The organism is Bradyrhizobium sp. USDA 4501 (genome assembly GCF_054062115.1).
In genome coordinates, this window is record NZ_JBSSEX010000001.1 from 6,552,348 (window position 1) to 6,606,678 (window position 54,331).

Below are 54,331 nucleotides of genomic sequence, written 5' to 3' on the forward strand. Positions count from 1 at the left end.
GAACTCGCTGCCCTCGAACAGCGGCTGCACGCCGCGATAGGCGAGCTTCTTCGGCGGCTTGCCGCCGCGCAGCTTGGCGGCGAACTCGACGATGAAGGAAGCCTGCAGCGGGCCGTGGAAGATCAGGCCAGGATAGCCCTCGACCTTGGTGACGTAGTCGCGGTCGTAATGAATGCGATGGCCGTTGAAAGTCAGCGCCGAATAGCGGAACAAGAGCACCGGGTCGGAGACGTGGCTCTCGCGATGCTGCGCGACCGGTGGAGGCGGCGGCTCCTTGGCGGGCGCAGCGCCCTGCGTGCTCGTCATCTCGCGATAGACGATGTCTTGCCGCTCGCGCACCGCAAGCCCGCGCGAGGTCGTTACCTCGTGATTGACCGAGACGAAGCACAGCGTGCCGGTCGAGCCCGATTTGACCGTGACGTCGACGATCTTCGAGGTGCGTTTGGCCTCATCGCCGATGCGCAAGCTGTCGAAGAATTCGAGCTCGCCGCCGGCCCACATCCGGCGCGGCAGCGGCACCGGCGGCAGGAAGCCGCCGCGGGTCGGGTGGCCGTCGGGGCCGAGCTGCGACATCGGAAACACCGGCTGCGCCAGGCACCAATGCGTGGTCCACGGCGCGGCGTCACCGGCCTTCGGCTCGCCGATCTCCTGGAACAGCGTCGCGCGCAGCCCCATCACGAGATATTTGGTGACGACGTCGGAGGCCTCCGTGGTCTTGCCGATCCATTGGCGGAGATGATCGAGGTCGAGTTTGTCGCTCATGATTGTGTTGCCCGGGCAGGAGGGATTTCAGGAACGTCTGGTGCGCTCGCCGATCGCGGGCACCTTGCCGTAGTGCCTGTCCTCGCCGACCACGATCGCGGCCGGCGCCGGATAGCTGACCTTGCCGTTCGGCGTGTCGACCTCGACGCGGCGCAGATGCGGATGTTTCGCGAGGTCGTCCATGCTGTTGACCTCGGCAAAGGCGATGTCGGCCTCGGCAAGCTTCGCCAGCAACTCCTCGCGCGTCAGCTTGCCGAAGCTGTCGCTGACGATCTGGTCGGTAACGGCGCGGTTGCGCACGCGCTCGACCATATTGGCAAAGCGCGGATCGTCGGGCAGGCCGGGCTGGCCCAGCACCTTGGCGCACAGCGTCTTCCACTCGCGCTCGCTCTGGATCGAGATCAGGATCTCCTTGCCGTCCTTCGAGCGGAACACGCCGTAGGGCGCGATCGAGGGATGGGCGAGGCCGATCCGCTTTGGCGACTTGCCGTCCTCGGCATTGAGCAGCGGCACGGTGAGCCAGTCGGCCATCACGTCGAACATCGAGATCCGGATGTCGGCACCGTCTCCGGTGCGACCGCGGCCGATCAGCGCCTCGAGGATCGCGGCATGCGCGGTGGCGCCGGTTGCGACATCGACGATCGACATGCCGACGCGCGAGGCGCCTTCCGGGCCGCCGGTGATCGAGGCAAGGCCGCTCTCGGCCTGGATCAACAGGTCATAGGCCTTGCGGTCGGCATAGGGGCCAGTGTCGCCATAGCCCGTGATCGTGCACATGATCAGCTTCGGATAATCCTTGCGCAGCCGCTCGCGCGAGAAGCCGAGCTTGTCCATCGAGCCCGGTTTGAGGTTCTGCAGCAGCACGTCGGCACCGGCGATCAGCTCTTCCAGCTGCGCGCGGCCTTCCTTGGTGGCGAGGTCGACCACGGCGGAATCCTTGCCGCGGTTGAGCCAGACGAAATAGCTGCTCTGGCCCTTCGCCGCGGCGTCGTAGCCGCGGGCGAAATCGCCCTCGGGCCGCTCGATCTTGATGACATGGGCGCCGGCGTCGGCGAGGCGTGACGAGCAGAACGGCGCGGCAACCGCCTGTTCGACGGCGATGACGGTCAATCCCTCAAGCGGCAGCATGATCAAGCAACTCAGTAGGAGCGGGGCATGCCGAGCACGTGCTCGGCGACGTAGGACAGGATCAGATTGGTCGAGATCGGCGCCACCTGATAGAGCCGGGTCTCGCGGAACTTGCGCTCGACGTCGTATTCCTCGGCAAAGCCGAAGCCGCCATGGGTCTGCACGCAGGCGTTGGCCGCTTCCCAGGACGCGTCGGCCGCCAGCATCTTGGCCATGTTGGCCTCGGCGCCGCAGTCGAGACCGGCTTCATATTTGCGGGTGGCTTCCTTCACCATCAATTCGGCCGCGCGCATCGAGGCATAGGCCTTGGCGACCGGGAACTGGATGCCTTGATTCTGCCCGATCGGCCGCCCGAACACGCTGCGCTCCTTGGCGTAGTTGGTCGCCTTGGCGATGAACCACTTCGCGTCGCCGACGCACTCGGCGGCGATCAGGATGCGCTCGGCATTCATGCCGGAGAGGATGTAGCGAAAACCCTTGCCTTCCTCGCCGATCAGATTCTCCGCCGGCACCTTCATGTCGGTGAAGAACACTTCGGTCGTGGCGTGGTTCATCATGGTGCGGATCGGGCGGATCTCCAGCCCCTTGCCCTTCACCTCGCGCATATCGACGATAAACACCGAGAGACCGTCGGTGCGCTTCTTCGACTGCTCCTTCGGCGTGGTGCGCGCCAGCAGGACCATCAGGTCGGAATATTCGGCGCGGCTGGTCCAGATCTTCTGGCCGTTGACGACGTAATGGTCGCCCTCGCGGCGCGCGAAGGTTTTCAGCGACGAGGTATCGGTGCCGCTGGTCGGCTCGGTGACGCCGAACGCCTGCAGCCGCAACTCGCCGGTCGCGACCTTCGGCAGATACTTGGCCTTTTGCGCGTCATTGCCGTGCCGCAGCACGGTGCCCATCGTGTACATCTGAGCGTGGCAGCCGCCACCATTGCAGCCGGCGCGCTGGATCTCTTCCAGGATCGCCGCCGCCGCCGACAGCTTCAGGCCGGCGCCGCCATATTCCTCGGGGATCAGCACCGAGAGATAGCCGGCCTCCGTCAGCGCATCGACGAACTCTTTCGGATAGGCCATCTGGCGATCGAGCTTGCGCCAGTATTCGCCTGGAAACTGCGCGCAGAGTTTTGCCACCGCATCGCGGATGTCGGAATGGTCGTCGATGTGTTGTTCGTGTGCGGTCATTGTTTCGTCTTGCCGAGAGGTTGCGCCAGAGCGTGTTCGAGCGAGGTGGAAATCGGTTCGCGTGAAGAAAACGCCCGCAGTTGTGGGGCCCCGGTAAACTCCCTATGCTGTTTTGTTATAGCGTATGAACCTGCCTTCCAGGATTGGCAAGTATGGATTTCCGCCAGCTTAGGACCTTTGCGTGTGTCGCGGAACTCGGGAGCCTGAGCAAGGCATCCGATACCTTGCGGGTCGCGCAGCCGGCGCTGAGCCGGCAGATCAAGCTGCTGGAACACGAACTGCGCACCGAATTGTTCACGCGCAACGGTCGCGGCATGGTGCTGACCGATGCCGGCCGGCTGCTGCTGGCGCGCACCAGCGGTATCGTGCGGCAGATCGACCAGATCCGCGACGACATCCAGTCCGCCGGCGGTGCACCGTCCGGGCGCGTCGTGCTCGGGCTGGTGCCGACGGTGAGTTGCGTGCTGTCGGCGCGGCTGGCGCGGCGCACGGTGGAGCGCTATCCCGGCATCTCGCTCTGCATCGTCGAGAGCTACAGCGGCCATCTGATCGAGTGGCTGCATCGCGGCGAGATGGACCTTGCCGTGATCTATGGCCCGTCGGTCGATCTGCATCTGGCGGTGCAGAGCCTCGGCCGCGACAGCATCGTCGCGGTCGGCCCGCGCGGCAGCGGGCTGAAGCCGAAGAAGCAAGTCGACTTCGGCTGGCTGATGCGCCAGCGCCTGGTGCTGCCAAGTCATTCGCACGGCCTCCGTGCGCTGCTCGAACATGCCGCGGCCAAGAAGAAGATCGATCTCGACGTCAAGCTCGAGGCGGATTCGTTTCGCGTGCTGACCAGCCTGGTCGAGGAGGGGCTCGGATATACCTTGCTGCCGCCGTCCTCGGTGCGCGCCGAGGTGGCGGAGGGTCGGCTCGAGACCGCCGCCATCGCGCGGCCGGCGCCGCGGCGCGAGCTGACCCTGGCCTCGCCGGTCGAGCATCCCGGCTCAAACGCGATGACGCTGATCGCGAAGCTGTTGCGCGATGAGGTCGCTGCGCTGCGCGCCGAGGGGCTCTGGGATATCCAGCTCGCCTGAGTTCCGTCATTGCGAGGAGCGATAGCGACGAAGCAATCCATCCGTCCGCGAATGCTGCGCGATGGATTGCTTCGCTTCGCTCGCAATGACGGGGTCGCACGCATTCTGCTCTCAGCTCACCTTGAAGCCGAGATGGCCGCGGAAGCGGTTCTTCAGGTAGGTGCCGTCGCGCGGCGGCAGCGCGCGCTCGACCTCGCCGGCGGCGATGCGGATGCGCGCCAGCCGCGGGCCGCCGCCGAGATCGCGCAGGCTGGTGCGGAATTTCTCAATACCGGCCATGTCGGCGATCTCACAGACATTGCCGATGCCCGCGCCATCAGCGATCACCTCGAGCCTGGCGCCGAGGCCGGAGTGACTCGGCTGCATGCCCGTCTCGCCGAAATGGCCGTTGTCGAGCACCGCGATCGAGAGATTGCCGGGCTGCTTGGTCGCGATCGTCAGCAGGCTGCCGATCCCCATCAGCTGCTCGCCGTCGCCGGTGATCACGAGCACCGGGCGCTTCGGCTGCGCCAGCGCGAGGCCGAGCCCGACCATCGCCGCGCCGCCCATCGCGCCCCACAGATAGAAATTGCCGGGATGCTCGCCGGCGTCGAACACGTCGTAGGAGGAGGAGCCGAGCCCGGAGATCACGAGCAGCTCGCCGCGGTCGGCAAGCAGCGCCTTCACGGCGGCGCGGCGATCGAGAGTGCCTGTTGATGCCGACATCAGTGCGTCTCCCTGGTCCACTTCTTGCGGCCGATCATCCGCTGCGAGATCAGCACCGCGACCTGCTGGTCGCCGTCATAGGCGAGCGAGGCGGCGGCCGAGATCACCTCCTCGGCATCATCGGGGTTCTCCAGCCGCAGCACGGTGGTGCCCATGATCTCGAACGCCTGCGGCGTCGCCCGGCCCATCGGGATCTGCCAGGGATTGAATTCGGCCCATTCGCCGCGCATCGTCACCAAGGTGAGCAGCGGGAAACGGCAGCTCGCCATCAGTGACAGCATGTTGACGCAATTGCCGACGCCGCTCGATTGCATCAACAGCACCGCGCGATCGCCGCCGAGCCAGGCGCCGGCCGAAAGGGCCACGCCCTCTTCCTCTGTCGTCAGCACCGTGGTCTTGATGTCGGTATCGGCGTGCGACAGCTTGATCAGCTTGGAATGTCCCGCATCGGGAACGTAGGACACCTGTGCCACGCCAAAGCTCTTCAGCGTGCGGTAGATCGCAACCGGCCAGTCCCGGCTGGTCGCGCTGTCCTGGTGAACGGCAATCTGGTCCATCATGGCCTCGGCGGTGGCGTTTTCGAACGAACCGGGTACCGGTTCGCGAAGAAAAACGCGTCAATACAAGGGACGCGCATGGGCGCGTCCTCACACCGCTGGCTTTAAGCCAGGTCAGGGGTTTATTCTCTTCGCATCTGGCTCGCCCAGCTATGCCGGAATTTTATAGGGCCCAAGGTTTTGCAGGGCCGACGCAAGCGAAATGGCGGCCGGAGCCGGCTGCGTCCTTTGGTCGGGTCGAACGACAGCCCCATTACGGCCTAAAACGACGCTCTATGCTAGAAGACGCCGGTTGGCGGCAGCGCCAGGCTTCATTTTCAAGGCTTCATTTCGACATATCGATATATCCGTCGCATTTTCAGGGATCAGGGCATGATTGTCCGAGATCGGTTTCGCGGCCTCTTCCCAAAGTATTTTCTCGCACTGTTTCTGGCCGTCGCGCTTCCGCTCGTGATCAACGGGTCGATCGAAGCCTGGTTCGGTTACCGCGATCAGCGCGCAAGGCTGGACCAGTTGCTCGGTGTTCAGGCGGCTTCCGCGGCCGCTGAAATTCATAACTTCATCTCCGACATTGCAAGCCAGCTCGGCTGGCTGGTCCAGCTTCCCTGGACCGACGAGGTCGATGAGGGACGCCGAACCGATGCGTTGCGTCTGTTTCGTCAAGCGCCGGCCGTCGTCAGCCTGACACTCATCGACAACAATGGGTTGGAGCGTCTCTACGTCTCACGGGTCGGCCTCAATCGAATTGAAAGTCGTATCGACCGATCGGCTGAACCTGCGCTGGTCGGCGCCCACGCACGCCAGGTTTGGTTCAGCGATGTCAGCTACAACAGAGGCTCAGAGCCGTATTTGACTATTGCGCTCGTGGGTAACCGATCCGCGGTCGGCGCAGTCATCGCCGAAGTCAATCTCAAGCTGATCTGGGATGTCGTATCGGCGATCAAGGTGGGAGAGACGGGCCTCGCCTTCGTGCTGGACCGGCCGGGCCGCCTCATTGCCCATCCCGACATCAGCCTCGTCCTCCGGGGGCTGGAAGAAACAACCTCCCAGCCGTTTCGCACCATACGCGACGCGATCGGCCCGGGAGCGGGCTTTGCAACGGGCCGCGACGGACAGGGACGTCCGGTTGCTGCCCGCGCGGCTCCGGTGGCGGGTCCCGATTGGACCGTCGTCGTGGCGCAGCCGCTCTCCGAGGCTTACGCCCCGATCTATGCCGCGTTGCGACGGACCACAGTGCTTCTCGCAGGCAGCACCGTATTTGCAGGGCTGCTCGCCTATGCATTCGCGCACCGGATGACCGAGCCGATCAGGCTGCTCGAGGAGGGGACGGAGCGGATCGGCGCCGGATCGTTCGAGCACCGCATTTCGATCCAGACCGGGGACGAATTTCAGCGCCTGGCAAGCAGCTTCAACAGGATGGCCGGCGAGCTCGCGCTGGCGCAGCAGCACCAGGAGCGGATCGCGAAGCTCAAGCGGTTTCTCGCGCCTCAAGTCGCCGATCTCGTCGATCGTGCCGGCGATGACAGCGTGCTGGATGGCCGCCGCACCGACGTCGTCGTTGTGTTCTGTGACTTGCGCGGGTTCACCGCGTTTTCCGCGGGCGTCGCTCCCGAGGAAGTCATGAGCGTGCTGTCCGAATATTATGAGGTTCTGGGCAGGGTCATTGCGCGGTTCGAAGCAACCCTCATCAGCTTCTCGGGAGACGGGTTGATGGTGCTGGTGAACGCACCCGTGCCGGTCGAGGAGCCGGCGCTGAGAGCCGTCGACCTTGCGACCGAAATGCAGAAGCACGTGCAAGGCTTGATCGGCGGCTGGCGGTCGCGGGGCTACCAGGTTGGCTTTGGAATAGGGCTTGCCAGTGGATCGGCGACGGTTGGGCGGATCGGCTACGAAGACCGGCTCGATTACACGGCCATCGGCAGTGTCGTGAATCTCGCCGCCCGCCTGTGCGCATCTGCCGCAGATCGGGAAATCCTGATGGACGCAGGGACCGCCGCAAGCGTCAGAGGCAAGCGCTCCCTGGAGGATATCGGGAGTCGCCAAATCAAGGGCTTCGATGACGCCATTCCGGTGTTCGGAATATCTTCTTGATGTGTGTTGGCCGATGCCGGCCGGAGCGGTTCGGTGCAGTCCATTGGCGACTGGTTTCGGATCGTGGGATATACTTCCGCCGACGGCGAACGCCAGCGGGTCGATAGAGCATGAGTTGCGCTCATTCTCGTGCAGCAGCATCCCACGGACGCGGCAGCCGGCGCGAGGTCCTGTTGTTGATGGCTGCCGCCGCGGCCTGGACCACATCCTCGCGGGCGCAGAAGCCGTCGATGCCTGTGATCGGCTATCTTTGTCCGGAATCGCCGGAGTTGTTTGGCAGCCGGCTGAAGGCTTTCCACCAGGGACTTCGTGAAGCCGGCTTTGTCGAGGGCCGCGACGTTGCGATCGAATATCGATGGGCCAATGGGCAATATGCCCGGTTACCTGCACTGGCCGGCGAATTGATCGCGCGCGACGTCGATGTGGTGGTTGCGCCTGGCGGCGCCCCCGTCGCGCTTGCCGCCAAAGCTGCCGGCGTCACCAAGACGATCGTTTTCGAGATGGGCGGCGACCCCGTTCAGCTGGGTGTGGTGGACAGCCTGTCGCGGCCGGGAGGCAACATCACGGGAATCTCGAGCCTGAGCGTCGACGTGTCGCCGAAGCGGCTCGAGTTGATGCACGAACTTCTGCCGGCGGCGAAAACGTTGGGGGTCGTGACCAACCCGACAAGTCCAACCGCCAGCTCGCAACTGCAGAAGCTTCAGGCCGCTGCCGAAACTTTAGGGGTCCATCTGCAGATATCGAGGGCAAGCAAGGAAGAGGAGTTCGAAGCCGTATTTGCTTCCGTAGAGAGAGATTCGACAAACGCGCTTGTTTTCACCTCCGATCCCTATTTTGCATTTCGCAGCCGGCGATTGGCCGATCTCGCACTGAAGTATCGTGTTCCCGCAATTACGCAGACCCGGGATTTCCCGACAGCCGGAGGCTTGATGAGCTATGGCGGAGATTTCGTGCAGTCGCATCGACGCGCGGGCGTCTATGCCGGCCGGGTTCTGAAGGGTGAGAAGCCTGCCGATCTTCCGGTCCAGCTGGTCACCAAGGTCGAGTTCGTCATCAACCTGAAGACCGCCAAGCTGCTCGGCCACGAGTTCTCTGCTTCAGTCGTCAGCGGCGCAGACGAAGTGATCGAGTGACTAATTCGTTCAAGAACCCGGTAGTCCGGCCGGCACGGACTGAACGGTCCGGCCGGACCGTGACATCGCGTGCGCTCACGTGCTCAACTGCCGGGCTGTAGAAACGCGCCGTATTGCTTGCTCGTGGCGACCGCGGCGGCCGCCTGTCCGATGACACGCATTGCCGCCATCATCGGCCACGGCCCAAGGCTCATCCTGCGAACACCGGCGCGGGCGAGCTCCCCGATTTCGGGCACGCCCTGCGTCACCATGATGTTGACGGGCAGGGGCGTCAGCTGAACCAACCTCTCGATCAGCATGAGGTCGGTGAGCCCCGGTACAAAAATTCCATCAGCGCCGGCATCGGCATAGACCTTCGCACGTCGCGCCGCCTCATCCAGACATTGCTCGGGCGAGCCGAACTTCAGCAGAAACGGATCGGTTCGCGCATTGATGAAGAGGTGAACGCCGAGTCTCTGCGCGGCGTCCCGCACCGCCCTGATCTTCGCGGCATGCTGCTCCGGAGTGGCGAGCTGCCGCTTTCCGCCAACAAGCCCGTCCTCGATATTGATGCCGATCGCGCCGGCCTTCAGGATCCTTGCCGCCGAATGCGCGGCGGCATCCGGCGTGTCGCCATAACCCGCCTCCAGATCGATCGACACCGGAACCGTCACCGACGCGGTCATCCGCGAGACCAGGCCTTCCACGATGTCGAGCGGGGCATTTTCGCCGTCGGCGTAGCCGAGCGCGGATGCGACCGCGCCGCTGCTGGTCGCCACCGCCGGCGAGGCCTTCGCGATCGCCTTGGCGGTGGCGACGTCCCAGGCGTTGAACAGGACGAGCGGATCGCCCTGCTTGTGAAGTCGGTGAAACGCTTCGGCGTAGTGCTGCTGTGTCGTGGCGTCCATTGCGCGCACTCCTGGTCAGAGAATTCGAAGGATGGTGTGGCTGACGCGGCCGCAGGTGGTGGCGTCCGTTCAGTCGGCGGCGTGCGTTGTGAACCAGTCCATGATCAGACCTGTGACCTCGGCCTCACGCTCGAGGTGCGGGAAGTGGCCGACATCGGGCAGGACGATGCGCCGATGTGGTCCCTTGAAGAGCGGCTCTTCCTTGATCGAATACCGCGCCGTCGGATCGTTGCCGCCATAGATTGTCAGCGTCGGTGTATGCATGTCGTTGATCGGTAGCCGGCCCGCAACTCCCGCATCGACCAGGCCATTGTAGTATTTCAGCGCCGCCTTCATGGTGCCGGGAGAGCTGAGCGTCTCCTTGACCGAACGGAGATGCTCGTCGTTCTGCAGGGTCGGCGACCACAGCTTCCAAAGGTAGTCGACGAAGGGAAGTCCCTCGATGTTGACCGCCGAGTGAGCGCCAGGCACCGTGAAGAAATAGACATGGAAAACCGATCGAACGGCATCGGGATCGCTCCGGAGGCTTGTGATTGTGATCGGGTGCGCGGTGTTCATGACCACCGCGGCCTTGATCGCCGACGGCGCCGTAGCTAGCGCCTGGAAGGTTGACGTACCGCCCCAATCCATGCCGACGACGTAGGCCCGTCCGTCTTCGCTCAGCGCCGCGATCAACGCTTCGAGATCCTGGCCCAGCGCGATCGGATCGAAAATGCCGTCGGCCGGAATCTCCGTCGGCGCATAGCCGCGCAGGAACGGCGCGACCGCGCGATAGCCGGAATCCGCGAACACCTGCAGCTGCTTTCGGTACGACCAGGCATTGTCGGGAAAGCCGTGCATGAACATGACGAGCGGTCCGCTGCCTTGTTCGAGATAGGCAAATCGCACGCCGTTGGCCTGCACGTATTTCAGGGCGGGTTCGCTGCCGGCGGCGTCACGCGTTGCCAGTGCGGTGCTTCGGGTCGTCATCGCTGCTCTCCATTTGTGTCGTCGTTGCGCTCCCGGGCAAATGTGTGCGCAGCGCACATATATGGTCAAGTTGTTTTTTGTGCGCAGCGCACATATTATTCCCGGCATGGAACACGGAATCGCTAATCTGCTGGGCGCGCTGTCGCTCGCTGTCATGGATCGTATCGAGCAAGGCGCGCGCGAGGTCGTCGGTCGCGGCGGCGAAACGCCCGCGGCGCTGATCGTCATCGGCTATGGCCAGGGCATGACCAACGACAAGCTGAGGCGGATCCTTGGCCTGTCGCACTCCGGAACGGTCCGCCTGGTCGATCGGCTGGTTTCGGATCGGCTTGTCGAACGCCGGGCGGGCAAGGACGGCCGCGAAGTCGCCTTGCACCTGACGGCATCGGGCGCTGCGTCCCGGAATGAACTGCTGGCGTCGCGGATTTCAGCCGTGACGTCGCTGCTCGACGTGCTGTCGGTCGCTGAGCGGAAGCAGCTCGCAACGCTGATCCGCGAGCTGCTGGCAAGGCAGGACACATCCGAGATGGATCGCTTCACGATCTGCCGGATGTGCGACGACCGGGTCTGCACCAATTGCCCGTTGCCGACCAGCAAGGGTCAGCACGCGCGCTAGAGAGGTTACTTTGAATCGAGCGGCCAACTCCGCTCACCTCGCCCCGCGTGCGGGGAGAGGTCGGAACGCATCGCTAGATGCGTTCCGGGTGAGGGGGAGTTTCCGCAAACACAGCTATCACCGCTTATGCGGAGAGTGCCCCTCACCCCAACGCTCTCCCCGTAAGAACGGGGAGAGGGAGCGCGGTGCCATCGCGGCCGCTATTCGACCTCATCTCCTCACGCTCCAGCAGCTTGCCGTCAGCGCGCGTTCTTGCCCGCCATGAACACGTACATGTCCCAGAAAGTCTCGGGATGATCGACCTCGAAGCGGTGCCACTGATCGAGATTGGTCTCGTCGGCCGTGCCCTGAAACTGCTTGCGGAATCGGTCGAGGACCGCCGGATCGTCAAACGGCTCGAACCCCTCGAACGACAGGCCATGCTCGTTCAGGAATGCCGCGATCGCCGGAATCGTCAGGCGGTGTTCCATGACGTTGAACAGCAGATCGCGGCAGCCGCTCATGCTGTAGAAATCCTTGGCGCCGATCAGCGGCTTCCATTTGTCGGCTTCGCGGAAGATGTCCTGCCGGCAACGTCTGATGTCGCCGGCGGTGGCGCGATAATTGCGCGCCGCGATGCGATCGCGGGCCTCGACGATGACGCGGCGCGCCAGATCGCTGTAGAGCCCGATGCGCATCGTGCCGCCCGGCCGCAGCAGCGAGACCAGCACGCGCCAGCCGGCCAAGGGGTCGGCAAGATGATGCAGCACGCCGACCGACTCGATGCTGTCGAAGGTGCGATCGATCGAGGCCAATTCCAGGATGTCCGCTTGCGCATACTCGATGTTGCGCAAGCCGAGCTCCCGCGTCTTGCGGCGCGCATAGGCAAGGCTGGTCCTGCTGATGTCGACCGCGAGCAGGCGGGCGTTGGGATAGACCTGCGCGATCTGGATCGCGTGCGAGCCGGTGCCGCAGCCGGCAATCAGGATATCCCGTTCGGCTCGCTGGTCCGCGGTTGCGACGGTCCCTTCCCCGCGCCCGATCGGCCGCGAAGGCCGTCAACGGGTTGACGGTCCAGCGCGGATAGGGATTTTCCTCGTATTGGCGCATCACCTCGACGGATATGTCGTTCGTGATCGGAGTGAGCGCTGCAATAGCGCTGCGCTCTTCGATCTCCTCGCGCGGCTCGCGAAGCTGCACCCGCAACAGGCCGGCGACGGCCGCGGGCCAATCCCGGCGCAGCAGCGCGTCCGCCGTCGGCAAGGCATGAAGCGGGAAGTAAGCGGCGACAGCGGCGAGCGTGAGCGGCGCGATCGCAGCGCCTGATGCCAGGTCCTGCAGCAACCGGTCGCGCAGCGCGCCCGCGTCTTCGCTCTCCGCCCCGGTCTGCGCATAGACATGTTCGTTGATGAAGCATTGCCGGGCGAGCGCGCAGGCAAAGGCTACGATATCGTCGTCGACGTCATCCTGATCCGGCTTGCTCGCGAGCCGCAACAGCTCGGCCCGCGCATATCCGAACAGCACCTCAAGCCGCATGCTCGCCAGCGTGGTGGTTTCCATCGCGCAGCGCAGGAACAGGTCGTTCGCGAGCGGGGCGACACCCTCGCTGCCGAACAATTCGACGCTTGTGACCGGTAGCGGCCACTTGCTTGCAATCCGCCCGGCATAGGTGGTGACGGTCGGGCTCTGCAGGATGAAGCCGACCGCCTTCGCGTCCATGCCGAGCGCCAGCGCCTTGCTGAAATGCGCGGCCGCCTTGCTGCGATTGCCCATTGCCTGGTAGGAGTTGCCGGCGTTGTAATGGCAGGCGGCATTGACCTCGTCCGAGGCAATCGCCTTGGTGAACATCTTTGCTGCAGCCCGGTGATCGCCGGCAGCCTGCGCCATCAGGCCGAGAAGATTGAGGCTCTGCACATGGCCAGGATCGCGCGCGAGAAGCTGCCGGCAGATCTCCTGCGCTTCGTTGAAGCGTCGCATCCCGTAGAAGCGGCTGGCCTCAGCGGCGAGGCCGCCAATGCTGACACCCGTGGAACCGAAGGCAGGTGCGTTTTTGCTGGACGCGTCCCGTTGCTTCCCGGCCGCACGCCGCTCTTTTCGGTTCATGTTCCGTCAACTGGCCCGAGCTGCAAGACGCGGTGCATCAACTACCACGCCCGGGAAGACATAGGGCCGATCGTCTTTGTGGCCAAGGACAATCTGGCTTCAGCCCGGGATCCGCACCGGCAGGTTCTCGATGCCGCGGACGAAGCTGGAATAGACCCGCTTCGGCTCACCGACCACCTCGATGCGGTCGAAGCGCTTCAGCATCTCTTCCCAGACGATCCGAAGCTGCAGCTCGGCGAGCCGCATGCCGACGCAGCGGTGGATGCCGAAGCCGAACGACAGGTGGATGCGCGGCCGCGGGCGGTCGATGATGAACTCGTTCGGACGATCGATCACCTCGTCGTCGCGGTTGCCGGAGACATACCACATCACGACGCGGTCGCCCTTCCTGATCGTCTTGCCGCCGATCTCGGTGTCGACAAGCGCGGTGCGCCGCATATGCGCCAGCGGCGTCTGCCAGCGGATCACCTCCGGCACCATGGTGTCGATCAGTGCGGGATTCTCCTTCAGCTTCCTGAACTGGTCGGGATGCTCGTGCAGCGCCAGCACCGAGCCGCTCATGGTGTTGCGCGTGGTGTCGTTGCCGCCGACGATGAGCAGGATGATGTTGCCCATCAGATTGTCGGGGTCCATGTGCCGCGTGGCGTCGCTATGCGCCATCATCGACAAAAGGTCGTTGCGCGGCGGGGCGTTGACGCGCTCGTTCCAGAGCTTCGAGAAATAGGCGTAGCACTCGTCCATCTCCTGCCGCCGCTGCTCCGGCGAGTTGACGATGCCGCTCTTCGGCAGCGCGGTGGAGACGTCGGACCAGCGCGTCAGCTTGCGCCGCTCCTCCCAGGGGAAGTCGAACAGCGTCGCCAGCATCTGGGTGGTCAATTCGATCGAGACGCGCTCGACGAAGTTGAAGGTCTCGTTGCGCGGCAGATTGTCGAGCACGCTGGCCGAGCGCTGCCGGATCAGCTTTGCAAGCTCGTCGAGATGCGTGGGTGTGAACATCGGCGACACGGTCTTGCGCTGATGGGCGTGCCTCGGCTGGTCCATCGCGATGAAGCTCGGATAGTCGTAGCCGGGCGGCACATCGCGGATCGAGATGCCGCCGAGCGTGGAGTCCGAGGAGAAGATGCCGTGGCTGGTGTCGACATGCATGATGTCGTTGTACTTCACCACCGACCAATACGGTTCGATCGGCGCATTGGTGCAGTAGTGCACCGGCTCTTCCTTGCGCAGCCGCTCGAACCACGGCCACAGCGTGTCGTTCTGGAACAGCTTTGGCGCGCCGGGATGAAAATCCTTGAGCGGTGTCGAATACGCTTCCTCGCGGGCCTGGCGCAGCAACTCGGCCCGGTCGGCACGGATGGCGGTCTGGACGTTCATGTTTCTTGATCCCGGTTGGCTCGCGACGCGTCAGGCGGCGATGCGCACTGGCAGCGTCTCGTAGCCCTTGATGAAGCTGGAATACACCCGCTGCGGCTCCTCCACCACCTCGATGGTGTCGAAGCGCTTGAGGATCTCCTCCCAGATGATCTTGAGCTGCAGCTCGGCGAGCCGTAGGCCGACGCAGCGGTGGATGCCGAAGCCGAACGAGATGTGGGTGCGCGGCCGGGCGCGGTCGATCAGGAACTCGTAGGGCTTCTCGATCGCTTCCTCGTCGCGGTTGCCCGAGACGTACCACATCACCACCTTGTCGCCCTTCTTGATCTGGCGTCCGCGGAACTCGTAGTCGGCGAGCGCGGTGCGCCGCATATGGGCGAGCGGCGTCTGCCAGCGGATCACCTCGGGCACGAAGCTGTCGATCAGCGCCGGGTTCTCCCGCAGCTTGCGGTACTGCTCCGGATGCTTGCTCAGCGCATAGATGCTGCCGGACAGCGTGTTGCGCGTGGTATCGTTGCCGCCGACGATCAGCAGGATCAGATTGCCGAGGAAGTTCTTCGGGTCCATGTTCCGCGTGGCGTCGCTGTGCGCCATCATCGAGAGTAGATCGCTCTTCGGCGGCTGGCTCGCGCGCTCCTTCCACAGCCTTGCGAAATAGCTCGCGCATTCCATCAGCTCGGCCTGCCGCTCGTCTTCGGTGGCGACGAGGCCGCCGGCGCCGGGCAGGGTGGTCGCGACGTCGGACCAGCGCGTCAGCTTGCGGCGGTCTTCCCAGGGGAAGTCGAACAGCACCGCGAGCATCTGGGTCGTCAGCTCGATCGAGACCTTGTCGACCCAGTCGAACACCTCGCCGCGCGGCAGATTGTCGAGGCACTCGGTCGAGCGCTTGCGGATGTTGGTGGCGAGCTCGTCGAGGTGCGTCGGCGTGAACATCGGCGCCACGGTCTTGCGCTGCGCCGAATGGCGCGGCTGGTCCATCGCGATGAAGCTTTCGCGGCGAAGATCCGGCGGCACGTCGCGGATGGTGATGCCGCCGAGCGAGGCGGCCGAGGAGAACACCGAGTGGTTGGTCTCGATGTCCATGATGTCGTTGTAGCGGGTGATCGACCAGTACGGACCGAACATCGAGTCCTTGCAGTAGTGCACCGGGTCCTCGCGGCGCAGCCGGTCGAAATACGGCCAGAAGGTATCGGTCTTGAACAGCTCGGGATTGCCGGGATCGTAGTCCGAAAGCGCAAGCGAATTGGCGCGTTCGCGTGCGGCGTCCAGATTCGTGTTGTCGACGAGATCGATGGTCCCGTGCATGAGCGGCTCCTCAACCGTTTGAGCTGCCGGGGCATGGCCGGCGCGGCATGTTTTACCGAATTACATTCTCATTCCGCGGTTTGCGCAAGGGCTCTCGACGCGCATTTGGCCGCATTGATGTCAGGCCAAAGCGGCCGAATCCGGGCTTTTCCGGTGGGGAAGGGACCGCGGCCGCGACCACGCCCGTTTGAAACGGCGTTTGATTTGGCCGGGCGGCGGCGTGCGAACGGTGCCGGCGCCGTTTATTGACTGCCGGTCTTCTCGCCGGCGGGCTTTTCGCAGGGGTAGGTGTCCTGCATCCCCCACAGCAGCAGGAGAGCGATCACCATCTCACCTTTCGCCGACCGCTTGTCGGCGGACTTGAGCATGATCTCTTCGGTCTGCTCGCTGCTCAGTGCGAGGTCGTCGGGCATGCAGAACAACAATTGGCCGCCATGCCGTTTCAGCCAGGCATTGGACGCCATCAGGCCGCCCCTGACGCCGTCGAGGTACATGTGATTGAAGATACGCAAATTCTCACTCTTTGGATTGCGATAGGAATCCAGCCGCACGTCGACGGCAGCGGCCGGAGCTGCCGTGAGCGCCAGAAGGCATGCCGACAAGATCCATCTGGTCATCGCTGCGATTTCCTCGCTTTGCGGCGGCGGCTTCGCCTCCATCGCCTGATCGTTAAGTATGTCATTGCCGCCCTGGGGTTCGACGCCGGCCGTTGATCGAGGACTGCGCGCTTTCCGGCATTGCCGTTAAGGCATGGCCAACCGCATCCCGCCAAAAATCGGCCGACGATCTCGACCTTGTGTGAAACCTGGATCACACTCGCGACGACAAATCTGTGCTTTTGATACCCAGAGATTGTCCCGCCAGGAGCCATCCCGTGAACGACATGAGCTGGACCCCGCTGGGTCCGCCGCAGCCGCCTCCGCAACCGGCCCCGCCGCCGATGCCGGTGGCGTTTTCAGGGAACCGGAAGGAGTTCTTTCGCCTGGTCGCGCGCGGCGCCGGGCTCGAACTGGTCACGGTCGGCTTCTACCGGTTCTGGCTCACCACCGACATCCGCCGTCATCTGTGGTCGAACAGCCAGATCGATGGCGACGCGCCGGAATATACCGGCCGCGGCAAGGAGCTCCTGATCGGCTTCCTGGTCGCGCTCGCGATCCTGGTGCCGATCTATCTCGGCTATTTCCTGATCGGCATCGAGGCGGAGCATTTCAAGGCGTTCGCCTCGCTGCCGCTGGTCGCCTTCTTCTATTTGTTCGGCCAGTTCGCGATCTATCGCGCGCGGCGTTACCGCCTGACCCGCACGGTGTGGCGCGGCGTCCGCTTCTGGATGAGCGGCTCGGGCTGGGTCTATGCGCTCAAGGCCTCGCTCTGGGGCGTGCTGGTCGTGATCACGCTCGGTCTCGCGCTGCCGTGGCGCGAGGCCGCGCTCGAACGCTACAAGATGCGGCACTCCTATTACGGCGACCTTCAAGGCTCGTTCGACGGCCGCGGCTGGGAGTTCTTCGCGCGGGGCTGGTGGCTCTGGGTCCTGATGCCGTTCGCGCTCTACAGCACGATCTTCGCCCCGTTCGCCTATGCCGCGTTCAAGGCGGTCGAGTGGCGCTGGTGGCTGTCGGGAATCCGCTTCGGCGACGTGAGGCTGGAATCCACGCTCCGCCGCGGCGCGCTGATCGGCCTGTACTGGAAGGTGATCGGCTGGGTCGTGCTGCTCGGCACGGTGTTCGCGGCCTATCTCGCGCTCTGCACCTTGCTGGTCGCCAGCATGGACGGCTCCTCGATCGCGGACTTCTTCAGGACCGAGGCGTTCGCCAAGAGCATTCCGCTGATCGTGCTGCTCGGCATCGGCTATCTCGCGTTTGCGCTGGCGCTGAACGTGGTGTTGCGCGTCTATCTGATGCGCGATCTCTGGGTTCGGGTGCTGTCCTCGACCATCGTGCACAACATCCAGGCGGCCGCCAACGTCACCGCGCGCGGCGAGCTCGCCAACGCGCTCGGCGAAGGCTTTGCCGATGGCCTCGACGTCGGGGGCTTCTAGCTCCATGGAATCCGATTCCGGTCAGACCAATTCCGCGGCGCCGGCTCCCGGCGGCGTTTTCTTCGACGGCCTGTCGAACCGGCGGCGCATCGTCGCACTCAGACTGTCCGACGCACTGGAGATCCGCGAAGACGGCGCACTGCTCGCGCGCTGGGTGTTTCACGACATCCGCCGCGCCGACAGCCCGTCCGGCCTGTTGCGGCTGAGCTGCCTGACCGCACCGCCTCTGGCGCGGCTCGACATCCGCGACGCCGGGCTGATCGCCGCGCTGGTCGCGCGCTGCGACACGCTCGAGGCGGATTTGCCGAACCGCAGGGGCGTCGCCGCGATCGTCGGCTGGTCGCTCGCGGCCGCGGTGTCGATCGTGCTGGTGGTGCTGTTCGGCGTGCCGCTCGCCGCCGAGCGGTTGACGCCGCTGGTGCCCGACTCGTTCGAGCGTCGCATCGGCGATGTCGCGGAGGCGCAGGTCAAGGTGCTGTTCGACGGCAAGCCGTGCAGCAATCCGGCCGGCCAGGCGGCGTTCGCGAAGCTGGTCGGCAAGTTGCGGCAGTCCGCAGGCTTCGATACGTCGGTGCAGTCGGGCGTGCTGGCGACGTCGGTGCCGAACGCCTTCGCGCTGCCCGGCGGCAAGGTCTATCTGTTCGACGGACTCTTGGAAAAAGCCGAGAACCCCGACGAGATCGCCGGCGTGCTGGCGCATGAGCTCGGCCATCTCCGGCACCGCGACAGCATGCGCGAATTGATCCACAACGGCGGCACCTCGTTCCTGATCGGGCTGTTGTTCGGTGACGTCACCGGCTCCGGCGCGCTGACCTTCGCCTCGCGCTCGCTGGTGACGTCGTCCTATTCGCGCGACGCCGAGACCAACGCCGACAGCTTCGCGATCGAGACCATGCACAAGCTCGGCCGTCCGGCCAAGCCGATGGGCGAACTGATGTTCCGCGTCACCGGCAAGGAGGGCGGCAAGGGGCTCTCGCTCGTCTCCAGCCATCCCTTGACCGAGGACCGCCTCGCGCGCATGGACAAGGCCGATGCCGCCAGCCGCCCCGATGGTCCGCCGCTGCTGTCATCGGCCGAATGGCAGGCACTGAAGGGCATCTGCAGCGGCGCCGGCAAGGTGTGATGGCGCAGCCGCCGACGCTCCCTCGCTACTTCACCAGCCTGAACTTGCCGCCTTCGACCTTGATCAGGAACGCCGAACGCTCGTCATAGCCGTTGTGATCGGTCGGGCTCATGGTCGAGAGGCCGTTGTTCAGGTAGACGTCCTTGCCGCGCTCGAGCTCGTCGCGCAGCGCGGCGCGGAATTCCGCCGTGCCGGGCTTTGCGGTCTTCAGCGCATTCGCCGCCGCCCGCTTGAACAGCGTGACGGCGTCCCACAGATGCGCGCCGAAGATGTTCGGCTTCTGCCCGTTGGCCTTCTCGTAGGACGACACGAACTCGTCACGCACCTGGCGGAACGGATCGTTCGCCGGCAGATCGTCGGCGATGGTGAAGGCTTCGCCGGTGAAGATCGCGCCCTCGACATTGGCGCCGCCGAGCTTGATGAACTCCTCCGAGGCCACGCCATGGGTCTGGAAGATCTTGCCGGCATAGCCGCGGCTGCGCAGCGCCTCCTGCGGCAGTACGGCGGGCGTGCCGGCGGAGGCGATGAACACCGCTTCCGGATTGGTCGCGATCACCTTGAGCGCCTGGCCCATCGCGCTGGTGTCGGCCCGCGCATAGACCTCATGCGTCGTCACGGTGAGGCCGAGCTGCGGGGCGAGCCGCGACACCTCCTTGTAGTAGCCTTCGCCATAGCCGTCGGAGACGCCGATATAGCCGAGCGTCTTGATGCCGGACTTGGCGATGTATTTCAGGATCGCCGCCGCCATCAGGTCGTCATTGGGCACCACCTTGAACGCCCAGCGGCGGCGGTCGTCCATCGGCTGCACGATCGCGGTCGCCGCCGCGAGCGAGATGATCGGCGTCTTGCTCTCCACGGCGACGTCGAGCATCGGCATGGTCACCGGGGTGAGCGAGGAGCCGATCAGGATATCGACGCCGTCCTGGATCACGGGGCGCCGCGCATTCTGCGTGCCCTTGGTCGGATCGGACTCGTCGTCGAGCGCGATATAGGTGACCTTCTCGCCGCCGATCTCCTTCGGCAGCGCGGCGATGGTGCGCATCTGCGGCTGGCCGAGCGCCGAGCCCGGTCCGGATCCGGACACCACGACGCCGACCTTGATGTCGGCACGCGCGCCCGGCGCAATCAGGATCGCGCTCGCAAATGTCAACAGTCCGGCCATGGCCAGCTTCATTGCAACTCCTCCCAGCAGGTTCTTTTTATCTGCGGCCGATGATAGCCGACCGCCGTCCGGTCGCGCATCATATTGATTCCGCCCGATCCGTCTGTCCCCCTGATTGGGGACACCGGACTGCGCTCGGGCAAGGTTCGCGCGCTCTGCGGCCCGAGGCCTCAAATTGTCCGCGATCGGTTGGGTCGACTGCGCCCGGCCAAATTTCTGACCCAGCTTCGGTTCGGTCCTGAAACTTCGCGTTTACCACTCCCTTAAAGGCCGCGGGAACCAGTTTCCCTAATCGGGCGGCAACGTCTCGCTGTTATTGAAGGATCAGAAAAGGGAGTACGAACATGTCCAGTATTGTTCGGATCCTCGTCTTGATCGCATGTGCACATGCGGGATCCGTGGTTGCGGAAGTGCAGTTGGACGGCGCGCGGTCATCGCCGGCGGTCCACGTCCATGATTGAGCCTCATCCGATTGCGTCCGAGCACGCGCGCGCCATCTGCGAAGAGATTGGCGAACGGCTGCGCCATGCCCTGCGCGGCGATTACGCCGATCTGCCGCCAAGGCTGCGCGAACTGGTCAACGAGCTCGCTCTGCAGGAGTGTGAAGCGCCGTCGCTGGTGCCCACGATGGCTGACATGACGAGACCGCTGGTCGCCGCGGCCTAAGCCGAGCGTCTGCGTCACACGTTCTTCGCGACCTTCCGTGTCCGCGTCGGACCGGCGCCGGCGATCGTCGGCTTGATATTCCACACCGCGCGCACGCTTGCGAAGGCATGGGCGATCACCGGCTCCTGGCGGCGGGCGGCGAGGCTGGCGAAGGAGAGATCGCAGGTCAGCTTCACCTTGTCGGCGACCACGAACTGATGCGGCCGCGCCATCCGCGGCGCCAGCACGTTGTCGCGTGCGAGGCTGAGGCAGAGACCGGATTCGACGAAGTCGATCATCGCCTCTTCCTGGTCGGTGTAGCCGATCCGCTTCGGCAATGCACCGAGTGGGCGGAAGATGTCGTCGAGCAGCCGCCGGTGGCCGGAGTGCGGCGGTGTCGCGAGCCAGGGCAGCTCGGCGAGCTCGGCCCAGCCCTTGCCCATCACCCGATCGCGCCAGGCGATCGGTGCGATCACCCGGTAGTCGTAGCAAAGCAGCGGGGCGAGCTGGTAGCGGCCATCGACGATGGTCCGTTCGGTGAAGCTGTGATGGACGAGTTGGTCCTGCGGCGTGGCGTCGACATAGTAGCCGACGTCGAGTTCGCCGCGGCCGATCTGCGCCAGCACGTCGTCGCTCACGCCATGACGCAGGAAGACTTCGGTGCGCTGCGAGGACATCGCAAGGCTGCGCACGAACGGCCCGAGCCGGGTGAATTCGGGGTCGAGGATGGTGCCGACGCGCAGCGTGCCGCGCTGTGCCTCGTTCAGCGAGTCCGCCATCGCCTTGAAGTCGGACGCGGCCGCCACCGCCCGGTGCGCCAGCGGCAGCAGCGCGGCGCCGGCCTCGGTCAGGGTGAATCCGGCAGGTGTGCGGTTGAACAGCTGCAGCCCGGTGCTTTCCTCGAGTGCCTTCAGCTGCAGGCTGACCGCGGGCTGGGTCAGCTTCAGCATCGCCGCTGCGCGCGATACCGTGCCTTCACGGGCAACCGTGATGAAGCAACGCAAGGCCTGGGTACGGGGAAGCTCGATCATCGCACGTGCTTATAGCACACTTTTTTGGCGCGCATCCGACCTGCGCCGTGCATTGTCATGCGATTATAATACAACCAATGCGAGAATTCAGGACCGCCGCCACGCAACCATGCCTTCGTGCGCGCGGTTCAACAATGACTGTCTCTGGAATACTGGATCGCCCGGTCAAAGCCGGGCGAGGACTACGCAATGACGCTACGTTACCTCGCGCGAGAACCATCCTCGTCGTCCTGGCGAAAGCCAGGACCCATTACCCCAAATGTCAATTGTTGCGCGATGCTGTGGCCGCGATCTCGTTCATCATCAAGTGCGGTGGTCCTGGCTTTCGCCAGGACGACGATTGGGGAGATCGCGCGCTCATTCCATCACCGTCATGCTGAGGAGGCCGCGCAGCGGCCGTCTCGAACCACGACGGCCTGACTGTGGCCGTGTATCCTTCGAGATGCGCGAGTGCGCCTCAGGATGAGGGGACCTGGACTGCTTTCCGACTTCATCGTCGTCCCGGCGAAGGCCGGGACCCATTGCCACCGAAGTTCATTGTTGCGCGATGTCGGAACGACGAGTCCCATCCACAACACCCGCTGCGGCGTATGGGTCCCGGCCTTCGCCGGGACGACGGCTGTGAATGCCGCGAGCGTGTGCGCCGATCGACGGAGGCCGCCACCCTCACTCCAGATGGTTCACCTTCGCCACCCAGGCGCGGACGTCGGCGAGGACGGCGGGCAGCACGGCCTTGACCTCCTGCACGGTCATGCCGGGCTTGATGCGGGGGTCGTAGAGCAGGTTGAGCAGATATTGGTCGTAGACGTCGAAATAGCCCATCGAGACGTTGTCGTTGAACATGGTCCAGGGCACGGTGGCGGTGTCGTTGATCGGGCCGAGCGACTGCAACAGCTCCTCATAGGCGCAGTCGAGGAAGACGAAATCGCCGTTGTCGACGGTGAGGATCACGTCGGAATGCTCGATTTCGTAGTTCTCGTTCTTGCGGAAGCCGGACAGGCATTGCGGGTCGAGCGAGGAGCGGATCTCCCTGGCGCGCTCCTGGCCGTAGAAAGTCGCGATCGTGCGGTACAGCTCGCGGTCGCGCACCAGCTTGACCACGACATTGGCCGCTTCGTTGTTCTCGGTTATCGCGATGTCGAGATGCTGCACCTTGCTGCGGATGTCGGCGACGACCCTGGCGAGCTGGACCTTGCGGTCGGCGCGGCTGCCGTCGGCGAACACGCGCACCGGACTGTCGTACTTGCGGATTCGGTCGACCCGCCCGGCGAGATGATATTCGGCGCCGAACGCGGTTTTCAGAAAGCCCTCCACGATCTCGGCGTCGGTGAAGACCTTCTTCTCGTTGCGCTGGCGCGCGGCGATCGCCGGTACCTCGGTGGCGGCCGCGGGCAGCGCGGCATCAGCGAGGCAAGCGGCGAGCGTTGCGGCAAGAAGGACGAGGATCGAAGGACGGTGCTGGGGCATTGTGACAACGCTGCCGCAAGGTTTGCGGCAGCGCAAGGAGGGATCAAGGCGGCGGGATCAGCGATCTTGCCGAATGGCGGCGCCTGGTTCCGTTGAAATCGACGCGATCAGTTGTTCTTCACCACCACGGTGGTGCCGACCGAGACCCGACCATAGAGATCGGTGACGTCGTCGTTGGTCATGCGGAAGCAGCCCGACGAGACGGCCTGGCCGATCGTCTCCGGCTCGTTCGAGCCGTGGATGCGGTAGAGCGTCGAGCCGAGATACATCGCGCGCGCGCCGAGCGGATTCTCGATGCCGCCGTTCATGTGGCGCGGCAGATCGGGGCGGCGGCGCAGCATCTGCGACGGCGGCGTCCACGACGGCCATTCCTTCTTTGCGGAGATGCGGTGGACACCGCTCCAGCGGAAGCCGTCGCGGCCGACGCCGATGCCGTAGCGCAGCGCCTGGCCGTTCGCCAGCACCAGATAGAGCCGGCGCTCGGCGGTGTTCACCACGATGGTGCCGGGGGCGTAGTTGGTCGGGTAGTTGACGGTGGTGCGCGGGATCGGGCTTGCGCCGCCGCCGCCGAAGAAGCTCGGGGCTTCGGACTGATAGCCGCGAGAGTCGAAGAACTGGGCGTGGGCCTGGCCGGCACCTGCCAGGATCGTGAGCGCGGCAAACATCAAGGCAATCGGGCGCATGGTCGTCGTCCTCGCGAACAATCAAATATGCAGTCAGAGAGGCCACAATTGCCGGCGTTTCGCAAGCGACGAAGCCGTGACCTCAGGCATTTTCGAACAACACGGTTTAAAAAGGCAACAGATCGGAAGCGATACCTGCATTGTCCGGCCAAGCCTTTGACGACGCGGCTGAAGAATGGTTGATCTGGAGCGTTTTCGAGCGAAGTGGGTACCGGTTCGCGTCAAGAAAGCGCGACCAAACAAAAGCTGGAGCGTTTTCAAGCGAAGTGGGCACCGGGTCGCGTGAAGAAAATGCGACCAAACAAAAGGATACGAGCATGATCCGATTCAATCGGATCGGATCATACTCTGAGCGACCTCAAGAACATCTCGAAACGGGAGCGAGAGCATGAATGGTGCGGAAAGTCTGGTGCGGACATTGGTCGCAGGCGGCGTGGATGTCTGCTTTACCAATCCCGGCACCTCGGAGATGCATTTCGTCGCGGCGCTGGACAAGGTCCCGGGCATGCGCTGCGTGCTCGGTCTGTTCGAAGGCGTGGTGACCGGTGCGGCCGACGGTTATTTCCGCATGAAGGGAACGCCGGCCTCGACGCTGCTGCATCTCGGGCCCGGCCTCGCCAACGGCCTTGCCAATCTGCACAACGCCAAGAAGGCGCATTCCGGCATCGTCAACATCGTCGGTCAGCATGCCACGTACCACATCGGCTACAACGCGCCGCTGACATCCGACATCGAGGGCCTGGCGCGGCCGATGTCGTCCTGGGTGCGCACCTCGCCGGATGCCAAGTCGGTCGCCGCCGACGGCGCGGCTGCGATCGCCGCCGCCAGGAGCGCGCCGCCGCAGATCGCGACCCTGATCCTGCCGGCCGACACCGCCTGGAACGAAGCCGACGGCATCGCCGAGGTGCCCGTGGACACGCAGCGTCCGAGCTATTCGCCGCAGGCGGTCGATGCCGCGGCGAAAATCCTGCATGGCGATGCCGCGCATACGCTGCTGCTCGTCACCGGCAGCGCGCTGACCGAGCACGGGCTGGCGCTCGCCGAGCGCATCGCCGGCAAGACCGGCTGCACGGTGATGGGCCAGACCTATCACCCGCGCATGGCGCGCGGCCGCGGCCGCTTCTCGATCAACCGCATTCCCTATGTGATCGAGCAGGCGTTGCCGATCCTGAAGAAATTCCGTCACATCGTGCTGGTCGAGGCCAACGATCCCGTGGCGTTCTTCGCCTATCCGAACAAGCCGAGCATGCTGAAGGCGGAAGGCTGCGAGGTGCATCGCATGACCGCCTGGGGCGAGAATTCGGTCGCGGCGCTCGAGGCGCTCGCGGGCGCGCTGCATGCGACCGCGCAGGACGTCAAGCCGCAGCAATTGCAGGAACTGGTCAAGCCGACCGGTGCGCTCGACCACGCCACGATCGCGCAGGCGATTGCGTGCGCGATCCCCGAGCACGCCATCATGGTCGATGAATCCGTCACCACGGGCCGCGGCTTCTTCCCGCCGACGGCGGCGGCCGCGCCGCATGACTGGCTGCAGAACATGGGCGGCTCGATCGGCTTCTCGACGCCGGTGGCAACCGGCGCGGCGGTCGCCTGTCCGGACCGCAAGGTGATCTGCATGGTCGGCGACGGCAGCGCGATGTACACGATCCAGTCGCTGTGGACCCAGGCGCGCGAAGGGCTCAACGTCGTGACCATCGTGTTCGCCAACCGCATCTATCAGATCCTGCGCGGCGAGTTCGACGGCGTCGGCGCCGGCGAGCCGGGCAAGCGGGCGCAGGACATGCTGAAGATCGATCGGCCGACGCTCGACTTCGTCGCACTCGCCAGGGGCATGGGGGTACCGGGCAGGGCGGTGACGACCGCCGACGAGTTCAACAAGGCGCTCGCGGAAGCCGTCGCGGAGCCGGGACCGCGGCTGATCGAAGTGCATATGTAGAGGCGTAGCTGAAAGGCCGCGGCGGCGGCCCAGTCCAGTCGGAGGCGTCGATGCAGACCGAGCTGAACAAGGTGATCGCCGCCGTGGAGGAATTCTATGCGCAGGAGATGTTCCTGCTGGAGCGCGATCTCGGCGAGCGAACGCTCACTCACCGGCTGGCGGTCTATGTCGAGCGGCAATTTTCCGGCTGGCAGGTCGATTGCAACTACGACCGGCTCGGCGAACGCACGCTGCGGCTGCCGCGCGGCTCAGGGAGCTCGACCGACGACCATCTCGGCAAGTCGATCTATCCCGATATCGTCGTGCATCAGCGCGACATCCCGAACAATCTCCTGGCCATCGAACTGCGCAAGGACAGCAATCACCAGCCGATCGAGCACGATCAGCGCAAGCTGCAGGCGCTGACCGACCCGAATGTCTGGTTTGCCTATGCGATGGGCGTGCTGGTGATCGTCGGACAAGGCGGGGTGAGCTTTACCGAGGTCTATGCCGGCGGAGCCATCGATAGCGCGACATCGCTCTGGTTTGCCGAGCGGCTACGCGAGAGCGGGCTCGCGAACAGGCGCGACAATGGCGCTCCGCATTAAGTCTATCGATGAATCTTTCCTCGCGTTTGCAGTGATAGCCCGTTTGGATCATGCGTCGCCCCTGCACGCGCGGCACAACAGAAGGTGCGGGAGGTGGAGCAATTCCTGGAGCTGGTGGTCAATTTTCAGAACGATCCGATGGCGGTGCGGATTATCAGCTCCGCAACTCTTTCGCTCCCCCTCCCGCACCTGAATTCGCTGGTCCAACGCTCGCTGGTCCAGCCTGCACTGATCCAACTTCCACTGCCCCAACTTTCCACTGCCCGAGGTGGTCGGCGCACTCGATTGCGACGCGACGGGCCGAGGCAACATCCGCACCGAGACAGTAAAAAGGCCGCCTTCGGGCGGCCTTTTCCGTGCTCGACAAGTCCGTGCTCGGCAAGTCCGTGGTCGCCAGTTGGATCACCGAGCGCGATTGTTTCTGTTTATTGCTTGGTGGCATCGCTGCCGGTCGGGGCAGCGCCGGTGGCGGCGGCACCGGTCTTGGCGCTCGATTTCTTGGCGGTCTTCTTCGCTTTCTTCGGCGCCTTGGCCGCCTCGCCCTTGGTCGCGGTGTCGCCGCTCTGCGCGGCGGGGGCCGGGCTGCCGCCCGCCTTGTCCTGCGCGAGCGCGGTGGACGAGACGAAGGCAAGGGCGGTGGCGGCGAGGATCAGTGTTCGCATCGGATGTTCTCCCAAGTTGGTTTCCGGCGAGCCTCAACGGGACAGAATGTCGCAGGGTTCCGCGGCACCGATCAGCAATCCGTGAGCTCTGCGTGATCGGCATGGCCGCCGCGGAACCGGGAACCGGGCGCCGCGTTATCTGGCCGGGCAGGAGTTCCGAGGAGAGACGCCATGCGCTGGCGGTCAATGACGGAAACCACCAATACGGTGCTCGACACCGCCCCCGAGGACACCTTCTACGCGGCGGGCTGGACCATCAGCGGCGTGGCAACGCTGGCCACCATCGTCGCGATCTGGATGTTCGGGATCTGAGAGCGAACGATCCACGACAAGGCAACCGGTGCGCTATCGCCGGCGGCCGGGCCACGGCCTGGGTCGTCCGCTACTTCCGCAGAATTGCCAGCGCTTCCCGATAGAGCTGCGAGAAACAGACCAAGAGCGCGCTCGACAGCAGGAACATCGCCAGGCTGTCATAGTCGCCGGCCGTCGGCCAGCCGAACTCGAAATAGGGCGGCATGAACGCCCACCAGACGATCGGTACCGTGATGATGGTCGCAAACGCGCCGGCGGGCGCGCCGCCCATCAGGCCGGCGATCAGGATCGCCGGCACGAAGCCCGCGAAATAGAACTGCATGCCGAAGCTCGAGAACATCTCCTGGGTCGCGGTGGCCAGCACCACCGCAAGCAGGGCGACGACGAATGTCGACAACGACCAAGGCCGCAGCTTCAAAATGTAGTCGTTGCCCTTGCGCATCCAGACTCCGGCCCCCGCGAGTTCCGGGAAGGTAGCCGAGGAGGCCTGCAAACAAAACCCCGTACGATTCCGAGGGGCAGGGTTGTGCTCGATACAGTGAAAAGGAACCGGCCCGGTCAAGCCGCCGCCGCATTGTCGCGCATATTGCATTGCGGCACGGTGATTGGGGGCAACACGATGCTTGAGCTTCTGATTGTCGCTCTCGTCGCCGGGATCGGTTTCATCTCGGGGTACGGCGCACGCGAGCTGATCTCGCGCCGGCGGCGGGGATCCGCCTCGCGCGCTCACGTTCGTGCGCCGCAGGTTCGCGCCGCGAATGACGACAGCTCCGCCTCCGGCTGGTATCGGCGGGCCGGCACGCAGCACGCCGATCACGCCATCCCGCCACCCGACGAACTCGACGGCGCCGTTCGCGACCTGCTCGGCGAGCTCAGCCGGCGCAACGCCAAGCCGTCATCCGCACCGCAGCGCCGCCGGCAGTGAGCCGGAATGCCGGGCCGCATCGCCGAGATCGGCGCCGCTGGCCTGCCGGTGTTTTGCGCGACGAGTTAATCAAAATTCGGAAATGGCGTAACCCGTTGATCCGGCTCGCCTCGGCTACTTTGCATGGGGTTGTTTTCGACATTTTTGTGAGGCGGTCCCGGAGGACAGCAGAATGTCGACAATCGTTCGCACCTGGCAGAGTTCAGGAGGCAGGATGGTGGACGCACAAGGGATCGAACCTTGGACCTCTCCCGTGTGAAGGGAACGCTCTCCCGCTGAGCTATGCGTCCGGGATGTGACGTGCCAAAGGCCGCTGGTCGGCGGCCGGTCGATTAAGGCGCTTCGTCAGAGCGTGCGATTTACGAAGTGCCGGGTAGGGGTGTCAAGCCAAACCCTGCGGGAATCAGGCGCCTTGCTGGCGGGCGCGGGAGGCGTGTGACTGCAGCGCCCGGATGCGCTCGGCGAGCGTGCCGCCGCCCTCGGGTAACCCGCTGCCCGGCGAGACGCCGTTGGCGGGCTTGGCAGCCGCCTTGGCCGGCACCGTCGGCTCCGCCGCCAGCATGGCCTCGATCGCCGAATTCGGGCCCTCGAGTTGGATCGCGAGCTTGGCCACCTCGGCGGCAATGTCGTTGATGCGCTCGCGCAGCAGCGCATTCTCCATCCGCTCGGTCGCCCAGGAGCTCTCGGCCTGCTGCTGGATCGCGTTGATGTCGCGCTGCAGCTTGCCGCGCTCGTCGCTGACGGTGCGCAGCTGCTCCTCGACTTGAGCCTTCTCCTGCCGCAGCTTGTCGAGCGCAGAGGATTTGCCGCCGCCCACTGCTGCGATCTCCTCGCGCAGCTCCTGCACGGTCCGCTCGGCGGCGGCGTTGGCCTGCTTCAACTGGCCGTTCTCGAATTCGCGCTCGGCAAGCAGCTTGCCCTGGGTCGCAAGCCGCGTCTCAAGGTCGTTGACCCGGTTGCCGAGCATCTCGGCTTCCTTGACCTGGGCGACGAGCTGGCGGTCGAGATCGGTGACGCGCTGGCTCAGATTTTCGACCCGGCCGCGCGCGTCGGTGAGGTCGCGCGTCGCGGTTTCCGACTGGCTGCGCTCCTGGGCGAGGCGGGCTTCGGTTGCCGCGAATTCCCTGGCGGCATCGCCGACCCGGTTCTTCAGCTCCTCGACCTGGGTCCGCACCGCGACCAGTTCGATCTGGCGGCTGTCGGCGGTCATCGCGCGGTCGTTGAGCTCGGCGTTGATCTTGCCGAGCTCGCCCTGCTTGTCGGTCAGCGCCTGCTCGGCGTTGCGCAACAGCTCGGTCTTGGCCGAGAACTCTTCCTCGGTGGCGCGAAGCTGATCCTTCATCGCCTTTTCGCGCGCTTCCAGCGCGAAGATCGCGGCGTTCTTCTCGCCGAGCTCGATCTTCATGCGGTTGATCGCATCGGTCTTCTTGCCGAGCTCGGCGAGTTGGCTCGTGGTCTTGCTCTTGAGCTGGTCGACGCTCATCTCGAGCCGGCGGGCCGACATCGCGAATTCGGCGCGGAGCTGGTCCTTGTCGGCCTGGATCTCGGCCATCGACAGCGGGGTGGCCGCCTCCATGCGGCGCGTGGTCAGCCGCACCGCCCGGTTGTGCACCAGCGGAACGATCATCAGGCCGCACAGCATCGAGATCAGGAAACCGATCGCCGCGTACATGATCGGCTCGATCATGAAGGGTCACTCCAAGAAAAGAAGGAATTTGTTAATCACAATGCCACGGCGGACCGGCCAAAGGCCAGCCCGATTGCCGCGTTAACCTGAATTGCTAACCGTGCCGGAGCGCCGGCCTCATCGCCCGATCAGGGCTGCGACCTCGCGCTTCGTTCCGATTGAATCGGATCGAGGCTCCAGATTCTGTCCTGACGCGTCTTCTTGATGCGAACCGGCGTCCGCTCGGCTGGAAACGCCCTAGAACGGGTTCCAGGTCGCGCGCGGGGTGAATTTGAGATAGCCGACGCTGGCGCCGAGCCGCAAGCCGATGCCCGAGCGAATCGGGACCAGCACGATGTTGTTGGCGGTCAGCGCCGTCATGCCGAAGCCGCCGACGATATAGGCCGAGCCGTCGATGCCGACGAAGCGCTGATAGATCGCCTGGGTCGAAGGCAGGTTGTAGACCAGCGTCATGGTCCTCGCGCCGTCGCCGCCCCAGTCGAAGCCGACCGAGGGACCCTGCCAGTAGACCCTGAGGTCGCCAGCGTTCTTGGTGTAGAGCGTGCCTTCGCCATAGCGCAGCCCGGCCACGAAGGCGCCAGAGCCTTCCTCGCCGAGCACATAACCATTGGGCAGGCCCCACTGGCTGACGGCGCGCTCGATGACCGAGGCGAGTCCGCGCGAGACATTGCCGAAGAACTTGTGTCCGGCATTGACCAATTCGTCGGGCCCGTAAGTATACGGGGTCGGCTCACGCTGTGGCGGCGGATATTGCAGTGGCGGGCCCTGCTGCGCGGACGCCCCTGCGCTCCAGCACATCAGCGCGGCAAACGCGACCGCGGCAAGGCGTGATGCGAAAGTCATTAAGAACCCCTGCTATCGAAATCCGGGCGCTGCCCTTTAACCTGATGCCAACAGGCACGGCTCTAGGTTGCGCCCGGTGTCCCCTCGACTCGGATGTTATCGGTATCAACTATGACGGCACAACGGCAGGAAAGATATGGATCGTGCCGGGGGATGGCGTTTTTCGGCCTGTTGGCGGGCATTTTGGCGGCCATCTGGCCCTCCTTGCCTGTTCAGGCCACCACAACCGAGCGCGTGGTGACGAACCGCTACTCCGGATTGGCGATCGAGGGATTCGATCCCGTCGCCTATTTCACCGACGCCGCCGCCACCCAGGGGCGGCCGGAATTCGAGGCCGCGGAGAACGGCGTGGTCTGGCGTTTCCGCAACGAGGGCAACCGCGCTTCGTTCGTGGCGCATCCCGAAATCTATGGCCCGCAATTCGGCGGTTACGATCCGACCGATCTGGTGCGGGGCGTCACCTGCGCGGGCAATCCGCGATTCTGGGCCGTCGTCGGGAACAGGCTTTACCTGTTCAACCGGGAACGCAGCCGTGACGCGTTCGCCGCCGATCCCGCGCGCTTTTTGAAGGAAGCCGCGGCGCGTTGGCCGGAGCTGGAAGACAATCTCGCGCAGTGATCACGGCGCCGCGGCCGGGTCGCCCCAGGCGATGAATTCCGGCACCAGGAAGTCTTCGCGGCCGAGCCCGAAATGCAATGGGCTTCCCTTCGAATCGGTGACCTTGCCGCCGGCCGCTACGACGACCGCGTGACCTGCCGCAACATCCCACTCCGATGTCGGCGACAGGCGGGGATAGATATCGACTTCGCCCTCGGCGACACGGCCGAATTTGACCGCCGAGCCCAGCACGGCGCGGACCGCGTTGCCGCGCGCGTCGATGAAGGCTTCGGTGCGCGCATCGCCATGCGAGCGGCTCACTGCCACCGTCCATGGCGCGCCGCGCGGCGGGCAGGGACGGGTCTTGATCGGCACCGCCTGCGAAACCGCGCCGCCCTGCAGCGTCAACCGCTCCGCGCCCTTGCCGACGATGCCGCGCCAGATCAGCCCGAGCGCCGGTGCGCCGACGATGCCGAGCAGCGGCACGCCTTGCGTGACCAGCGCCACATTGACGGTGAATTCATTGCGGCCGGCAACGAACTCCTTGGTGCCGTCGAGCGGATCGATCAGGAAGAAACTGTCTTTATAGGGCGGCGTCGCCAGATGGACGCGCTCCTCGGACAGCAGCGACACCTGCGGCGCGAGCCGCGTCAGCCCTTCGACGATGATGTGGTCGGCGGCGAGATCGGCCTCGGTGACCGGCGACCCATCGTCCTTGCCGGCAACATTCATCGTCGAACGATTGACCGCAAGAATCGCGTCGCCGGCGCGGATCACCAGTTCGGTCAGTGATTCGAGCAGCGTCGCGGCGGCCTCGCAGCCGATCAGGGACGGCTTTGCCTTATTCATGTGCGGGTCTCATGTCAGCGGGTCGCATATCCTGTTTGTGTTCCCTGAGATCATGATGCGATGACGGAGCATCGCATCATGATCTCATCTCCTTGTTTGAGCATGATCTTTTCGGAAAACCGGTTTCCACTTTTTCGGATCATGCTTTATCAGTCCCGCCGCAAGCTGGCAGCATCCGTCTGCGCGGTGTATCAAGCCGACAGGCATGCGTGATTCGCACTCCTCGGTCGGCGTGCGGCTTTCCAGGAAACAATAGATGTCTGGCACTTCGTCTCCCGGTCCCGCTCCCGATGCGCTCGAACTCGCGGCGCTCTTGTGCTCGCGGGTCTGTCACGATCTCATCAGTCCGGTCGGCGCGATCGTCAATGGGCTTGAGGTCCTTGACGACAATCCCAAGCCCGAAGACCGCGACTTCGCGCTCGATCTGATTCGCAAGAGCGCCAAGACCGCTTCGGCGCGGTTGCAGTTCTGCCGGCTGGCGTTCGGCGCGGCCGGTTCCTCCGGCGCGCAGATCGATCTCGGCGATGCCCAGAACATGGCGAAGGGGCATATCGAGGACGGCAAGGTGACGCTGACCTGGAATTTGCCGCGGCTGCTCCTGCCCAAGAACCGGGTCAAGCTGCTCTTGAACATGCTGGTCATCGCGCAGCAGACGATCCCGCGTGGCGGCACGCTCACGATCGATCCGGTCGGCGAAGGCGAGGCGATGAGCTTCCGCATCACGGCTGCGGGCTTCAATGCGCGCGTGCCGCAGAACATCGTCGATCTCCTGAATGCGACCTCGCCGAACACGGTCGATGCGCATGCGGTGCAACCGCACTACACCCGCCTGCTGGCGGAAGCCTGCGGGCTGAAGGTGACGCTCGCGCTCGACGGCGACAAGGTTATCATTGCCGCGTCCTGACCGCGGCCGCGCCGATATCATTAATCAAAGGTTACGACCGGCCGCGCGATTCGATCGCGCGGCCTTATCTCTTTGTTGATCCCGTTCCTTTCCATTTGCTCAACCAAACTTAAACGCTTTGCGGAGAAGCTGACCTGAGTTCCGTCAGGCGCGTCGATGTTGCGCGCCGCTGCGTTTTCGGCGTTTTTCGAAGGTTGGTTTCATGGACGATCTGTTGCGCGAGTTCCTGACGGAGAGCAGCGAGAGCCTGGATACGGTCGACAACCAGCTGGTGCAGTTCGAGCAGGATCCGAACAACGCGAAGATCCTGGATAACATCTTCCGGCTGGTGCACACCATCAAGGGCACCTGCGGCTTCCTCGGGCTGCCGCGGCTCGAGGCGCTGGCGCATGCCGGCGAGACCTTGATGGGCAAATTCCGCGACGGCATGCCGGTGAAGGCGGAAGCCGTGACGCTGATCCTGTCCTCGATCGACCGCATCAAGGAGATCCTTGCAGGGCTCGAGGCGACCGAGGCCGAGCCCGAAGGCAATGACCGCGATCTGATCGATCAGCTGGAGGCGATGGTCGAGCACGGCATGGTGGCGATGGCGGTTGCCGCTGAAGAGGACGTGCCTGTCGTCGAAGCTCCGTCCGTGCAGGCTAACATGACCGAAGGCACGCTGGTGGTGCAGACGCTGGAGCGTCCGCTGCGTCCGGGCGAGGTCTCGCTCGACGAGCTCGAGCGCGCCTTCCGCGAGACCGAGACCGAAGTCGCCGCACCGGCGCCGGTCGTGAAGCCTGCACCTGCTGCCGCCGCCGAGCCGGCTGAGGCTGCGAAGAAGCCGGCCCGCAAGGCCGCCGGTGAGGATGTCCAGGAAGGCGACAAGATCGCCAACCAGTCGATCCGGGTCAATGTCGACACCCTCGAACACCTCATGACCATGGTCTCCGAGCTGGTGCTGACCCGCAACCAGCTGCTGGAGATCTCCCGCCGCAACGAGGACACCGAGTTCAAGGTGCCGCTGCAGCGGCTCTCCAACGTCACCGCCGAGCTGCAGGAAGGCGTCATGAAGACGCGCATGCAGCCGATCGGCAATGCCTGGCAGAAGCTGCCGCGCATCGTCCGCGACCTCTCCGGCGAACTCGGCAAGCAGATCGAGCTCGAGATGCACGGCGCCGACACCGAGCTCGACCGCCAGGTGCTCGACCTGATCAAGGATCCGCTGACGCATATGGTGCGCAACTCCGCCGATCACGGGCTGGAGACCACCGCCGAGCGGGTCGCCGCCGGCAAGCCGGAGCAGGGCACCATTCGCCTGTCCGCCTATCACGAGGGCGGCCACATCATCATCTGCATCGCCGACAATGGCCGCGGGCTCAACACCGAGCGGATCAAGGCCAAGGCGCTCCAAAACGGTCTCGTCACCGAGGCCGAGCTCGAGAAGATGACCGAGGCCCAGATCCACAAGTTCATCTTCGCGCCGGGCTTCTCGACCGCCGCGCAAGTGACTTCGGTGTCCGGCCGCGGCGTCGGCATGGACGTGGTGCGCACCAATATCGACCAGATCGGCGGCACCATCGACATCAAGAGCGTGGCCGGCGAGGGCGCCTCGGTCACCATCAAGATCCCGCTGACCTTGGCGATCGTCTCCGCTTTGATCGTGGAAGCCGGCGGCGACCGCTTTGCGATTCCCCAATTGTCGGTCGTCGAGCTGGTGCGGGCCCGCGCCAACTCCGAGCACCGCATCGAGCGGATCAAGGACACCGCAGTGCTGCGCCTGCGCAACAAGCTGCTGCCGCTGATCCACCTCAAGAAGCTCTTGAAGATCGACGACGGCGCGACGACCACGGATGCCGAGAATGGCTTCATCGTGGTCACGCAGGTCGGCAGCCAGACCTTCGGCATCGTGGTCGACGGCGTGTTCCACACCGAGGAGATCGTGGTCAAGCCGATGTCGACCAAGCTGCGGCACATCGACATGTTCTCCGGCAACACCATCCTTGGCGATGGCGCCGTGATCATGATCATCGACCCCAACGGGATTGCAAAAGCCCTCGGCGCGTCCGGCTCCTCGGCCCATGACCTCGCCGACGACAATGCGAACGCCCACGCCGCAAGCGGCGAGCAGCTGACCTCGCTCCTGGTGTTCCGCGCCGGCTCCTCGCAGCCCAAGGCGGTGCCGCTCGGCCTCGTCACCCGGCTGGAGGAGATCGCAACCGACAAGATCGAGCTCTCGAACGGCCGCTACATGGTGCAGTACCGCGAGCAGCTGATGCCGCTGGTGCAGATGGCCGGCGTCGAGGTGCAGTCGCAGGGCTCGCAGCCGATCCTGGTGTTCGCCGACGACGGCCGCTCGATGGGGCTCGTGGTCGACGAGATCATCGACATCGTCGAGGAGCGGCTCAACATCGAGGTCGCGGGTTCGCAGGACGGCATTTTGGGCTCGGCCGTGATCAAGGGCCAGGCCACCGAGGTGATCGACGTCGGCCACTTCCTGCCGATGGCGTTCGCCGACTGGTTCTCGCGCAAGGAGATGCGGCCGTCGGCCTCGGCGCAGTCGGTGCTGCTGGTCGATGACTCAGCCTTCTTCCGCAACATGCTGGCGCCGGTCTTGAAGGCCGCCGGCTACAAGGTCAGGACCGCGGGCGGCGCGCAGGAAGGGCTCGCCGCGCTGCGTTCGGGACAGAGCTTCGACGTCGTGCTGACCGACATCGAGATGCCCGAGATGAACGGCTTCGAGTTCGCCGAGAACATCCGCTCGGACCACAATCTGATCGGGCTGCCGATCATCGCGCTGTCGGCGATGGTGTCGCCGGCGGCGATCGAGCGCGGCCGGCAGGCCGGCTTCCACGACTATGTCGCCAAGTTTGATCGTCCCGGGCTGATCGCGGCGCTGAAAGAGCAGACCGCCGAACTGCGCCGCGCGGCTTGAGGGGAGAGAGCATGATCCGGAAAAGTGTGAAGCGGTTTTCCGATCGGATCATGCTCAAACAAAGGGTTCATTGATGACCAGCAAGAGCGAGACCAGTGAAGGCGCGATGGCCGAATACGTCACCGCCGTGATCGGCGGGCAGCTGTTCGGCCTGCCGATCTCGCGGGTGCAGGACGTGTTCATGCCGGAGCGGCTGACGCGGGTGCCGCTGGCCTCCAGCGAGATCGCCGGCGTGCTCAATCTGCGCGGCCGTATCGTCACCGTGGTCGACATGCGCGCCCGGCTCGGGCTGCCGAAGGCCGACGACGGTAAGCCTCCGATGGCGGTCGGCGTCGACCAGCGCGGCGAATCCTACGGCCTGTTGATCGACCAGATCGGCGAAGTGCTGCGGCTCTCCGAAAACAGCCGCGAGGACAATCCGGTCAACCTCGATCCCCGCATGGCCAAGCTCGCCGGCGGCGTCCACCGCCTCGACGGCCAGCTCATGGTCGTCCTCGATATCGATCGCGTGCTCGAACTGGTGCCCGACGCCAAAGCGGCGTGAACAGGGCCGCCCGAACTGAAGAACTGAAACATCCCACCGGGGATGAGGAAGTAGAGGTCGCAGATGAGAACCTGTCTTGTTGTCGATGACTCAAGCGTCATTCGCAAGGTCGCCCGCCGCATTCTGGAAGGGCTCGATTTCCAGATCGTCGAGGCCGAGGACGGCGCCAAGGCGCTCGAGGCCTGCAAGCGCGCGATGCCGGAAGCGGTGCTGCTCGACTGGAACATGCCGGTCATGGACGGCTACGAGTTTCTCGGCAATCTCCGCCGCATGCCCGGCGGCGATCAGCCCAAGGTCGTGTTCTGCACCACCGAGAATGACGTCGCGCATATCGCACGCGCGCTGCATGCCGGTGCCAACGAATACATCATGAAGCCGTTCGACCGGGACATCGTCACCGCGAAGTTCCAGGAAGTCGGACTCATTTAGAGCATGATCCGGAAAAATGGGAACCGGTTTTCCGAGAAGATCATGCTGACTTAGATTCTTCGTTCGATCCGGCGGCAGAAGCCTTCGGCTCAACGGTTGTTGTGCGTCGTGTTGCGTCGCTGGTGAAGTCATGAGTGTTGCGTTGACAAGTACTGCGGTCCCGACATCGACCCGTTCCGACAAGGTGCGGGTGATGGTGGTCGACGATTCCGTGGTGATCCGCGGGATGATCTCGCGCTGGATCGGCGCCGAGCCCGACATGGAAGTCGTCGCCTCGCTGCGCACCGGCCTCGACGCCGTCAACCAGCTCGAACGCATCAACCCCGATGTCGCGGTGCTCGATATCGAGATGCCCGACCTCGACGGCATCTCGGCGCTGCCGCAGCTGCTGGCGAAGAAGCGCGATCTCGTCGTCATCATGGCCTCCACGCTGACCCGCCGCAACGCGGAGATCAGCCTGAAGGCTCTCTCGCTCGGTGCGTCCGACTACATTCCGAAACCGGAAAGCACGCGCGAGGCCACCGCCGCGGAAACCTTCCGCCACGACCTGATCCAGAAGATCCGTCATCTCGGCGCCAAGGCGCGGCGCAACCCGCTGCACTCGATGGCAAGCCCGCCGCTTGCGCCCGGTCATGACAGGCCGCGTCCGCTGGCGCCCGCTGCTGCGCACACAGCGCCGGCCCAGGCCACGCGCCGTTCGTTCGGCCTGCTGCCGCCCAAGGTGCTGCTGATCGGCTCGTCGACCGGCGGCCCGCAGGCGCTGATGACGCTGGTCGCCGAGATCGGCCCGGTGATCGATCGCTTCCCGGTGCTGATCACCCAGCACATGCCGCCGACCTTCACGACCATTCTCGCCGAGCATCTGGCGCGCACCAGCAAGCGGCCGGCGCATGAGGGGATCGACGGCGAGAGCATCAAGCCGGGCCAGATCTATCTGGCGCCCGGCGGGCGCCACATGCGCGTCGCCCGCCACGGCGTCGATGCCACGATCGCGCTCGACGACGGGCCGCCGGTCAATTTCTGCAAGCCCGCGGTGGATCCGATGTTCACCTCCGCGATCGATGTCTGGCAGGGCAGCATCATGTCGGTGATCCTGACCGGCATGGGCTCCGACGGCATGCGCGGCGGCAAGGACATCGTCGCCGCCGGCGGCAGCGTGATCGCCCAGGACGAAGCGACCAGCGTGGTGTGGGGCATGCCCGGTGCTGCGGTCAATGCCGGCATCTGCGCCGCGGTGCTGCCGCTCAATCAGATCGCACCGAAGCTTGTTCGGGTATTTGCGGGAGACCGTTCGTGACGCCGCTGGACTACGAGTATCTGCGTAAGCTGCTGAAAGACCGTTCCGGCCTCGATCTCTCCGCCGACAAGCAATATCTCGTCGAGAGCCGCCTGTTGCCCTTGGCGCGCCGGTCGAACCTCGCCGGGATTCCCGAGCTGGTGCAGCGGATGAAGGGTGGCGCGGAGCTGCTGACATCCGAGGTGGTCGAAGCGATGACCACCAACGAGACCTTCTTCTTTCGCGACAAGATCCCGTTCGACCATCTGAAGGAAGCGGTGCTGCCCGCGCTCGCGCAGACGCGCGCGGCGCGCCGCAGCTTGCGCATCTGGTGCGCGGCGTCGTCGACCGGGCAGGAGCCGTATTCGATCGCGATGCTGCTGAAGGAGATGACTGCGCTGTTTGCCGGCTGGCGGATCGAGATCATCGCCACCGACCTGTCGCAGGCGGTGCTCGAAAAGGCGAAGGCCGGCTTGTTCAGCCAGTTCGAGGTGCAGCGCGGCCTGCCGATCCAGCTGCTGGTCAAGTATTTCGTGCAGAAGGGCGAGCTCTGGCAGCTCAACGCCGATATCCGCGGCATGGTGCAGCACCGCCAGCTCAATCTGTTGCAGGACCTGTCGCATCTCGGCACCTTCGACGTGATCTTCTGCCGCAATGTGCTGATCTATTTCGATCAGCAGACCAAGGCCGGTATCTTCGGCAAGGTGTCCCGGATGCTCGAGCCCGACGGCGTGCTGGCGCTTGGCGCGGCGGAATCCGTGGTCGGCATCACCAACCTGTTCAGGCCATATCCCGACCGGCGCGGGCTCTATCAGCCAAACACTGCGCCAGTCGCGCGCGCCGGCGCCGCGCTGCATGTGCTGAAGGCGGTTGCGTCCGCTGCGCGGTGAGACGAGACATCTCGCTTTAACCCCGTCACCCTGAGGAGCCGCGAAGCGGCGTCTCGAAGGGTCGACGGCCACCAGCGGGGCCGTGCATCCTTCGAGGCTCGCAAGCGCTCGCACCTCAGGATGACGGCGACAGAGCCGCGTTCTTTCAACGTTCATGAACTACAAAATCGCGTGCGGCAGGAAGCGCGAGGTGTTGCCGGTGATCGGATTCTCGTCTTCCCGAATCGAGAGTCCGCAGGGCGTGCCGGTCCACCAGCCAGCTGCCGAGCACCGGATACTGCCCGGAAAAATTCGGCAGCGGCGCCAGCGCCTGGCGGATGAAACCTTCGGCGCCGTAGGGGCCTTGCTCGGCGACCAGCGTGACGCCGGCGCTGACCAGCTCGACATTGGCGCCCTCGCGTGAATAGATCGGCTTGCGCACGAACGACGTGCCGAGCTGGGCGGCCTGCGGGTCGTCCTCGAAATAGGCCGGCAGCAGATTGGGGTGGTTCGGGAACATCTCCCAGAGCAGCGGCAGGATGCCCTTGTTGGAGAGGATCGCCTTCCATGGCGGCTCGATCCACTGCGTCGGCGCGGTCGCGAGGTTCTTGCCGAACGCGTCGTGGAACATCCACTCCCACGGATAGAGCTTGAACGCGAGCGCGATCGGGCGTTCGTCGAGGTCGACGAACTGACCGTCGTCGCGCAGTCCGATCTCCTCGATGTCGAGCAGCGTGGTCTTCAGCCCGGCCTGCGCCGCGGTGTCCTCGAGATAGGCGAGCGTGCCGGCGTCCTCGGGATTTCCGGTCAGTCCGGTGAGATGCAGCGGGTGGGTCGCGCCGATCCTCTTCCAGGCCTCGATCAGCCGGTCGTGGATCGAGTTGAACTGGTCGGCGCGCTTCGGGATGATGTTGCGTTGGATCGCCTGTTCGAGCCAGGTCCATTGAAACACCGCGGCCTCGAAGATCGAGGTCGGCGTATCGGCATTGTATTCGAGCAGCCTGGCCGGGCCGCGGCCGTCGAAGGTGAGATCGAGCCGGCCGTACAGGCTCGGATTCCTGCGGCGCCAGCTTGCCGCGATCAGATCCCAGTACGCCTCCGGTATCTTCAGCCGGCGCAGATAGCGTTCATCCCTGACCGCGCGTCCGGCGAGCTCGAGACACATCGCGTCGATCTCGCCGGTCGGCGCCTCGATCGCGCGCTCGATCTCGTCCAGCGTGAAGGCGTAATAGGCGCGCTCGTCCCAGTACCGTTCGCCGTCGATGGTGTGGAAGGTGAAGCCGGCGTTCTCGGCAGTCGTCCGCCAATCGTCGCGTTCGGGAAATGCGATGCGTTGCATGAGGGGAAACCGCGTTCGCTCGTCAGCCTGGTGTCAGCTTCCGCCATGCGACGGATCGTCGTCGCCGTAGCGGGCGATGGTGCGCGGCGCGCCGCCGAAGCCGCCGGAGGGCAACCGTTCCGCCGATTTTCCCTTCGTTCCGTGTCCTGCATGGTGGTGGCTGCGGGCATGGCTTGGCGTCAGGCCGATCGACGCCGCGCCGATCGCGATACTTCCCATCAATTTCAGCCATACCCGGCGCGAGCGTTTCATGAACGCCAATCCCTGCCTTGCCGTCTGCGGAGCCATGGCGAGTTTCCATCAGCTGCGTTCGCCGGGCAAGCGAAAGCGCGATGACACGGCGATGACACGGCAACATGCATCAGCTGCCGCTGAAGCCGAAAGCATGCGCGAACGAACCGAAGCCGCCGCGGCTCACCGACGAGCTAGACGACGAGCTCGAGGAAGAGGAGGTGCCGCTCGACGACGGGCTGCCGCTGTAGAAGCTGCTGCGCGACGAGCCGCTGCTGCCGCCCGATCCGGACGATGAGCTGCGCGTTGTGCAGTCGACGCCTGGTTGTGGCGGGACCGGTGTGACGACGCCCGGTGCGGTGACGCCCGGCGGTGTCGGCGGCACCGGCTGGCAATTCGGCCGCGGCATCAGCGCGTAGGCGCTGCCGCCGACCGCGAGCGTTCCCATCAAGAGCAGCGCGACGTGGTTGGTGCGCTTGGATGGCGCATCCGGCCGCGGCGGCGTCGGCACCGCCGGCACGACCGGTCGCCGTTTGCCGAAGTCCGGGTTCGGTTTGCGCGCCATGGTTTGGTTCAACGGCTCAGTAGATCATGCAGGCCGCGTTCAGCGCGCCTGCGGCCAGCGAGGACAGCCCGAGCCAGATCGCCGGCGCCATTTCGCCGGAGGCGATCCGCCCCGACAGGTTCGGCACCGGGATCTTCACGATGTAATAGACGATGATCTGCACGATCAGCGCGATGATGCTCCAGATCAGGCAGTCCACCACATTGGCGGAGTGGGCGATCGCGCTGACCACCGGCAGCACGAAGCCGAGCAGGCTTAAGCCCAGCGCAATCGCCGCCGCCGGATCGTTGTCGCGGATCAGCTGGAATTCGTCATGCGGTGTGACGCGTGTGTAGACGAAGAGGTAGGCGACCACGGCGATCAGCGCCGTGCAGAAATAGACCAGGAACGCCGGCAGGCCGGCGAGGGATTGCAGGATCATGTCGGGGCGGTCCGGGAGTTCGTCGGGATTCGCGCGAGGCAGGATTGCACGTTCCCTTGGTCGGCGCATGCCGAGAGCCGGTTCAATCCAAACAAAAACCCCGCCATTTGCGGCGGGGTTCAGGTCGAAAGGAGCGAACCTTGCGGTTCTCTGCGGGCCCGGAAGGTCAGGCGGGAATGCGCTCGTCGGCCTCGTGCGGCTCGCGCAGCACGTAGCCGCGGCCCCACACGGTCTCGATGAAGTTGCGGCCTTCGGAGGCATTGGCGAGCTTCTTGCGGAGCTTGCAGATGAAGACGTCGATGATCTTCAGCTCCGGCTCGTCCATGCCGCCGTAGAGATGGTTGAGGAACATTTCCTTGGTGAGGGTGGTGCCCTTGCGGAGCGAGAGCAGCTCCAGCATCTGGTATTCCTTGCCGGTCAGGTGCACGCGCTGGCCGCCGACCTCGACCGTCTTGGTGTCGAGATTGACCACGAGATCGCCGGTCTGGATGACCGACTGGGCGTGACCCTTGGAGCGGCGCACGATCGCGTGGATGCGGGCGACCAGCTCGTCCTTGTGGAAGGGCTTGGTCATGTAGTCGTCGGCGCCGACGCCGAGACCCTTGACCTTATCCTCGATGCCGGCGAGGCCGGAGAGGATCAGAATGGGAGTTTTGATCTTCGACACCCGCAGCTGCTTGAGCACGTCGTAGCCGGACATGTCGGGCAGGTTGAGGTCGAGAAGGATGATGTCGTAGTCGTAAAGCTTGCCGAGATCGACGCCCTCTTCGCCGAGGTCCGTCGTGTAGACGTTGAAACTCTCGGACTTGAGCATCAATTCGATCGACTGCGCGACGGCGCTGTCATCTTCAATCAGCAAAACGCGCATGCCAGTCCCCTATAGTCGCCGCTCCGGGCGTCAGGTCGGCCGCACTTGCGGCACTCACAAAACGCCTTTGAACAACTGATTCGGATCCTGACGAGATATGGTTAACAAAAACTGATTCCTCCGCGCAAGCTCTAACCGTGCAATTTTTGTCGAATCGCCCTAAGATATTGCGTAGAAGAAGCTTTTCCTAACCGCGTCCGTTCAGTTTCCACATTAAGAGACGGGCCTAACCGACTCTCGCGACTCGCCCTTCTTCTGATGGGCAAGCGACCTCAGTCACCAAAGACAGTGACGCAATGATTAATGATGCGGGTAAACACGAAGTTAAGCGGCCGGAGCAAAAAAGCGGAAACTTAAGGTTTTCGCAATGAAGGCGCTCGCGGAGCAGATCGGCGACATCGACGGCGTCAATATTTATGGCCGCGTGGTCGGCGTCCGCGGGCTGATGGTCGAGATCGCGGGCCCCATTCACGCGATGTCGGTCGGCGCCCGCATCGTGATCGACGTCGGCGCGGGCCGCTTCATCCCCGCCGAGGTGATCGGCTTCTCCGGCGAGAACGCGGTGGTGATGCCGTTCGGCGGGCTCGATGGCGTGAGGCGCGGTTGCCGCGCGGTGATCGCCAATGCGGCGAGCCAGGTGCGGCCGTCGCCGGCCTGGCTCGGCCGCGTCGTCAACGCGATGGGCGAGCCGATCGACGGCAAGGGCCCGCTGGTGCAGGGCGCCTCGCCGATGTCCTACCGCAACTCGCCGCCGCCGGCGCATTCGCGCAAGCGGGTCGGCCCGCCGCTCGATCTCGGCGTGCGCGGTCTCAATACGTTCCTGACCTGCTGCCGCGGCCAGCGGCTCGGCATCTTCGCCGGCTCCGGCGTCGGCAAGTCGGTGCTGCTGTCGATGCTGGCGCGCAACGTCGATGCCGCGATCTCGGTGATCGGGCTGATCGGCGAACGCGGCCGCGAGGTGCAGGAATTCCTCCAGGAGGATCTCGGCGAGGAGGGGCTGGCGCGCTCGGTCGTGGTGGTCGCGACCTCGGACGAGCCGGCGCTGATGCGGCGCCAGGCGGCGTATCTGACGCTCGCCATCGCGGAATATTTCCGCGACGAGGACCAGGATGTGCTGTGCCTGATGGATTCGGTGACGCGCTTTGCGATGGCGCAGCGCGAGATCGGCCTCTCGGCGGGCGAGCCGCCGACCGCCAAGGGCTACACGCCGACCGTGTTCACCGAATTGCCGAAGCTGCTCGAGCGGGCAGGGCCGGGCACCGGCGACGGCACCATCACCGCGATTTTCACGGTGCTGGTCGACGGCGACGATCACAATGAGCCGATCGCGGACGCGGTGCGCGGCATCCTCGACGGCCATATCGTGATGCAGCGGGCGATCGCCGAGCGCGGCCGCTATCCCGCGGTCAATATCCTCAAGTCGGTGTCGCGCACCATGCCGCGGTCGGCCGACCCCAACTTCCTGCCTTACATCAACAAGGCGCGGCAGGTGATGGCGACCTATGCCGACATGGAGGAATTGATCCGGCTCGGGGCCTACCGGCCGGGTTCCAGCGCGGAGGTCGACGAGGCGATCCGGCTGCATGAGCCACTCGAGGCCTACCTGCGCCAGGCCAAGGACGAGTCCACCAGCCTTCCCGACGGCTACCGGCAACTGGCTCAAATCCTGTCGGGTTTGGAAACGGAACGCTAACTTTGTCAGGCCATCATCGCCGGCACACCATAGCTATGCCGGCGGGGCCCAGCGGGGAGCCGGCTCTGTCCCGCGTTCAGATTTGGGACTTCTGGGGAGTATGAGTCGATGAAGTCACGTGAAACGCTGATCCGTCTGAAGAAATTTCAGGTTGACGAGAAGCGCCGTCGGGTTACCCAGATCGAAGGCATGATCGCCGACTTCCAGCGCATGTCGGTCGAGCTCGAGCGCGAGATCCAGACCGAGCAGGAGCGCGCCGGGATCAACGACCCCACGCACTTCGCCTATCCGACCTATGCCAAGGCCGCGATCCAGCGCCGCGAGAACCTGACCCGTTCGGCCGACGAACTGCGCGCCCAGCTGGACGACGCCAAGGCGCTGCTGTCGGAGGCATTCGAGGAATTGAAGAAGGTCGAGCTGCTCGACGAGCGCGACCAGGCGCGCGAACGCGCGGAGGAGAGCGCTCGCGAACAAGCCGACATGGATTCGATCGGCCTGATGCGGGCCCGTCTCGGCGTCATCGCCTGAACCCTCGCTCCCTCCGCTGACCAGATTGAGAGCCCGGGCCGATCGCCCGGGCTTTTTGCTGGGCGCTGTCCACAAGCCGCCGACTTGCCGGCCACTTGTTAGCCCCTTGGCGGATCGTGGTGTCCCAAAATATGCTACCACCGGTCAGGACGGATGATCGGCAGCACGGTGGCAATGACGCGATGGGGGATCGGGGCTTGGAGGGCGCAAGATGCTGACGCCGGCTGAGCTGGTCTGGCTGATCGCCGCCGTCGCCAAGGGGGATGAGGCCGCCTTCGAGCGGCTGTACGCCGCGACCCGCGCGAAACTCTTCGGCGTCGTGCTCCGTATCTTGCGGCGACAGGACCTCGCCGAGGAGGTCATTCAGGAGGCTTACGTCAAGATCTGGAACAGCGCCGGGCAGTTCAACCCAGCCCTGTCGTCCCCGATCACGTGGATGACGTCGATCGCGCGCAACCGCGCCATCGACGTGGTGCGCAAGCGCGGCGAGGCCTCGCTGGAGGAAGAGCCGGCGGCGATGGAGGTCGCAGCCGACCAGCCCGATCCGCTGGCGCGACGGGAGATGACGGAAGAGTTGAAGCGATTGCTGGAGTGCGTCGGTCGTCTGGAGCCGGATCGTCAGAAGCTCGTGCTGCTCGCCTATTACAACGGCTGGAGCCGCGAGCAACTCGCCGCAAAGTTCGAGACGCCGGTGAACACGGTGAAGACCTGGCTGCGCCGCAGCCTGATGGATATCCGGGAGTGTCTTGGACTCTGATTGATGGCCTATAGCGAAGACCATATCGCGCTCGCCGCGGAATATGCGCTCGGTACGCTCGATGCCGAGGAGCGCGCGCAGGTCGAGACCATGATGGCCGTCGACAGCGAGTTCGCAGCGCTGGTGCAGGCCTGGCAGTTCAGGCTCGGGCCGCTGAATCAGATGGTCGGCCTGGTCGAGCCGCGTCCGGTGGTCTGGGACAACATCAAGGCGGCGATCGGCCCCACGAGCGCGCCGCAGGCGCCGCTGGTGCTGCCCGAGACGCCGGCCACGACGATGACGCCGCCGCCTTCGCCAGTCACAGACGATCCCGAATTCGGCTCGGCGTTCGATCCGGAGCCTGCGCAGTCGCCCGAGCCCCGGAGGCTGCCCGAGGCCCGACCGCCGCGGGTCATCTTCGACGAACGCAACGTGACCGCGCTGACGGGCCGCGTGAAACGCTGGCGCGGCATCGCGTCGGCCGCGACCGCGATCGCGGCCGCGCTGCTGGTGACGCTCGGCCTGCAGATCTACAAGCCCGACGCCTTGCCGAATGCGATCCGGCCGAAGCCGCGCATCCAGACCGTCGAAGTGAAGACGCCGGCGCCGGCGTTGACGCCGTCGGCGCAATATGTCGCGCTGCTGCAGGGGCCGAATGGCGGGCCGGCCTTCATCATGACCATCGACGGCGCCACCAAGAACTTCACCGTCCGCAAGGTCGGCGCCCCGTCGGAGCCCGGCAAGAGCTTTGAGCTCTGGCTGATCTCCGACAAGCTGCCGCAGCCGCGCTCGCTCGGCGTGATCGGCGCCGATGATTTCACCGCGCGCCCGGTGCTGTCGGGCTACGATCCCGACGTGATCAACGGCGCCACCTACGCGGTGACGGTGGAACAGGCCGGCGGTTCGCCGAACGGCCAGCCGACCTCGGCGCCGATCTTCACCGGCAAGCTGATCGAGACCGTGCCGGGCGCGTCGGCTTCGCCGCCGCGATAGGCCGGCCGCCCATCGTCAGAGGTTGCCGATGGTGGCCGTCCGTCATTGCGAGCGCAGCGAAGCAATCCATCCTTCCGCACGAGCGGTGACAGTGGATTGCTTCGCTGCGCTCGCAATGACGTGGATAAGATGTCGCGTCGACCACCCGCAAAAAAGAAAACGCCCGTGGGGAGCGGGCGTTTTCGATAGTCAACTTGGGGGTAGTTGGGGGTCTTAAATATCCACGCAGCGACTTTGGGGGGCTGTAAAGAACACTACGTGAATTCGTGAAACTCTCCTGTTAGCGGACCAGCGAGTTGCTGGAGCTGGTGATCGCGACGGGCTTGCCGGCCTTCATGACCCGCGCCGTCTGCGTGTATCCCTCATCCGACGAATTATGTGCCGCGATGCCGAAACCCGCGACCAGGATACCGGCGAACAACGCCACGACCACAATCTTCAGGTGCGTCATACGATCGGCGCTGTAGATCGAGTGGTTCATGGAAGTCTCCTGCCGCCTTCCTGCTCTCAGTAAATCTGTCGGTTCGGTCTGTTGTCCGGTTCAACGTCTCGTGCCCCGCTAACGTAGGATTTGCCGATTCCGTTCCCTAGAGGCCATCACAAGGCCGTGATGAGACGTGATCGGGCGCGATCAAAAATGACCCTTTGGTAATCCAAAGCGCATTAAAGCTATTTAATATCAGTGTCTTGGGATTGTGCTGGGATGCTGCATCCCAGATAGGGCCGTTCCGGACCTGTCTGCATAAATCAGTTGCCTGTGGCGAGAAAGCACAGACGAAAACCCAAGTGATTTGCGGCCGCTAGCGCGTTTTCGCGCGAGCTGGACGCCCGTCCCGCGTGCAGAAAACGCTCCGGAACAACAGGCTCTAGACGCTGCCGACCGTCTTCAGCCGGGCCCTGGGATGGATCTCGGCTTGCGACAGGACGGTGGTCTGCGAGCGGAACCGTTCCACCAGTGAGCGAACGAACGGCCGGATCGCGGCCGACGTCACCAGGACCGGCGCCTCGCCCTCGCGCGCCGCCTGCTCGAAGGCGTTGCGCACGGCGGTCATGAACTCCGACAGTTTCGAGGGCTGCATCGCCAGGCTGCGGTCGTCGCCGGTGCCTACGATCGACTCCGCAAACGCCTGCTCCCAGCGCGCCGACAGCGCGATCAGCGGCAAATAGCCGTTCGGCGAGGTGTTTTGCGCGCAGATCTGGCGGGCCAGCCGGGCACGGACGTGCTCGACCATGGTGGCCGGATTGCGCGAGAACGCCAGCGCATCGGCGATGCCTTCGAGGATGGTCGAGAGATCGCGGATCGAGATGCGCTCGGCGAGCAGCAATTGCAGCACGCGCTGGATGCCCGACACCGTGACCTGGCCCGGCACGATGTCCTTGATCAGCTCGCCTTGCTCCTTCGGCAGGTCCTTCAAGAGCTTCTGCACCTCGCCGTAGGACAACAGGTCCGCCATGTTGGTCTTGAGCAGCTCGGTCAGATGCGTCGACAGCACCGTGGCGGCGTCGACCACGGTGTAGCCCTTCAGCGCGGCCTCTTCCTTCAGGCCGGCGTCGACCCAGGTCGCCGGCAGGCCGAAGGTCGGCTCGATGGTGTGGATGCCGGGCAGTTGCACCTGGTTGCCGGCCGGGTCCATGACCATGAACTGGCTCGGCCAGATCTTGCCGGTGCCGGCGTCGACTTCCTTGATCTTGATGACGTAGCTGTTGGCTTCGAGCTGGACGTTGTCGAGGATGCGCACCGCCGGCATCACGAAACCCATCTCGATGGCCAGTGAGCGGCGCAGCGCCTTGATCTGCTCGGTCAGGCGGTCGGTGCCGTCGGGGCCGTTGACCAGCGGCAGCAGCGCGTAGCCGAGCTCGATCTTGAGGTCGTCGATCTTGAGCGCGGCGGCGATCGGCTCCTCCGCGGCCGCAGCGGCGGCGGCCGCGGCTGCAGCAGGGGCGGCGGCGGCTGCCGTTTCGGCCGCCTTCGCAGCCCGCTTCTGCTTGCGTGCGTTCCAGGCTAGCACCGCGGCGCCGGAGCCCAGCGCCAGGAACGGCAGCGTCGGAATGCCCGGCAGCAGCGCCAGCACCAGCATCACGCCGGCCGACATGCCGAGCGCCTGCGGATAGCCGGAGAGCTGGCGCATCAGCGCCTTGTCGGCGGCGCCGGTGATGCCGGCCTTGGAGACCAGGAGGCCGGCGGCGGTCGACACGATCAGCGCGGGCACCTGGGTGACGAGGCCGTCGCCGACCGTCAGCACGGTGTAGGTGCGGGCGGCTTCGCTGAAGGAGAGGCCCTGCTGGGCGACGCCGATGATGATGCCGCCGACGATGTTGATGCCGACGATCAAAAGACCGGCGATGGCATCGCCGCGGACGAATTTCGAGGCACCGTCCATGGCGCCGAAGAAACCGCTCTCGTCTTCCAGCGCCTTGCGGCGCTCCTTGGCGGCCTTCTCGTCGATCAGGCCGGCGGAGAGGTCGGCGTCGATCGCCATCTGCTTGCCGGGCATCGAGTCCAGCTGGAAGCGTGCGGCGACTTCGGCGATGCGGCCCGAACCTTTGGTGATGACCACGAAGTTCACGATCACCAGGATCGCGAACACGATGATGCCGATCACGAAGTTGCCGCCCATCACGAAGTTGCCGAACGCCTCGATGACGTGGCCGGCGGCCGCCGTGCCCTCATGGCCGTGGCTCAGGATCAGCCGGGTCGAGGCCATGTTCAGCGACAGCCGCAGCATGGTCGAGATCAGCAGGATGGTCGGAAACGACGAGAATTCCAGCGGCGCCTGGATGAACAGCGAGGTCATCAGGATCAGGATCGAGACCGTGATCGAGACCGCCAGGAAAAGGTCGAGCACGATCGAGGGCAGCGGCAGGATCAGCACCACCAGGATGGTGAGGACGCCGATCGCCAGCGCGATATCGCCGCGCTTCAGGATGTCGCCGATCTCGCCGAGGCTCGGCAATCCGCTCTTGCCTGCCGTGCCCTGACCCGCCGTGACGTCGACCATGGTAGCCGCTCTCCCCCGCGACTGGCGGCTGCGGCCGCCAAGCGTCTGCGCGACGGCCGCAGGGCCGCCGTTCCGAAAGTGAGGCACCGCGCTGGCGTTCACGGGGATCTCCACCCGTTAGACGCGTTCGACGACACTCGACTTCACTCGGCAATTCTTGCCGGGTGTATGGTTAGCAAAGGGTTAATAAGGGCTTTCGCGCGACCGCACGGGTCGTCGCAGGCGCCGGCAGGGGGATTCGCGGCCGGGGTGAGAGGGCCTCGTGGTCAAGATGCGCCGCCCTCACCATGAGGGTCCAGACCAGGATTTTGCCCCGCAACAACGCGTCATCCTGATGAGGAGCCCGCCAAAGGCGGGCGTCTCGAAGGATGGCCACGGATGAGGCCGCAGGCCTTGCGGCCTCTATCTGAGCGCACCGAGCACGACGCCCGATGCGGCGATGATGCCGAGCGTGATGACACTGGCGCGCCACAAGAACTGCTGCCGGGCGGCGCGCCGGTCATGAAAGGCCAGCCAGTCGTGGACAAAGCCCGCGGGGATGTCGAACACCACCGCCGACTTGTTGCGACGGTGCGTTTCATGCTCGCAGTACATCGTCCGGACCGTCGGCACGCCCAGCCGCTCGAGCTCGCAGTGCCACTCCCAGGCATGCTTGCCGTTGGTCCAGCGATTTTCAAAGGGGATCACGTGTGATTCCATGACGAGCCTCCTGGCCCACCCTTGAACCTCACGCGACAAGTCTAGCCGATTTCATGGGCTGGCGCGAGATTGACGCCGCACCGGGGCTCGTGCCCGTGCGGCGCGATGGCGGTAACTCGTCCGGGCGCCATGGAGCGTCCCCGGCGGCCCTGCGCCGGGTCCGCCCGGCGGTGCAGAGGCCCGCTTTAGGCGGGCTCAGTCCAACTGCGCCAATGCGTCGGTTGAACATGGACGTGGTCATTTGAACCAACGACCCAGTCGGCGCCGTCCTTGTGGCAGGGGAACACGAGCGCATGGACCATTCCATCATAGTCCAGGACACAGACTTCGAGATCCCGGTCTGCTGGCGCAGTTGAAACGGGTAGCCATTCTGCGGGCAAGGTATGCATGATGTACCTCCGATGAAATGCATGCGGTTCTCTCGGTGCGACGGCCGGGGGCGTGGGGCATCTGGCTTGACGCCAGCACGCGAGCGTCTGTCGCTCGTCAGTTCCGTCACAAGCAGCGCTGCCGGCCTGCGACGCACAATCCACCGTCCGAACGATCTTGGCACGGATGACGATTGGCAAGTGTGAACCAGCTCGCACTGCTTTCAATCTTCTTCGACAGGATGATCGCCGTCGCGCGATCGATATTCCTACACGTCCGGACACTTTCTCAAGTCGTATGCACGAGCACGATCAGTCCCGCCACAATCAACGCGGCGCCGGCGGCATAGCTGAGGCGGTGGCCGACCGGGAGCAGCTTCTCGCAGGCGACGTAGACGGTGATGCCGACGATCCAGAGCAGGTTCATCACGCCGCCGACGAACAGCAATGCCATCAGGAACCAGCAGCAGCCGAGGCAATAAAGGCCGTGCCGCAGCCCCATGCGCAGCGCACCGGCCGTGCCCGGTCGCCAGTGCCGGCTCAGGAACAGCACCGGGCTCTGGCAGTAGCGCAGGCAGGCGCGCTTGAGCGGCGTGAACTGGTAGAGCCCGGCCAGCAGCAGGACGCCGCTGGCGAGCGTCGCGCTGGTAGCAGCCATCGCCATCGACAAGAGGCCGGCGAGGTCGAGTTGCCATTGCGCCAGCGTCGCGGCGAGGCTAAAGCCGGCCCAGATCGCGAGATAGCCGCACAGGAAGATCCAGGCCTCAGCGAAGGGAGAGGGCGTTGCCGATTGCTTGCGCTTCAGGGCGGCGAACAGCAGCACCATCGGCGCGACGCTCGAGATCATCATGGCGACCATCATCGTCAACCACATGACGAACACCAGCACGGCATAGGAAGGCGTCCATGGCGTCGGATCCATCGGCATATCAGCCATGCTCATGTCGATGCCGGCGCCGGCCAGGAGATAGGCCCAGGCCAGCGCCATCACCGCGGCGATGCCGCCTGCAAAGATCAGGCGGTCATGCCGCAGGACGTTTTCGAGCGCCGATGTCTCGCTCATGTTGGGATCCCAGCAGCCGAACGGCCGAACCGCGCCCGGCTGTGTCAGGCCGCGACGCCGTCCGGCGTCTGCACGACGTTGGCGAGCGAACTGTGCGAGCCCTTGGTCTCGTACTTGATCGCCCCCGTCGAGCGGATGTTGGAGGAGGCCACCTCGGCCCCCCTGTGCTCGAACCCCTCCGGCATCACGACCTGGATGCGATGCGGCGTGCCGGTGACAGGATTCTTGATCGGCTCGACCTCGGTCTCCAGCACGCCCTTGGCGACGAGCTTGGCGACGCGCCCGTTCTTGTCGAAGGAGAACTCGATCGGCACGAACACCGGATCATGGATCTTGGTCACGATCAGGCTGAAGATCTGGAACAGCGTGCCTTCGGCCGAATTCTTGCCGGACAGGATGTTGAACAGCGCTTCGCGCTGTTCCGCCGTGGCGCGCTCGTCGATGATCGGCTGCATCTGCCCGTTGCCCTCGTGAAGCGCGCCGGGAAAGTCGACGGTTGCCGCGAACACCAGGCCGTCGAGCTTGGTGCTGCCGAAATGCCCCTTGGTGATCCGCATGCCGACCATGCCTTTGCAGGAACCATGCGTCGGCAGCGCATTGAAATCGCAGGGGCAGCCAAACGCACAATTGCAGTTCTTGATCCATTCGCCTTCGAGACGCCAGTCAGAAGCCATGGCAAACCTCCATATGACTGTCGGTGATCAATGCAGGCGCTTCAGAATGCCTTCCGCTTCAAAAAAACCGGATCAGTTCAAGTAGGCCGGGATCATAGCAGCAACCGGTCCGGCGGTACAGGAAGCGCTGACGCCCGATCGCCCAAACATCGCCGCGGCGGCGCACGGAGGCGCCGATCGGGGAGGGAGGACGGACCGGGATTGAACGTCCCAGCCTCGACGTCAGACGAAATACCGAGCAAGTCGCTTCGTGTCGGGGGATTCCATGACAAGCCAAGGAGACCGTGCGGCGGCGACGACCGGCAAACCCTGGATTGGTGGTTTCGGGGCTGTCGCGGCTGTCACCCTTTCCGTCGCGACGGGTGCTGCCGCAAAGCCTCCGGGCCAGGACGCCGCCATGATGCGCATGCTGGCGTGCGACGGCGAAGGCGTCAGGATGGAGGTCTATCTACCGCTATCGGTTGCATTGGCAGGCCAAGGCCTGCGCGCCGGCCAGACGGTGATCGGCTACTACGCGCTCGACCTGACCGAGGCCAACAAGGGCAAGCCGCTTGAGCCGGTTCGCGTCACGATGAGCGCGGACAAGAAGATGGTGACCGTCGACCAGTACACAAGGGGACTGCCGCCGACACAGATTCCGGTGGGCGGGGGCACGGTCGATTTCGATCAGCGGTTTGCGAAACGCGCCGAATGCGGCCCGTTCCAGTCGCAGGACCCGAACTTCGGGAATTGATGCGACGCTAGCCGCGCGCGAATCCGCCGCGGAGCGTGCCGTTTCAAGGGGCGGCGTCCCCTTGCTGGCGCATGCCTAATCTCTCGGCAATGTGGCTTGACCCGGAGGCAAATGCCGACGAAGTTCCGCCTGCCGTGGTAATTTCTTCTGAATTTTCCCCTGAAGTCGCTACGTTCATTCCCGACTCGCGCCGGGCGTGGCTGCGCCTTGTCGTGGCCGTGGTGATCGGCTCGCTCGGCAGCGTCGGCATGTGGTCGGTCGTGGTGGCGCTGCCGGCGGTGCAGACCGACTTCGGCGCGACCCGCGGAACGGCCTCGCTCGCCTTCACCATGGTGATGCTCGGCTTCGGCCTCGGCCAGGTCGTGACCGGCAAGATCAGCGACCGCTACGGCATCGTCGCGGCGATCGGCGCCGGGATCGGCATCCTCGGCCTCGGCTATGTCGGCGCCGGCTACGCGCCGTCGATCTGGGCCTTCATCCTACTGCATTTTGCCATCGGTCTGTCGTCGGCGGCGACCTTCGGCCCGTTGATGGCGGAGGCGTCGCACTGGTTCGAGCGCTACCGCGGCCTCGCGGTCGCGATCGCCGCGAGCGGCAATTACGTCGGCGGTACGGTGTGGCCGCCGCTGGTCAATTTCGGCATGCAGAGTGTCGGCTGGCGCACCACCCATATTGCAATCGGCATCTTCACCGCGATCTCGATGCTGCTCGCACTCATGGTGCTGCGCGTGTTGATGGGCGCAGCGACCAGGCGCAGCCATGGCAACGCGGCACCACCGCGGGTCGACCTCAAGCTTTCCACCAACGCGCTGACCGCGATCCTGTCGCTGGCGTCGATTTCCTGCTGCGTGGCGATGTCGATGCCGCAGGTCCATATCGTCGCCTATTGCGGCGATCTCGGCTACGGCGTGGCGCGCGGCGCCGAGATGCTGTCGCTGATGCTCGGCTTCGGCATCATCAGCCGGATCGGCTCCGGCTTCCTCGCCGACCGGATCGGCGGCATCCGCACCCTGCTGATCGGCTCGATCGCGCAAGGCGCGGCGCTGTTGTTCTATCTGTTCTTCGACAGCCTGACCTC

The 54,331-nt window shown here is 64.9% G+C and carries 54 protein-coding genes, 1 tRNA gene and 1 pseudogene (2 of these 56 only partly in view); 25 read left to right on the plus strand and 31 right to left on the minus strand.

The window, feature by feature from the left end; genetic code table 11:
- The 3 genes in view from ACVWZM_RS30140 to ACVWZM_RS30150 are tightly spaced (at most 27 nt apart) and all read right to left on the minus strand, a layout consistent with a single transcriptional unit that may run on beyond the window.
- Positions 1-762, minus strand: partial view of an FAS1-like dehydratase domain-containing protein gene (locus ACVWZM_RS30140; RefSeq protein ID WP_057019285.1) — the 5' portion only. The gene continues 93 nt to the left of window position 1, outside the view; the window shows 762 of its 855 coding nt (coding positions 1-762); it begins with the start codon at positions 760-762; its stop codon lies off the left edge, out of view.
- A gap of 27 nt (positions 763-789) precedes the next feature.
- Positions 790-1,890 (minus strand): CaiB/BaiF CoA transferase family protein, encoded by a 1,101-nt coding sequence (locus ACVWZM_RS30145; RefSeq protein ID WP_057019286.1) that lies wholly within the window; start codon positions 1,888-1,890, stop codon positions 790-792.
- 11 nt (positions 1,891-1,901) lie between these two features.
- Positions 1,902-3,071, minus strand: coding sequence for an acyl-CoA dehydrogenase family protein (locus ACVWZM_RS30150; protein ID WP_076830754.1), 1,170 nt, complete (start codon positions 3,069-3,071; stop codon positions 1,902-1,904).
- 152 nt (positions 3,072-3,223) lie between these two features.
- Here ACVWZM_RS30150 and ACVWZM_RS30155 point away from each other — a divergent pair, with 152 nt between their 5' ends.
- A complete protein-coding gene (locus tag ACVWZM_RS30155; protein ID WP_028334965.1) occupies positions 3,224-4,147 on the plus strand; it encodes a LysR substrate-binding domain-containing protein in 924 nt (307 codons plus the stop codon).
- Positions 4,148-4,258: 111 nt separating this feature from the next.
- Here ACVWZM_RS30155 and ACVWZM_RS30160 read toward each other — a convergent pair whose 3' ends face one another.
- Both ACVWZM_RS30160 and ACVWZM_RS30165 read right to left on the minus strand, forming a co-directional pair.
- Positions 4,259-4,852, minus strand: a complete 594-nt coding sequence (locus ACVWZM_RS30160) for a thiamine pyrophosphate-dependent enzyme (protein ID WP_253589448.1) — start codon at positions 4,850-4,852, stop codon at positions 4,259-4,261.
- Entirely contained in the window at positions 4,852-5,412 is a 561-nt protein-coding gene (locus ACVWZM_RS30165) for a thiamine pyrophosphate-binding protein (RefSeq protein ID WP_141341151.1), read from the minus strand. Before ACVWZM_RS30165 ends, ACVWZM_RS30160 begins: the two co-directional genes overlap by 1 nt.
- A gap of 369 nt (positions 5,413-5,781) precedes the next feature.
- Here ACVWZM_RS30165 and ACVWZM_RS30170 point away from each other — a divergent pair, with 369 nt between their 5' ends.
- Together ACVWZM_RS30170 and ACVWZM_RS30175 are read left to right on the plus strand one after the other, a co-directional pair.
- On the plus strand, positions 5,782-7,500 hold the full coding sequence (locus ACVWZM_RS30170; protein WP_141341152.1) for an adenylate/guanylate cyclase domain-containing protein: 1,719 nt from the start codon (positions 5,782-5,784) through the stop codon (positions 7,498-7,500).
- Positions 7,501-7,679: 179 nt separating this feature from the next.
- The gene (locus ACVWZM_RS30175; protein ID WP_057019326.1) at positions 7,680-8,633 is read left to right on the plus strand and encodes an ABC transporter substrate-binding protein; all 954 of its coding nucleotides are present in this window, start codon (positions 7,680-7,682) and stop codon (positions 8,631-8,633) included.
- An 83-nt stretch (positions 8,634-8,716) separates the two neighbouring features.
- Here the strand turns inward: ACVWZM_RS30175 and ACVWZM_RS30180 are convergent, their stop codons facing one another.
- Both ACVWZM_RS30180 and ACVWZM_RS30185 read right to left on the minus strand, forming a co-directional pair.
- Positions 8,717-9,520 carry an isocitrate lyase/PEP mutase family protein gene (locus ACVWZM_RS30180; RefSeq protein WP_456855500.1) on the minus strand — a complete coding sequence of 268 codons (804 nt, stop codon included), beginning with the start codon at positions 9,518-9,520 and terminating at the stop codon, positions 8,717-8,719.
- A 69-nt stretch (positions 9,521-9,589) separates the two neighbouring features.
- Positions 9,590-10,489, minus strand: coding sequence for an alpha/beta fold hydrolase (locus tag ACVWZM_RS30185; protein ID WP_076830762.1), 900 nt, complete (start codon positions 10,487-10,489; stop codon positions 9,590-9,592).
- Positions 10,490-10,595: 106 nt separating this feature from the next.
- Here ACVWZM_RS30185 and ACVWZM_RS30190 point away from each other — a divergent pair, with 106 nt between their 5' ends.
- Positions 10,596-11,105, plus strand: coding sequence for a MarR family winged helix-turn-helix transcriptional regulator (locus ACVWZM_RS30190; protein ID WP_076830808.1), 510 nt, complete (start codon positions 10,596-10,598; stop codon positions 11,103-11,105).
- Between the two features lie 239 nt (positions 11,106-11,344).
- Here ACVWZM_RS30190 and ACVWZM_RS30195 read toward each other — a convergent pair whose 3' ends face one another.
- Complete coding sequence (locus tag ACVWZM_RS30195) at positions 11,345-12,127, minus strand: class I SAM-dependent methyltransferase (RefSeq protein WP_456856795.1); 783 nt, start codon at positions 12,125-12,127, stop codon at positions 11,345-11,347.
- Positions 12,128-12,482: 355 nt separating this feature from the next.
- On the opposite strand from ACVWZM_RS30195, the gene ACVWZM_RS30200 reads away from it, so the two are divergent.
- Entirely contained in the window at positions 12,483-12,722 is a 240-nt protein-coding gene (locus ACVWZM_RS30200) for a hypothetical protein (protein WP_456855501.1), read from the plus strand.
- Between the two features lie 564 nt (positions 12,723-13,286).
- Here ACVWZM_RS30200 and ACVWZM_RS30205 read toward each other — a convergent pair.
- The 3 genes from ACVWZM_RS30205 to ACVWZM_RS30215 form a co-directional block, all read right to left on the minus strand.
- The gene (locus tag ACVWZM_RS30205) at positions 13,287-14,561 is read right to left on the minus strand and encodes a cytochrome P450 (protein WP_076830764.1); all 1,275 of its coding nucleotides are present in this window, start codon (positions 14,559-14,561) and stop codon (positions 13,287-13,289) included.
- Positions 14,562-14,591: 30 nt separating this feature from the next.
- Entirely contained in the window at positions 14,592-15,863 is a 1,272-nt protein-coding gene (locus tag ACVWZM_RS30210) for a cytochrome P450 (protein ID WP_253589450.1), read from the minus strand.
- Positions 15,864-16,105: 242 nt separating this feature from the next.
- Positions 16,106-16,480, minus strand: a complete 375-nt coding sequence (locus tag ACVWZM_RS30215) for a hypothetical protein (RefSeq protein ID WP_076830813.1) — start codon at positions 16,478-16,480, stop codon at positions 16,106-16,108.
- Positions 16,481-16,746: 266 nt separating this feature from the next.
- On the opposite strand from ACVWZM_RS30215, the gene ACVWZM_RS30220 reads away from it, so the two are divergent.
- Together ACVWZM_RS30220 and ACVWZM_RS30225 are read left to right on the plus strand one after the other, a co-directional pair.
- Positions 16,747-17,898, plus strand: a complete 1,152-nt coding sequence (locus tag ACVWZM_RS30220; protein WP_141341156.1) for a DUF898 family protein — start codon at positions 16,747-16,749, stop codon at positions 17,896-17,898.
- 4 nt (positions 17,899-17,902) lie between these two features.
- Entirely contained in the window at positions 17,903-19,021 is a 1,119-nt protein-coding gene (locus ACVWZM_RS30225) for a M48 family metallopeptidase (protein WP_456855502.1), read from the plus strand.
- Positions 19,022-19,046: 25 nt separating this feature from the next.
- On the opposite strand, the gene ACVWZM_RS30230 is transcribed toward ACVWZM_RS30225, so the two are convergent.
- Complete coding sequence (locus ACVWZM_RS30230; protein ID WP_456855503.1) at positions 19,047-20,195, minus strand: ABC transporter substrate-binding protein; 1,149 nt, start codon at positions 20,193-20,195, stop codon at positions 19,047-19,049.
- A gap of 441 nt (positions 20,196-20,636) precedes the next feature.
- Here ACVWZM_RS30230 and ACVWZM_RS30235 point away from each other — a divergent pair, with 441 nt between their 5' ends.
- Positions 20,637-20,849 (plus strand): hypothetical protein, encoded by a 213-nt coding sequence (locus ACVWZM_RS30235; protein ID WP_057019299.1) that lies wholly within the window; start codon positions 20,637-20,639, stop codon positions 20,847-20,849.
- Between the two features lie 14 nt (positions 20,850-20,863).
- Here the strand turns inward: ACVWZM_RS30235 and ACVWZM_RS30240 are convergent, their stop codons facing one another.
- The 3 genes from ACVWZM_RS30240 to ACVWZM_RS30250 form a co-directional block, all read right to left on the minus strand.
- Positions 20,864-21,859: a LysR family transcriptional regulator gene (locus ACVWZM_RS30240; protein ID WP_057019300.1), complete on the minus strand. Its 996-nt coding sequence runs from the start codon at positions 21,857-21,859 to the stop codon at positions 20,864-20,866.
- Between the two features lie 666 nt (positions 21,860-22,525).
- Positions 22,526-23,326: a DUF2927 domain-containing protein gene (locus ACVWZM_RS30245; protein ID WP_057019301.1), complete on the minus strand. Its 801-nt coding sequence runs from the start codon at positions 23,324-23,326 to the stop codon at positions 22,526-22,528.
- A 107-nt stretch (positions 23,327-23,433) separates the two neighbouring features.
- A complete protein-coding gene (locus tag ACVWZM_RS30250; RefSeq protein ID WP_038378145.1) occupies positions 23,434-24,009 on the minus strand; it encodes a L,D-transpeptidase in 576 nt (191 codons plus the stop codon).
- A gap of 388 nt (positions 24,010-24,397) precedes the next feature.
- On the opposite strand from ACVWZM_RS30250, the gene ACVWZM_RS30255 reads away from it, so the two are divergent.
- Positions 24,398-25,945, plus strand: coding sequence for an acetolactate synthase large subunit (locus ACVWZM_RS30255; RefSeq protein ID WP_057019302.1), 1,548 nt, complete (start codon positions 24,398-24,400; stop codon positions 25,943-25,945).
- Between the two features lie 50 nt (positions 25,946-25,995).
- Positions 25,996-26,532: a hypothetical protein gene (locus tag ACVWZM_RS30260; RefSeq protein ID WP_076830771.1), complete on the plus strand. Its 537-nt coding sequence runs from the start codon at positions 25,996-25,998 to the stop codon at positions 26,530-26,532.
- 425 nt (positions 26,533-26,957) lie between these two features.
- Here the strand turns inward: ACVWZM_RS30260 and ACVWZM_RS30265 are convergent, their stop codons facing one another.
- Positions 26,958-27,194 carry a hypothetical protein gene (locus ACVWZM_RS30265; RefSeq protein ID WP_456855504.1) on the minus strand — a complete coding sequence of 79 codons (237 nt, stop codon included), beginning with the start codon at positions 27,192-27,194 and terminating at the stop codon, positions 26,958-26,960.
- A gap of 171 nt (positions 27,195-27,365) precedes the next feature.
- Here ACVWZM_RS30265 and ACVWZM_RS30270 point away from each other — a divergent pair, with 171 nt between their 5' ends.
- The gene (locus ACVWZM_RS30270; protein ID WP_168858519.1) at positions 27,366-27,506 is read left to right on the plus strand and encodes a hypothetical protein; all 141 of its coding nucleotides are present in this window, start codon (positions 27,366-27,368) and stop codon (positions 27,504-27,506) included.
- A 70-nt stretch (positions 27,507-27,576) separates the two neighbouring features.
- Here the strand turns inward: ACVWZM_RS30270 and ACVWZM_RS30275 are convergent, their stop codons facing one another.
- A complete protein-coding gene (locus tag ACVWZM_RS30275; protein ID WP_057019306.1) occupies positions 27,577-27,948 on the minus strand; it encodes a DUF4118 domain-containing protein in 372 nt (123 codons plus the stop codon).
- Positions 27,949-28,125: 177 nt separating this feature from the next.
- Here ACVWZM_RS30275 and ACVWZM_RS30280 point away from each other — a divergent pair, with 177 nt between their 5' ends.
- Positions 28,126-28,431 (plus strand): hypothetical protein, encoded by a 306-nt coding sequence (locus tag ACVWZM_RS30280; protein ID WP_057019307.1) that lies wholly within the window; start codon positions 28,126-28,128, stop codon positions 28,429-28,431.
- A 215-nt stretch (positions 28,432-28,646) separates the two neighbouring features.
- Here the strand turns inward: ACVWZM_RS30280 and ACVWZM_RS30285 are convergent.
- From ACVWZM_RS30285 to ACVWZM_RS30295, 3 genes are all read right to left on the minus strand, one after another.
- A tRNA-Val gene (locus tag ACVWZM_RS30285) sits at positions 28,647-28,721 on the minus strand.
- A 113-nt stretch (positions 28,722-28,834) separates the two neighbouring features.
- Positions 28,835-30,118: a coiled-coil domain-containing protein gene (locus ACVWZM_RS30290; RefSeq protein WP_076830779.1), complete on the minus strand. Its 1,284-nt coding sequence runs from the start codon at positions 30,116-30,118 to the stop codon at positions 28,835-28,837.
- Between the two features lie 237 nt (positions 30,119-30,355).
- The gene (locus ACVWZM_RS30295) at positions 30,356-30,961 is read right to left on the minus strand and encodes a DUF1134 domain-containing protein (protein WP_076830782.1); all 606 of its coding nucleotides are present in this window, start codon (positions 30,959-30,961) and stop codon (positions 30,356-30,358) included.
- Positions 30,962-31,114: 153 nt separating this feature from the next.
- On the opposite strand from ACVWZM_RS30295, the gene ACVWZM_RS30300 reads away from it, so the two are divergent.
- Positions 31,115-31,579, plus strand: a complete 465-nt coding sequence (locus tag ACVWZM_RS30300; RefSeq protein ID WP_076830784.1) for a YHS domain-containing (seleno)protein — start codon at positions 31,115-31,117, stop codon at positions 31,577-31,579.
- On the opposite strand, the gene cysQ is transcribed toward ACVWZM_RS30300, so the two are convergent.
- Positions 31,580-32,407, minus strand: coding sequence for a 3'(2'),5'-bisphosphate nucleotidase CysQ (gene cysQ, locus ACVWZM_RS30305; protein WP_076830787.1), 828 nt, complete (start codon positions 32,405-32,407; stop codon positions 31,580-31,582).
- 256 nt (positions 32,408-32,663) lie between these two features.
- On the opposite strand from cysQ, the gene chpT reads away from it, so the two are divergent.
- The 6 genes from chpT (at position 32,664) to ACVWZM_RS30335 (ending at position 39,364) form a co-directional block, all read left to right on the plus strand.
- Positions 32,664-33,311 (plus strand): histidine phosphotransferase ChpT, encoded by a 648-nt coding sequence (gene chpT, locus ACVWZM_RS30310; RefSeq protein WP_057019328.1) that lies wholly within the window; start codon positions 32,664-32,666, stop codon positions 33,309-33,311.
- Positions 33,312-33,513: 202 nt separating this feature from the next.
- Positions 33,514-36,225, plus strand: a complete 2,712-nt coding sequence (locus ACVWZM_RS30315) for a hybrid sensor histidine kinase/response regulator (protein WP_456855505.1) — start codon at positions 33,514-33,516, stop codon at positions 36,223-36,225.
- Positions 36,226-36,298: 73 nt separating this feature from the next.
- A complete protein-coding gene (locus ACVWZM_RS30320) occupies positions 36,299-36,769 on the plus strand; it encodes a chemotaxis protein CheW (protein WP_456782271.1) in 471 nt (156 codons plus the stop codon).
- Between the two features lie 63 nt (positions 36,770-36,832).
- Positions 36,833-37,198: a response regulator gene (locus ACVWZM_RS30325; RefSeq protein ID WP_018273268.1), complete on the plus strand. Its 366-nt coding sequence runs from the start codon at positions 36,833-36,835 to the stop codon at positions 37,196-37,198.
- A 130-nt stretch (positions 37,199-37,328) separates the two neighbouring features.
- Entirely contained in the window at positions 37,329-38,495 is a 1,167-nt protein-coding gene (locus ACVWZM_RS30330; RefSeq protein WP_057015193.1) for a protein-glutamate methylesterase/protein-glutamine glutaminase, read from the plus strand.
- Positions 38,492-39,364, plus strand: a complete 873-nt coding sequence (locus ACVWZM_RS30335; RefSeq protein ID WP_076824386.1) for a CheR family methyltransferase — start codon at positions 38,492-38,494, stop codon at positions 39,362-39,364. The genes ACVWZM_RS30330 and ACVWZM_RS30335 overlap by 4 nt, the downstream gene beginning before the upstream one ends.
- 159 nt (positions 39,365-39,523) lie before the next feature.
- Here the strand turns inward: ACVWZM_RS30335 and ACVWZM_RS30340 are convergent.
- The 5 genes and pseudogenes from ACVWZM_RS30340 to ctrA all read right to left on the minus strand — a co-directional run bounded on the left by ACVWZM_RS30340 (position 39,524) and on the right by ctrA (position 42,767).
- Positions 39,524-40,682 (minus strand): annotated as a pseudogene (locus ACVWZM_RS30340) (glutathionylspermidine synthase family protein).
- Between the two features lie 33 nt (positions 40,683-40,715).
- Positions 40,716-40,970, minus strand: coding sequence for a hypothetical protein (locus tag ACVWZM_RS30345; protein WP_141342805.1), 255 nt, complete (start codon positions 40,968-40,970; stop codon positions 40,716-40,718).
- A gap of 73 nt (positions 40,971-41,043) precedes the next feature.
- Positions 41,044-41,478, minus strand: a complete 435-nt coding sequence (locus tag ACVWZM_RS30350; protein WP_076824380.1) for a hypothetical protein — start codon at positions 41,476-41,478, stop codon at positions 41,044-41,046.
- A 16-nt stretch (positions 41,479-41,494) separates the two neighbouring features.
- Positions 41,495-41,899, minus strand: coding sequence for a DUF350 domain-containing protein (locus tag ACVWZM_RS30355; RefSeq protein WP_057015189.1), 405 nt, complete (start codon positions 41,897-41,899; stop codon positions 41,495-41,497).
- Positions 41,900-42,065: 166 nt separating this feature from the next.
- Complete coding sequence (gene ctrA / locus ACVWZM_RS30360; RefSeq protein WP_016848562.1) at positions 42,066-42,767, minus strand: response regulator transcription factor CtrA; 702 nt, start codon at positions 42,765-42,767, stop codon at positions 42,066-42,068.
- Between the two features lie 367 nt (positions 42,768-43,134).
- On the opposite strand from ctrA, the gene fliI reads away from it, so the two are divergent.
- From fliI to ACVWZM_RS30380, 4 genes are all read left to right on the plus strand, one after another.
- The gene (gene fliI / locus ACVWZM_RS30365) at positions 43,135-44,460 is read left to right on the plus strand and encodes a flagellar protein export ATPase FliI (RefSeq protein WP_028335735.1); all 1,326 of its coding nucleotides are present in this window, start codon (positions 43,135-43,137) and stop codon (positions 44,458-44,460) included.
- 108 nt (positions 44,461-44,568) lie between these two features.
- Positions 44,569-44,988, plus strand: a complete 420-nt coding sequence (gene fliJ / locus ACVWZM_RS30370; RefSeq protein ID WP_016848565.1) for a flagellar export protein FliJ — start codon at positions 44,569-44,571, stop codon at positions 44,986-44,988.
- A 211-nt stretch (positions 44,989-45,199) separates the two neighbouring features.
- Positions 45,200-45,745, plus strand: coding sequence for a sigma-70 family RNA polymerase sigma factor (locus tag ACVWZM_RS30375; RefSeq protein WP_028335734.1), 546 nt, complete (start codon positions 45,200-45,202; stop codon positions 45,743-45,745).
- Between the two features lie 3 nt (positions 45,746-45,748).
- Complete coding sequence (locus ACVWZM_RS30380; RefSeq protein WP_076824378.1) at positions 45,749-46,717, plus strand: anti-sigma factor; 969 nt, start codon at positions 45,749-45,751, stop codon at positions 46,715-46,717.
- A 280-nt stretch (positions 46,718-46,997) separates the two neighbouring features.
- Here the strand turns inward: ACVWZM_RS30380 and ACVWZM_RS30385 are convergent, their stop codons facing one another.
- The 5 genes from ACVWZM_RS30385 to ACVWZM_RS30405 form a co-directional block, all read right to left on the minus strand.
- The gene (locus tag ACVWZM_RS30385; RefSeq protein ID WP_016848568.1) at positions 46,998-47,198 is read right to left on the minus strand and encodes a hypothetical protein; all 201 of its coding nucleotides are present in this window, start codon (positions 47,196-47,198) and stop codon (positions 46,998-47,000) included.
- Between the two features lie 385 nt (positions 47,199-47,583).
- The gene (gene flhA, locus ACVWZM_RS30390) at positions 47,584-49,716 is read right to left on the minus strand and encodes a flagellar biosynthesis protein FlhA (protein ID WP_050383751.1); all 2,133 of its coding nucleotides are present in this window, start codon (positions 49,714-49,716) and stop codon (positions 47,584-47,586) included.
- 402 nt (positions 49,717-50,118) lie between these two features.
- Positions 50,119-50,415, minus strand: a complete 297-nt coding sequence (locus ACVWZM_RS30395; protein WP_028341258.1) for a hypothetical protein — start codon at positions 50,413-50,415, stop codon at positions 50,119-50,121.
- 657 nt (positions 50,416-51,072) lie between these two features.
- A complete protein-coding gene (locus ACVWZM_RS30400; protein ID WP_076824374.1) occupies positions 51,073-51,846 on the minus strand; it encodes a DUF2182 domain-containing protein in 774 nt (257 codons plus the stop codon).
- A 44-nt stretch (positions 51,847-51,890) separates the two neighbouring features.
- Positions 51,891-52,520, minus strand: coding sequence for a DUF1326 domain-containing protein (locus ACVWZM_RS30405; RefSeq protein WP_057015186.1), 630 nt, complete (start codon positions 52,518-52,520; stop codon positions 51,891-51,893).
- A gap of 265 nt (positions 52,521-52,785) precedes the next feature.
- Here ACVWZM_RS30405 and ACVWZM_RS30410 point away from each other — a divergent pair, with 265 nt between their 5' ends.
- Complete coding sequence (locus ACVWZM_RS30410; RefSeq protein WP_244558650.1) at positions 52,786-53,253, plus strand: hypothetical protein; 468 nt, start codon at positions 52,786-52,788, stop codon at positions 53,251-53,253.
- 134 nt (positions 53,254-53,387) lie between these two features.
- Positions 53,388-54,331, plus strand: partial view of an MFS transporter gene (locus tag ACVWZM_RS30415; protein ID WP_076824390.1) — the 5' portion only. It continues 292 nt past the right edge of the window; only the first 944 of its 1,236 coding nucleotides appear in the window; it begins with the start codon at positions 53,388-53,390; the stop codon falls past the right edge of the window.

What these genes read in the sequence shown, in the direction of transcription:
- ACVWZM_RS30260 (WP_076830771.1), top strand. Translation starts at nt 25,996, where the DNA reads ATGCAGACCGAGCTGAACAAGGTGATCGCCGCCGTGGAGGAATTCTAT.
- ACVWZM_RS30205 (WP_076830764.1), bottom strand. Translation starts at nt 14,561, where the DNA reads ATGAACGTCCAGACCGCCATCCGTGCCGACCGGGCCGAGTTGCTGCGC.
- ACVWZM_RS30235 (WP_057019299.1), top strand. Translation starts at nt 20,637, where the DNA reads ATGATTGAGCCTCATCCGATTGCGTCCGAGCACGCGCGCGCCATCTGC.
- ACVWZM_RS30165 (WP_141341151.1), bottom strand. Translation starts at nt 5,412, where the DNA reads ATGATGGACCAGATTGCCGTTCACCAGGACAGCGCGACCAGCCGGGAC.
- ACVWZM_RS30295 (WP_076830782.1), bottom strand. Translation starts at nt 30,961, where the DNA reads ATGACTTTCGCATCACGCCTTGCCGCGGTCGCGTTTGCCGCGCTGATG.
- ACVWZM_RS30380 (WP_076824378.1), top strand. Translation starts at nt 45,749, where the DNA reads ATGGCCTATAGCGAAGACCATATCGCGCTCGCCGCGGAATATGCGCTC.
- ACVWZM_RS30270 (WP_168858519.1), top strand. Translation starts at nt 27,366, where the DNA reads ATGCGCTGGCGGTCAATGACGGAAACCACCAATACGGTGCTCGACACC.
- ACVWZM_RS30255 (WP_057019302.1), top strand. Translation starts at nt 24,398, where the DNA reads ATGAATGGTGCGGAAAGTCTGGTGCGGACATTGGTCGCAGGCGGCGTG.
- ACVWZM_RS30220 (WP_141341156.1), top strand. Translation starts at nt 16,747, where the DNA reads ATGAGCTGGACCCCGCTGGGTCCGCCGCAGCCGCCTCCGCAACCGGCC.
- ACVWZM_RS30405 (WP_057015186.1), bottom strand. Translation starts at nt 52,520, where the DNA reads ATGGCTTCTGACTGGCGTCTCGAAGGCGAATGGATCAAGAACTGCAAT.
- chpT (WP_057019328.1), top strand. Translation starts at nt 32,664, where the DNA reads ATGTCTGGCACTTCGTCTCCCGGTCCCGCTCCCGATGCGCTCGAACTC.
- ACVWZM_RS30215 (WP_076830813.1), bottom strand. Translation starts at nt 16,480, where the DNA reads ATGACCAGATGGATCTTGTCGGCATGCCTTCTGGCGCTCACGGCAGCT.
- ACVWZM_RS30345 (WP_141342805.1), bottom strand. Translation starts at nt 40,970, where the DNA reads ATGGCTCCGCAGACGGCAAGGCAGGGATTGGCGTTCATGAAACGCTCG.
- cysQ (WP_076830787.1), bottom strand. Translation starts at nt 32,407, where the DNA reads ATGAATAAGGCAAAGCCGTCCCTGATCGGCTGCGAGGCCGCCGCGACG.
- ACVWZM_RS30160 (WP_253589448.1), bottom strand. Translation starts at nt 4,852, where the DNA reads ATGTCGGCATCAACAGGCACTCTCGATCGCCGCGCCGCCGTGAAGGCG.
- ACVWZM_RS30395 (WP_028341258.1), bottom strand. Translation starts at nt 50,415, where the DNA reads ATGGAATCACACGTGATCCCCTTTGAAAATCGCTGGACCAACGGCAAG.
- flhA (WP_050383751.1), bottom strand. Translation starts at nt 49,716, where the DNA reads ATGGTCGACGTCACGGCGGGTCAGGGCACGGCAGGCAAGAGCGGATTG.
- fliI (WP_028335735.1), top strand. Translation starts at nt 43,135, where the DNA reads ATGAAGGCGCTCGCGGAGCAGATCGGCGACATCGACGGCGTCAATATT.
- ACVWZM_RS30400 (WP_076824374.1), bottom strand. Translation starts at nt 51,846, where the DNA reads ATGAGCGAGACATCGGCGCTCGAAAACGTCCTGCGGCATGACCGCCTG.
- ACVWZM_RS30280 (WP_057019307.1), top strand. Translation starts at nt 28,126, where the DNA reads ATGCTTGAGCTTCTGATTGTCGCTCTCGTCGCCGGGATCGGTTTCATC.
- ACVWZM_RS30245 (WP_057019301.1), bottom strand. Translation starts at nt 23,326, where the DNA reads ATGCCCCAGCACCGTCCTTCGATCCTCGTCCTTCTTGCCGCAACGCTC.
- ACVWZM_RS30210 (WP_253589450.1), bottom strand. Translation starts at nt 15,863, where the DNA reads ATGCACGGGACCATCGATCTCGTCGACAACACGAATCTGGACGCCGCA.
- ACVWZM_RS30385 (WP_016848568.1), bottom strand. Translation starts at nt 47,198, where the DNA reads ATGAACCACTCGATCTACAGCGCCGATCGTATGACGCACCTGAAGATT.
- ACVWZM_RS30155 (WP_028334965.1), top strand. Translation starts at nt 3,224, where the DNA reads ATGGATTTCCGCCAGCTTAGGACCTTTGCGTGTGTCGCGGAACTCGGG.
- ACVWZM_RS30375 (WP_028335734.1), top strand. Translation starts at nt 45,200, where the DNA reads ATGCTGACGCCGGCTGAGCTGGTCTGGCTGATCGCCGCCGTCGCCAAG.
- ACVWZM_RS30190 (WP_076830808.1), top strand. Translation starts at nt 10,596, where the DNA reads ATGGAACACGGAATCGCTAATCTGCTGGGCGCGCTGTCGCTCGCTGTC.
- ACVWZM_RS30265 (WP_456855504.1), bottom strand. Translation starts at nt 27,194, where the DNA reads ATGCGAACACTGATCCTCGCCGCCACCGCCCTTGCCTTCGTCTCGTCC.
- ACVWZM_RS30230 (WP_456855503.1), bottom strand. Translation starts at nt 20,195, where the DNA reads ATGAAGCTGGCCATGGCCGGACTGTTGACATTTGCGAGCGCGATCCTG.
- ACVWZM_RS30355 (WP_057015189.1), bottom strand. Translation starts at nt 41,899, where the DNA reads ATGATCCTGCAATCCCTCGCCGGCCTGCCGGCGTTCCTGGTCTATTTC.
- ACVWZM_RS30150 (WP_076830754.1), bottom strand. Translation starts at nt 3,071, where the DNA reads ATGACCGCACACGAACAACACATCGACGACCATTCCGACATCCGCGAT.
- ACVWZM_RS30325 (WP_018273268.1), top strand. Translation starts at nt 36,833, where the DNA reads ATGAGAACCTGTCTTGTTGTCGATGACTCAAGCGTCATTCGCAAGGTC.
- ACVWZM_RS30250 (WP_038378145.1), bottom strand. Translation starts at nt 24,009, where the DNA reads ATGCGCCCGATTGCCTTGATGTTTGCCGCGCTCACGATCCTGGCAGGT.
- ACVWZM_RS30240 (WP_057019300.1), bottom strand. Translation starts at nt 21,859, where the DNA reads ATGATCGAGCTTCCCCGTACCCAGGCCTTGCGTTGCTTCATCACGGTT.
- ACVWZM_RS30330 (WP_057015193.1), top strand. Translation starts at nt 37,329, where the DNA reads ATGAGTGTTGCGTTGACAAGTACTGCGGTCCCGACATCGACCCGTTCC.
- ACVWZM_RS30350 (WP_076824380.1), bottom strand. Translation starts at nt 41,478, where the DNA reads ATGGCGCGCAAACCGAACCCGGACTTCGGCAAACGGCGACCGGTCGTG.
- ACVWZM_RS30145 (WP_057019286.1), bottom strand. Translation starts at nt 1,890, where the DNA reads ATGCTGCCGCTTGAGGGATTGACCGTCATCGCCGTCGAACAGGCGGTT.
- ACVWZM_RS30275 (WP_057019306.1), bottom strand. Translation starts at nt 27,948, where the DNA reads ATGCGCAAGGGCAACGACTACATTTTGAAGCTGCGGCCTTGGTCGTTG.
- fliJ (WP_016848565.1), top strand. Translation starts at nt 44,569, where the DNA reads ATGAAGTCACGTGAAACGCTGATCCGTCTGAAGAAATTTCAGGTTGAC.
- ACVWZM_RS30200 (WP_456855501.1), top strand. Translation starts at nt 12,483, where the DNA reads ATGTTCGTTGATGAAGCATTGCCGGGCGAGCGCGCAGGCAAAGGCTAC.
- ACVWZM_RS30410 (WP_244558650.1), top strand. Translation starts at nt 52,786, where the DNA reads ATGACAAGCCAAGGAGACCGTGCGGCGGCGACGACCGGCAAACCCTGG.
- ACVWZM_RS30180 (WP_456855500.1), bottom strand. Translation starts at nt 9,520, where the DNA reads ATGGACGCCACGACACAGCAGCACTACGCCGAAGCGTTTCACCGACTT.
- ACVWZM_RS30175 (WP_057019326.1), top strand. Translation starts at nt 7,680, where the DNA reads ATGGCTGCCGCCGCGGCCTGGACCACATCCTCGCGGGCGCAGAAGCCG.
- ACVWZM_RS30185 (WP_076830762.1), bottom strand. Translation starts at nt 10,489, where the DNA reads ATGACGACCCGAAGCACCGCACTGGCAACGCGTGACGCCGCCGGCAGC.
- ACVWZM_RS30170 (WP_141341152.1), top strand. Translation starts at nt 5,782, where the DNA reads ATGATTGTCCGAGATCGGTTTCGCGGCCTCTTCCCAAAGTATTTTCTC.
- ACVWZM_RS30225 (WP_456855502.1), top strand. Translation starts at nt 17,903, where the DNA reads ATGGAATCCGATTCCGGTCAGACCAATTCCGCGGCGCCGGCTCCCGGC.
- ctrA (WP_016848562.1), bottom strand. Translation starts at nt 42,767, where the DNA reads ATGCGCGTTTTGCTGATTGAAGATGACAGCGCCGTCGCGCAGTCGATC.
- ACVWZM_RS30320 (WP_456782271.1), top strand. Translation starts at nt 36,299, where the DNA reads ATGACCAGCAAGAGCGAGACCAGTGAAGGCGCGATGGCCGAATACGTC.
- ACVWZM_RS30290 (WP_076830779.1), bottom strand. Translation starts at nt 30,118, where the DNA reads ATGATCGAGCCGATCATGTACGCGGCGATCGGTTTCCTGATCTCGATG.
- ACVWZM_RS30315 (WP_456855505.1), top strand. Translation starts at nt 33,514, where the DNA reads ATGGACGATCTGTTGCGCGAGTTCCTGACGGAGAGCAGCGAGAGCCTG.
- ACVWZM_RS30300 (WP_076830784.1), top strand. Translation starts at nt 31,115, where the DNA reads ATGGCGTTTTTCGGCCTGTTGGCGGGCATTTTGGCGGCCATCTGGCCC.